This window comes from Streptomyces dryopteridis, from assembly GCF_049606955.1.
Lineage (GTDB): Bacteria > Actinomycetota > Actinomycetes > Streptomycetales > Streptomycetaceae > Streptomyces.
Window position 1 is genome coordinate 3,792,501 of the sequence record NZ_CP187113.1, and the last position, 57,671, is coordinate 3,850,171.

Below are 57,671 nucleotides of genomic sequence, written 5' to 3' on the forward strand. Positions count from 1 at the left end.
GAAGCTGAGAACTTAAGCGCCAGTAAACGGCGGTGGTAACTATAACCATCCTAAGGTAGCGAAATTCCTTGTCGGGTAAGTTCCGACCTGCACGAATGGCGTAACGACTTCTCGACTGTCTCAACCATAGGCCCGGTGAAATTGCACTACGAGTAAAGATGCTCGTTTCGCGCAGCAGGACGGAAAGACCCCGGGACCTTTACTACAGTTTGATATTGGTGTTCGGTTCGGCTTGTGTAGGATAGGTGGGAGACTGTGAAGCGGCCACGCCAGTGGTTGTGGAGTCGTCGTTGAAATACCACTCTGGTCGTGCTGGATGTCTAACCTCGGTCCGTGATCCGGATCAGGGACAGTGTCTGATGGGTAGTTTAACTGGGGCGGTTGCCTCCCAAAGAGTAACGGAGGCGCCCAAAGGTTCCCTCAGCCTGGTTGGCAATCAGGTGTTGAGTGTAAGTGCACAAGGGAGCTTGACTGTGAGACCGACGGGTCGAGCAGGGACGAAAGTCGGGACTAGTGATCCGGCGGTGGCTTGTGGAAGCGCCGTCGCTCAACGGATAAAAGGTACCCCGGGGATAACAGGCTGATCTTCCCCAAGAGTCCATATCGACGGGATGGTTTGGCACCTCGATGTCGGCTCGTCGCATCCTGGGGCTGGAGTCGGTCCCAAGGGTTGGGCTGTTCGCCCATTAAAGCGGTACGCGAGCTGGGTTTAGAACGTCGTGAGACAGTTCGGTCCCTATCCGCTGTGCGCGTAGGAATATTGAGAAGGGCTGTCCCTAGTACGAGAGGACCGGGACGGACGAACCTCTGGTGTGCCAGTTGTCCTGCCAAGGGCATGGCTGGTTGGCTACGTTCGGGAGGGATAACCGCTGAAAGCATCTAAGCGGGAAGCCTGCTTCGAGATGAGTATTCCCACCTCCTTGAGAGGGTAAGGCTCCCAGTAGACGACTGGGTTGATAGGCCAGATGTGGAAGCCCGGTAACGGGTGAAGCTGACTGGTACTAATAGGCCGAGGGCTTGTCCTCAGTTGCTCGCGTCCACTGTGTTAGTTCTGAAATAACGAACTCCCGTTTGCCGGTTGAGTTCAAATTTCATAGTGTTTCGGTGGTCATAGCGTTAGGGAAACGCCCGGTTACATTCCGAACCCGGAAGCTAAGCCTTTCAGCGCCGATGGTACTGCAGGGGGGACCCTGTGGGAGAGTAGGACGCCGCCGAACAATTATTGTGGGGGAGCCCCGCACCTTATGGTGCGGGGCTTTTCCGCGTTTCGTGACCCGTGATCAGGGGCCCTTCGGGGCCCCTTTTTTTGTTGTCCTGGAGGGGCCCCGTTCGGTCGTCAGAGGCGGCCGGCGGCCTTCAGGGACAGGTAGGTGTCGGCCAGGGCCGGGGCCAGGTCCTCCGGGGTGGTGTCGACGACGGTGACGCCGAGCCGGCCGAGGAGTTCGGCGGTGCGGCGGCGTTGGATCTGCGTGGCCGTCGCCGAGGCCGCGTCGTACACCGCGTCGACACTGCCCCGGGCCCGGCGCATCTCCTCGACCCGCGGGTCGGCGACGGCGGCCACCACGACCGTGTGGCGCTCCGTGAGCCGCGGGAGCACGGGCAGCAGGCCCTCCTCGACGGCCGGGCCGTCCAGGCCCGTCAGCAGCACCACCAGGGACCTGCGCGAGGTCGTGCGCAGGATCGTCGACACCATGCCGTGGTGATCGCTCTCCACCAGCTCCGGTTCCAAGGGGGCCATGGCCGTCACGAACGAGGGCAGCACCTCGCGGGCCGCGCGGCCTCGGACCTGAGCGCGGGTGACCCGGTCGTGGGCCAGCAGGTCCACGCGGTCGCCGGCGCGGACCGCGAGGGCGGCCAGCAGCAGGGCCGCGTCCATCGTCGTGTCCAGTTTCGGGGCGTCGCCGATCCGGCCGGCCGAGGTGCGGCCGGTGTCCAGACAGATCAGCACGTGCCGGTCGCGTTCCGGACGCCAGGTGCGGACCGCGGGGCGTTGCTGCCGGGCCGTGGCCCGCCAGTCGATCGAACGGGTGTCGTCGCCCGGCACGTAGTCGCGGAGGCTGTCGAACTCGGTGCCTTCGCCCCGCGTCAGCAGGCTCGTGCGGCCGTCGAGTTCCCGCAGCCGCGCCAGTCGGGACGGCAGGTGCTTGCGGCTCGCGAACGCGGGCAGCACCCGGACCGTCCACGGGACGGTGTGGGCGCCTTGGCGGGCGAACAGGCCCAGGGGGCCGTAGGAGCGGATCGTGACCCGGTCCGCGCGGCGGTCGCCGCGCCGGGTGGGGCGCAGACGGGTCGTGAGACGTCGGCGTTCGCCCGGCGGAATCCGCAGGTCGGTGCGGGAGTCGGCGGGTTCGGTGCCGGCGGGATGGCTGCTCGGCGGCCAGGCGTCGCGGATCCTGGCGCGCAGCGGCCGGCCGCTCGGGTTCTCCACCGTCAGGTGCACCTCGGCGGGTTCGCCCAGGCGCACCGAGGTGTCGCCGGAGCGGGTCAGGCGCAGGGTGCGGATCGGCGCGGCCAGCGCGCAGTCCGCCGCGCAGGCCAGCGCGAGGGGGCCGTTGACGGCGAGGATGGCCGTCCAGCTCGGTTCGAGGAGGCCGACGGGCAGGGTGCCGAGGGCCGCGAGGAGCGCGGCGCGTCCGGTGAACGCCATCAGCGGGGCACGGGCACGTGGGCCAGGATCGCCGTCAGCACCGAGTCCGCCGTGACGCCCTCCTCCATCTCGGCCTCCGGGCGCAGCCGCAGCCGGTGCCGCAGGGTGGGCAGGGCGAGGGCCTTCACGTCGTCGGGGGTGACGTAGTCGCGGCCGCTGAGCCAGGCCCAGGCCCTGGCGGTGGACAGCAGGGCGGTGGCGCCGCGGGGGGAGGCGCCCAGGGCGAGGGAGGGGGATTCGCGGGTGGCGCGGCAGATGTCCACGACGTAGCCGGCGATCTCGGGGGAGACGGTGGTGCGGGCCACGGCCGTGCGGGCCGCGGCCAGGTCGGCTGCGGAGGCGACGCGGGTGACGCCGGCGGCCCGCAGGTCGCGCGGGTCGAAGCCGGCGGCGTGCCGGCGGAGCACGGCGATCTCGTCCTCGCGGGCCGGGAGCGGCACCGTCAGCTTGAGGAGGAAGCGGTCGAGCTGGGCCTCGGGCAGCGGGTAGGTGCCCTCGTACTCGACGGGGTTCTGGGTCGCGGCGACGAGGAAGGGGTCGGGGAGTTCGCGGGGGGTGCCGTCGACGGTGACCTGCCGTTCCTCCATGGCCTCCAGGAGGGAGGACTGGGTCTTGGGCGGGGTGCGGTTGATCTCGTCGGCGAGCAGCAGGTTCGTGAACACGGGGCCGGGCTGGAAGGAGAAGCCGGCGGCGTGGGTGTCGTAGACGAGGGAGCCCGTGACGTCGGCGGGCATCAGGTCCGGGGTGAACTGGACGCGCTTGGTGTCGAGATCGAGGCTGGCGGCGAGGGCGCGGACCAGGAGGGTCTTGGCGACGCCGGGGACGCCCTCCAGCAGGACGTGGCCCCGGCACAGCAGGCCGACGACGAGTCCGGTGACGGCGGCGTCCTGCCCGACCACGGCCTTGGCGATCTCGGCGCGGATCGCCTCCAGGGCCGCGCGGGCCGGGTCCTGGCCGAAGGCGTCGGCGGGGGCCGGGTAGGGGGCCGGGGTCGGGGACGTCATGAGGAGCGGACCTCTCTTTCGAGGGTGTCGAGGTGGTCGGCGAGGGCGACGAGTGCCGCGTCGTCCGCCGGGGCGGGGCCGAAGAGCAGGGCCGTCGGGTCGGGTCGGTCGGGGCCCGTCGGGGCGTGGGCCGCGGTCCGGGCGGTGAGCGCGGGCAGCAGGTGTGCCGGGTCGTGGGCGCGGACGGCGGGGACGCCGAGGAGGCGGGCGAGGCGTTCGCGGGCGGCGGTGCGCAGGACGTCGGCGGCGTGGCCGCGGGCGTCGGTCCTGCGGTACAGGCGGGCGCGGCCCTCGGTGGTCTCGGCGGCGGGGACGACGACGGGCAGGGGTTCGTGGACGAGGCGGCCGTGGCGGCGGCCCCGCCACAGGGCGGTGAGGAGGGCGGCGACGGCGAGTTGCAGGAGGGCCCAGCCCCAGCCGGCGGGGATCAGGTCGACCAGGTCGCGCTGTTCGCCGGTGGTCGCGGGGTCGCCGGCGTCGGTGAGGGAGGGGATGTACCAGGCGAGGTGGGGGCGGGTGCCGAGGAGGTTGAGGGCGAGGGCGGCGTTGCCGTCGTCGGCGAGGGTGTCGTTGCGGAGGAAGGCGCCGGTGTCGACGAGGACGGTGGCGGTGGGGTCGCCGGCGCGGGGCAGGGCGAGGAGGGCGGCGGTGTCGCCGGTGCGGTAGCAGGGGGTGGCGCCGCGGTCGGTGACCGGGGGGTAGCCGGGGCCGGTGCCGAGGCGGGCCCGGCCGGCGGTCCGGGCGGCGGGGAGGGTGCAGCCGGGGGCGAGGGTCTTCTCGGTCTCGGGGTCCTCGGTGGGGTCCTCGGTGTCGAGGGTGCGGCCGGTGAGGGCTCGGGTGAGGCGGGTGTCGGCGCCGATGACGACGAGGCGGGTGCCGGTGCGGTCGGCGGCGGCGCGCAGTTCGCGGGCCCGGTCGGCGGGGAGGAACCGCGGGAAGGCGACGAGGAGGGTGGTGTTCTCGCCGAGGGCGCGGTGGGCGTCGGCGGTGGTGGTGACCAGGTCGGTGGTGGTGCCGCGGTCGGCGAGGAGTTCGGCGACGGCGCGGCTGCCGGCCTTGGAGGGGGAGCGGGGGTCGAGGGGGCCCTGGACGGAGCGGTTGCCGAGGAGGGCGAGGACGGTGCCGGCGACGAGGAGCAGCGCGGTGACGAGGAGGAAGGGTCGGGCGCGGTGCCAGAGGTCGGTGGGGCGGCCGGCGGCGGAGGTGGTGGGGGTGGTGTCGGGGGCCGGGGTGGTGGTGGTCACGGGTGGCCCCCGGGGGTGGGTGTGGTCTGTGGGTGGGTGGGGGTGGTGCGGGTGAGGGCCGTGTCGAGGGTGTGCAGGCGGTCGTGGGCGGCGCGGTCGGCGGTGCGGCCGCCGTAGGTGACCTCGTCGAAGAGGCGGGCGGCGGCGCGGAGCTCGGCGGCGTGCCCGGGGAGGGGGACGGCGGCTTCGGCGGCGGCCTCGTCGGCGGTGCGGCCGGGGCGGGGGGCGAGGAGGACGCGTTCTTCGAGGGCGCGCACGAGGCCGCGCATGCGTTCTTGGACGGCCTCGTTCCAGCGGCCGGCGGTGGCGTGGGCGTCGGCGTCGGCGCGGTGGTCGGCGGCGGTGCGGGTGGTGTCGTCGAAGACCTCGCCGGGGCGGTGGGTGCCCGGGGCGTGGGGGCGGCCCAGGCGCCACCACAGGAGGGCGACGGCGAGGACGAGGAGGGCGAGGGCGACGATCACGCCGACGGTGCCGCCGGGGGTGACGGAGGCGGCGCCGGAGAAGAGCTCGTCGAGCCATTCGCCGAGTTTGCGCCAGGCGCGTTCGAGGAGGCTCGGGTCGTCCTGGTGGTAGATCGGGTCGAGGAGCTCGCGGCGGGCGGCCTCGCGGCCGGCCTCGCCCGTCACGGGTGTGGGGGGCGGGGCGGCGGCGAGGACGGCGTCGGCGGTGGTGCGGGTGTCGAGTGGTGGTGCGGTGGTTCCCCCCGGGCCGATCACGTCAGCGGGCCCCCGGCGCCGTAGTTCTGGACGCCGGCGGCGCGGGCGAGTTCGAGGTCGAGGGCCTCGCGGCGGATGCGCTGGTCGACGTAGAGCAGGACGTTGATGCCGCCGGTGAAGGGCAGGGAGATGGTCAGGGAGACCAGGTTGCCGATGGCGACCGCGATGAGCATGGGCCAGCTCGTCATGGCCGAGCCGTTGGCGAGGGAGTCGAGGCCGTCGAAGGACAGGGTGATGCCGATGATCGTGACGGGGATCGCGACGACGACCGCGATGAGTCCGGCGATGACGGAGCCGAGGAGGTTGATGCCGAGGATCCGCCACCAGGAGCCGGTGACGAGCTTGCGGGAGCGGCCGAGGGCGCCCCGGATGGTGGCGTGTTCCAGCATGAGCGCGGAGGGCGCGAGGCTGAAGAGGACGCCGAGCCACACGCACAGGCCGAGTGAGAGCAGGAGGCCCACGACGGCGAGCGGGACGTTCTCCAGGAGGAGGCCGGGGAGCATCAGCACGGAGATGACGAGGATCGCGCCGAGGAAGAGCAGGCCGGTGAGGCCGAGGAGGGCGAGGAAGCGGGGGCGGGCGTCGCGCCAGGCGCCGCCGAGGGTGGACTTCCGGCCCAGGATGGCCTTGCTGTAGACCATCGTGATGACGGCCGCGACGACGGCGGTGCCGGCGAACTGGACCAGGTAGTTGACCGAGCCGCCGAGCAGGCTGGTGCCGAGGGAGTCGCCGAATTCGCCCGGTCCGAGGCCGGTCTCGGGGTCGAGGGTGGGGGCGGGGTTCAGCCGGCTGATGACCAGCATGACGGCGCTGATCACGGTGGCGACGACCACGGTGATCGGCAGTATCGAGCGCCAGTGCTTGCGCATGGTGGTGATCGCGCCGTCGAGGATCTCGCCGAGGCCGAGGGGGCGCAGCGGGATGACGCCGGGCTTGGCGGCCGGGGGGCGGTACTGGGGCGGGTAGGCGCCCGGGTGTCCGGGGGGTCCGGGCTGCTGGGGGCCGGCCCACTGGTGGCCCCACTGGGTGGGGGGCTGGGGCGGTCCGGTGGGTCCCTGCGGGGGGTGGGGGGTGCCCTGGGGCTGTTGGGGCTGCTGTTGCGGGGTGCCCTGGTCCCAGGAGCCGGGGGGCGGCTGTTCGGTGGCCCAGCCGGGGTTGGGGGCGGGGGCGCCCTTGCTCAGGGAGGTGGGTTCGCTCGTTCCGGGGGCGCCGTTCCGCTCCTCGTCGGACGGGGAGGCTCCGGGCGGAGGGGTGCCCGGGGTGTCGTTCATCGTCGCTCCTTGGGGGCGTGGCGTTCGGAAAGGCGCTGGTCCACAGCCATCGTGCCACGCGGGCCCGGGTCTGTGACCCGGACTTTCCCCCCATTTCCGGGCTGGTGGGCGGCGTGATCCGGGCATTCGGGGGTGTGGTGGGCGGCGGGGTGGGGGAGGTCGGTTTCGGGGCAGACTGGGCCGACGGATCACGGTGTGCAGCCGTGGTGGGGTCACGGGGTGCGCCCCGCCCGGGACGATGGTCGATTTTCGGCCGGCTCCTGTGGGACAGCTCACCGTCGGGTAACGATTGGCTAATGGGATGATGTCAACCATGAAGGGACGCGTCCTTGTCGTCGACGACGACACCGCGCTGGCCGAGATGCTCGGCATTGTGCTGCGTGGAGAAGGTTTCGAGCCGTCGTTCGTCGCGGACGGCGACAAGGCATTGGCAGCCTTCCGTGAGGCCAAGCCTGATCTGGTGCTGCTGGATCTCATGCTGCCCGGACGGGACGGCATAGAGGTCTGCCGGCTCATCCGCGCCGAGTCCGGCGTGCCGATCGTGATGCTCACGGCCAAGAGCGACACGGTGGACGTGGTGGTCGGGCTGGAGTCCGGCGCCGACGACTACATCGTGAAGCCGTTCAAACCGAAGGAGTTGGTGGCACGGATTCGTGCGCGACTGCGGCGCTCCGAGGAGCCCGCACCGGAGCAGCTCGGCATCGGTGACCTGGTCATCGACGTGGCGGGGCACTCCGTGAAGCGGGAGGGCGTGGCGATCGCGCTGACGCCGCTGGAGTTCGACCTGCTGGTCGCCCTCGCTCGCAAGCCCTGGCAGGTGTTCACCCGTGAGGTGCTGCTGGAGCAGGTGTGGGGGTACCGGCACGCGGCGGACACGCGGCTGGTCAACGTGCACGTGCAGCGGTTGCGCTCGAAGGTCGAGAGGGACCCCGAGCGCCCCGAGATCGTCGTGACGGTGCGCGGTGTCGGCTACAAGGCCGGACCGAGCTGAGGTGCCCGACGGCACGGCGTCCCCCGCGTCCGGTTCCGGCCGGGACCGGGGGGCGGGGGCCGACGGTGCCGGGCGGGGTGCCGGCGCGGGGTCCCGGTCGCGGGGTCGGCGACGCATGCCCGGAGGGCGGGCGGTGCGGCTCGCGCTGCGGCTGACGCGCCGGCCGTTGCTGCCGGCGGTCCGGCTGTGGCGGCGCAACCTGCAGTTGCGGGTGGTCGCCGGCACGTTGTTGATGTCGTTGGCCGTGGTGCTGTTGCTGGGGTTCGTCGTGGACGGGCAAGTCAGCAACGGGTTGCTGGCCGCGAAGGAGAAGTCCGCGCAGAGCCAGGCCGCGGGCGGGTTCGCCGTGGCCCAGGAGAAGGCGAACGCGCCGGCCGTCGTGGACGGTCCGGACGCGGCGGCGGCCGACACCAAGGCCGGGCGGGACGCGAGCACGTGGATGAGCGCGCTGGTCAAGCAGCTCGCGAGCGGCGGGCAGACCGCGTTCGAGGTGGTCGCGCTGGGCGCCGGTCCCGGGACCACCGGGCCGGGTGTGGTCGTGGGCGGCGAGATACGGTCCGGCGTGCGCGGGGCGCGGGCCTCGGGTGACGTGAACCCCACCGATTCGATCCCGGCGGCGCTGCGGCAGGCCGTGGACGGGCGGACCGAGCCGTTCCTGACCTTCGGGTCGATCCGCTACACCACCCCCGACAGCTCCGGGAAGCCGGCCGTGATCATCGGCAAGCGGCTGACGGACGTGAACGGGGACCCGTACCACCTGTACTACCTGTTCCCGCTGACGCAGGAGGAGGAGTCGCTGCGGTTGGTGCGCACGACGCTGGCCACGGCCGGGTTGTTCGTGGTGGTGCTGCTCGGGGCGATCGCGTGGCTGGTGGTGCGGCAGGTGGTCACGCCGGTGCGGATGGCGGCGGGGATCGCGGAGCGGTTGTCGGCGGGCCGGTTGCAGGAGCGGATGAAGGTCACGGGCGAGGACGACATCGCGCGTCTGGGCGAAGCCTTCAACAAGATGGCGCAGAACCTCCAGAACAAGATCCAGCAGTTGGAGGAGCTGTCGCGGATGCAGCGGCGGTTCGTCTCGGACGTCTCGCACGAGCTGCGCACGCCGCTGACCACGGTGCGGATGGCGGCGGACGTGATCCACGACGCCAAGGAGGACTTCGACCCGGTCACGGCGCGGTCGGCGGAGTTGTTGGTCGGGCAGATCGACCGGTTCGAGTCGCTGCTGGCGGATCTGCTGGAGATCAGCCGGTTCGACGCGGGCGCGGCGGCCCTGGAGGCCGAGCCGGTGGACCTGCGGGACGTGGTGCGGCGGGTCGTGGACGCGGCGGAGCCGCTCGCGGAGCGCAAGGGCACCCGGATCCGGGTGCTGGGCGACGCGCAGCCGGTGGTCGCCGAGGCCGACGGGCGGCGGGTGGAGCGGGTGCTGCGCAACCTCGTGGTCAACGCGGTGGAGCACGGCGAGGGCCGGGACGTGGTGGTGCGGCTGGCCTCGGCGGGCGGCGCGGTCGCGGTGGCGGTCCGGGACTACGGGGTCGGGCTCAAGCCGGGCGAGGCGGCCCGGGTCTTCAACCGGTTCTGGCGGGCCGATCCGGCGCGGGCGCGCACGACCGGGGGCACGGGGCTGGGCCTGTCGATCGCGGTGGAGGACGCGCGCCTGCACGGCGGGTGGCTCCAGGCGTGGGGCGAGGCCGGCGGCGGTTCGCAGTTCCGGTTGACGCTGCCGCGCACGGCGGACGAGCCCTTGCGCGGGTCGCCGATCCCGCTGGAGCCGGAGGACTCGCGGGGCAACCGGGAGCGGGCCAAGGCGGAGGCGGCGGCGCGGGTCGCGCGGGCGGCGGAGGAGCGGGCGCAGGCCCGGACCGGCGCCGTGACCGGGGTGATCGGCGCGGCCGGTGCGGGTGGGGTGAGCGGGGTGGATCCCGCGGCCGTGCCCGGGGGGCAGGGCGGGGCGCGGGTCGTGTCCCGGCCCGGTGCGCAGGACGCGACCGCGACGGAGAGGGACGGTGACGGCGATGCCCGGTGACGGGAACGGGGCGGGTCGGCGCCGGCTGCGGCGGGTCGTGGCGGCGGTCGGGGGCGGGTTGGCCCTGCTGACGACCGTGACCTCGTGCGGGTCGATGCCCGATCACGGGGACATCCGGGCGGTGGACGCGCCGCAGGGCGTGGACTCGCAGGTGCGGGTGTTCGGGGCGCCGCCGCCGGAGAACGCGGGGCCGCAGGACATCGTCGACGGGTTCCTGGAGGCGATGACCAGTGACGATCCCGAACTCGCGACCGCGCGGAAGTACCTGACGAAGGGCGCGGCCGAGAAGTGGCGTCCGCAGGCCGGGATCACGGTGCTGTCGGCGGGGGTGGACCGTTCGCCCGCGCACACCGGGGAGAAGGACCGGGACGCCGGCGAGCGGTACCGGATCCACGGGCGGCGGTTGGCGAGCGTGGACGATCGCAGCGCGTACCGGCCGGACATCGGCGGGGCGGGCTACGAGGAGTTCCTGCACCTGGTGAAGGTGGACGACCAGTGGCGGATCGACAGCCTGCCCAACGGGCTGGTGCTGAGCGAGCCGGACTTCCAGCGGATCTACCGGTCGGTGAACAAGTACTACTTCGCGCCGAACGGGACGTTGGTGGCGGATCCGGTGTACGTGCGGCAGCGCAGTGATCCGGATTCGCGGATGGACCCGATGACGCAGGCGGTGGCCTCGTTGTTGGCCGGGCCGTCGACGTGGCTGGGGCCGGTGGTGACCACGGCGTTCCCGACGGGCACGGTGTTGCCGGAGAACACGCGCAGCCTCTCCTACGACGGGCAGAACACGCTGCGGGTGCCGTTGGGGCGCAAGGCCGCGAACGTGGGGTACCCGCAGTGCCAGAAGATGGCGGCGCAGGTGCTGTACACGGCGCGGGACGTGACGGCCACGCGGTTCGCGAAGGTGGAGTTGTTGCGGGAGGACGGGAAGTCCTCGCTGTGCGCGATCGACGAGGTGACGGCGGCGTCGTTGACGCATCGGGTGCCGGCCGTGGCGCCCTCGTCGCCGTACTACGTGGACAAGGACCACCGGCTGGTGCGGATGCGGTTGCGGGCCGACGGCGAGGACACCGAGAGCGATGTGGAGCCGGTGCAGGGGCCGTTGTCGGCGAGCGGGTTCAAGTCCCGTTCGGCGGCGGTGTCCTATGACGAGCGGCGCGCGGCCGTGGTGTCGGAGGACGGGCGGACCCTGCACGTGGCGCCGTTGACCGGGTCCGGGCCCCCGCCGCCGGCGTTGGTGACCTCGAAGACCGGGCAGCTGTCGGCGCCGAGCTGGGACGCGGACGGGGACGTGTGGGTGGCCGATCAGGACCCGGCGGCGCCGGCGTTGTGGCGGATCCCGCAGGGCAGCGGGCAGGCGAGCAAGGTGGAGGTCGCCGGTCTGGACGGCGGGGTCATCGAGTCGGTGCGGGTGTCCTACGACGGGGTGCGGGTGGCGCTGCTGGTGGTGAAGGGGAACCGGAAGAACCTGTTCATCGGGCGGATCGAGCAGCCCGTCGGGGCGGTGAGCTCCTCGCCGTCGGGTCCCGCGGGCACGCCGCGGCCGGCGTTGGGGGTGTCGGTGCGCGAACTGCGGCCGGCGGCACCGCAGATGGCGGACGTGACGGCGATGAGCTGGGCGCCGCGTGGCCGGCTGCTGGTGGTGGGTCGGGAGAGCGGCGGGGTGGTGCAGGCGCGGTACATGCAGGGCGACGGGTCTCCGGCGACCGGCAGTCTGCCGGGTGCGAGCGGGTTGTTGGCGGTGGCGGCGAGCGAGGACGAGAAGCAGCCGGTGGTGGCGTTCCTGGAGGAGGACGGCATCGTGTGGCTGCCGCCGGGCGCGCAGTGGCGGATGGTGGACGCGGGGGGCCGGGCGCCGGTTTATCCGGGGTAGCGGGGCGGAGGGGGCGCCTTTCGGGTATTCGGGCTCCGAGGCCGCGTGACCCCCGCGGTCGGGTGTGTTGGGCTTTTCCCGTGAATTGTTGAACGGCGCATGTTTATGGGGCCGGGGATTTCGGGTCCGGATTCACTCGTTGGGGGCAATGGGTGCCCCGGTTCGCGTCGGCGTGGGGTTGACCGCCGGGACGGTCGGTTCCAGGGGGTCTTGAAGGAGTTTTCCACAGGGCTGTCGGGGCGGTGTCGCGCCTGTCAGGCTGGGGTGGTGCGGGGCTGGTGGCGTGAGGTGGGCGGGTTGGTGCTGCCCGGGGTGTGCGTGGGCTGCGGGCGGGCCGGCGGTGTGCTGTGCGCGGGGTGCGAGGCCCTCGTGCGGGGCGGGGCGCCGGCGCGGGTGGGGAGCGTGCGCGGGGTGCCGGTGTGGGCCTCGTCGGGGTACGGGGAGCCGGTGCGGCAGGTGCTGCTCGCGCACAAGGAGCGCGGGGCGCTGGGGCTGGCGCGGGTGTTGGGCGCGGTGGTGGCCGATCTGGCGCGGGCGGCGGGGGTGGGGCCGGGGCGGGAGGTCGCGCTGGTGCCCGTGCCCTCCTCGCGGGCCGGTACGCGGGCCCGGGGGCACGATCCGGTGGCCCGGGTGGCGGTGGTCGCGGCCGGTCGGCTGCGGGCCGCGGGGGTGCCGGCGCGGGCCGTGCCGGGGCTGTTGCGGCAGCGGCGGGGGGTGGCGGACCAGGTGGGTCTGGGGGCGGCCGGGCGTCGGGCCAACCTGGCGGGGGCGCTGGAGCCTCGGCGGGGTGCCGGGCGGGCGCTGCCGGTGGCGGGGGAGGTCGTGCTGGTGGACGATCTGAGCACGACGGGCGCGACCCTCGCCGAGGCGGTCCGGGCGGTGCGCGTTCCCGTGCGCGCCGCCGTGGTCGTCGCCTCGGGTGGGTACGGACGCGGGCGGACACGCTCCTGAGACGGGCCCGACCGAAACGGGCCGGAAAAGATCCGCGAAGAAGAGAACAGAAGTGGAACTACCGGTGAAAGCGCAACGTTGCAGGTAGTAAGAGGTACACGTCATCTGATCGCAGATGTGTTCCGTTTTCGGGTGCCGGCAACCGGGCGATAGGGATATGTTCGGTTGTGAGGACTGGCGAGCTCGTCGGTACCACGGCCGGGACACGGTGTGGAGTCCTGCGGGCAGGAGTCGTCCCTCTGCTCCGAAGTCGGGGGAGTGAGATCCCCCCGACGGGGGAGGAGTGGTGAAAGTCGCCAAGTCCGAGACTCCGGTGCTCACCGGGGTCTGGTGCGAAAGGGGAGACGCTTCGCCAACGACGGCGAGGCTCTCCGGGAACGGAGTTCTGCGTGGACATCGTCGTCAAGGGCCGCAAGACCGAGGTGCCCGAGCGGTTCCGCAAGCACGTGGCCGAGAAGCTGAACCTGGAGAGGATCCAGAAGCTCGACGCCAAGGTGATCAGCCTGGACGTCGAGGTGTCCAAGGAGCACAACCCGCGTCAGGCCGACCGTTCCGACCGTGTCGAGATCACCCTCCGCTCGCGTGGCCCGGTGATCCGTGCCGAGGCGTCCGCCCCGGACGCCTACGCGGCGCTCGACCTGGCCCAGGACAAGCTCGAAGCCCGGCTGCGCAAGCAGCACGACAAGCGCCACACCCGCCGCGGCGCGGGCCGGCTCTCGGCCGCCGAGGTCGGCGACGTGGTGTCGGACGCCGCGCAGTTCGACGGCAACGGCCGGCTCGTCGCGGACGAGAAGGAGGACGCGATCCCCACGACCCGGATCGGGTCGCTGGAGATCGTGGGCGAGGGTCCGCTGATCGTGCGCGAGAAGACCCACGTGGCCGCGCCGATGTCGCTGGACCAGGCCCTGTACGAGATGGAACTCGTGGGTCACGACTTCTACCTGTTCGTCGACTCCGAGACGAAGCAGCCCAGCGTGGTCTACCGCCGGCACGCCTACGACTACGGCGTGATCCACGTGGACTCCGACGGCGCCTCCACCGCCGACGCCCCGCTGGGCGGCGCGGGCGGCTCCCTCGCCGGCTGACCTCAGGGTCAACACCACTCACTCGATTCACTTCCGCCCCCGGGGACACGGCACGTGTCCCCGGGGGCGCCCGTATCGGCCGGATCGGCGCCACTCGTAAGGGCAGGTATGAGCCGTCGACCCCCCGGGGCGCGGTTCCGGCATGGAATCATGGCGGGCAGTCAACCGGCCCCCGCAACGGCACGGTTGGCACTTCTGTGGACGAATCGGGCCTGGGCCTCGATGGGGGAGGAACGATGGCGGAGCGTTTCGACGGGGACGACCGCGAGGGTCGGCGCGAGGAGCCGATCCGGGTGCTCGTCGTCGACGACCACGCGCTGTTCCGGCGCGGCCTGGAGATCGTCCTCGCGCAGGAGGAGGACATCCAGGTCGTCGGCGAGGCCGGGGACGGGGCCGAGGCCGTGGACAAGGCCGCCGACCTGCTCCCCGACATCATCCTGATGGACGTGCGGATGCCGCGGCGGGGCGGCATCGAGGCATGCACCTCCATCAAGGAGGTGGCCCCCTCCGCGAAGATCATCATGCTGACCATCAGCGACGAGGAGGCCGACCTCTACGACGCCATCAAGGCCGGCGCCACCGGGTACCTGCTCAAGGAGATCTCCACCGACGAGGTCGCCACCGCCATCCGCGCCGTCGCCGACGGGCAGTCCCAGATCAGCCCGTCCATGGCCTCCAAGCTGCTCACCGAGTTCAAGTCGATGATCCAGCGCACCGACGAGCGCCGGCTGCTGCCCGCGCCCCGGCTGACCGACCGGGAGCTGGAGGTGCTCAAGCTGGTGGCCACCGGCATGAACAACCGTGACATCGCCAAGGAGTTGTTCATCTCCGAGAACACGGTCAAGAACCACGTGCGCAACATCCTGGAGAAGCTCCAGCTCCACTCGCGCATGGAGGCCGTGGTCTACGCGATGCGCGAGAAGATCCTCGAGATCCGCTGAACCGGGCCGCTCAGCCGGCCGTCTCCGCCAAGGCCGCCGTGACGGCCGCCGCCTCGGCCGGGCCGCTCGCGCGGTCCACGCGCACCTCCTCGCAGCCCACCCAGGACGCCGCCTCCCACAGCGCCCGGGCCATCGCCCCGGCCGCCGAAGGGGTGGTCAGGGAGAGCCGCTTGGCGACCAGCACCCGGCCCTCGCGGCCCGGGTCCACCCGGCCCAGCAGCCGCCCGCCGGACAGCAGCGGCATCGTGAAGTAGCCGTGCACCCGCTTGGGCGCCGGCACGTACGCCTCCAGCCGGTGCTCGAAGTCGAAGATCCGCGCGGTGCGGGCCCGGTCCCAGATCAGGGAGTCGAACGGGGACAGCAGGGTGGTGCGGTGCCGGCCGCGCGGCACCTCCGCCAGGGCCTCGGGGTGCGCCCAGGCCGGCTTGCCCCAGCCCTCCACGGTGACGGGCACCAGCTCGGTGTCGGCGAGCACCGAGGTGACCTGCTCCTTCTTCAAACGATGACAATCGGCCAGATCCGCGAGGGTGCCCACGCCCAGGGCGCGGCCCGAGAGGTCGACCAGCCGGCGCAGGCACTCGGCGTCGTCGAGCTCGTCGTGGAAGAGGTCCTCGGGGACGGCGCGCTCGGGCAGGTCGTACACGCGCTTCCAGCCCCGGCGCTCGGTGCAGACCACCTCGCCGATGTCGAGGAGCCACTCGACGGCGATCTTGGTCTGGGACCACTCGAACCACTCGCCGCCGCTCTTCGCCCCGCCCAGTTCGCTCGCGGTCAGCGGCCCCTCGGCCCGCAGCCGCTCCAGGACCGCCTTGGTCGCCGCCTCCTTGTCGGTCAGCAGGTGCCAGCGGTGGCCGCGGTCCCGGAAGGCGCGGCGGCGGAACGCGAAGTGCGGCCACTCCTCGATCGGCAGCACGCACGCGGCGTGCGACCAGTACTCGAAGGCGTGCCCGCCGCTCCAGTAGGCCCGCTCCACCGCGTCCCGACCGACGGCGCCCAGACGGGCGTAGGGGATCAGCTCGTGGGAGCGGGCCAGCACCGAGATGGTGTCGAGCTGCACCGCGCCGAGCCGGCGCAGCAGCCCCCGCACCCCGGCCCGGCGGTCGGGGGCGCCGAGCAGGCCCTGGGCGCGCAGGGCGATCCTGCGGGCCTCGTCGGCGGTGAGGGAGAGGACGGGTGCGGGCTGCGGCAGGCTCATGGGGGGCAGCGTACGGCCGGCCGCCGACAGGACGGGGGTCCCGCCGGCGGGGAGCGTCAGCTCTTGGGGGTGGTGTCCCGGGGCAGGCGGGAGGGCAGGCCGAGGTCCTCGGGGAGCAGGGCGGCGGCGTGGCAGTCGCGCAGCACGCCGCGGTGCTCCATGCCGGCGCGCCGGACGCCTTCGAGGCGGAAGCCGACCTTCTCGGCCAGGATCCGGGAGCCGGTGTTGTCCACGTCGGCGCGCCAGATGAGGCGGACCACGCCGCCCTCGGTGAAGGCCCAGCGGGCCACGGCGTCCAGGGCGGCGCGCATGTGGCCTTGCCCGCGGTGGCCGGCGACGGTCCAGTAGCCGACCTCGTGACGGAACTCGCTGTGCCGGGAGACGCCGATGGCGCCGACGAGGACGCCGTCCTCGGTGCGGCGGATCGTGACGTTCCACTCGCTGCCGTCGGCCCAGCCGGCCGGTGAGGAGTTCAGGGCCCACTCCTCGGCGGCCGAGCGCGGGTAGGGCACGGGCACGTCGATCCAGCGCTGGATCCCGGGGTCCTGGAGCGCCGCGTGCAGCTCGTCCACGTCGGTGGGGAGCAGGGGGCGCAGGGTGAGGCGCTCGGTGGTGAGGACGGGGGCGGCGGGGACGGGGGTGTGCGTCGTCATGGGCTCGTTCTCTCGGTGGTGATCGGTGCTGCGCCCATGATCGACGGCCGGGCGCGGGCGTTCAGGGGCGGGCCGGCGCGGGGGCGTGCGGGGCCGGCATGGGCAGGCCGAGGTCCTCGGCGAGGAGGCCGCCGACGAGGCAGTCGCGCAGTTCGCCGCGCTGTACCAGGGCGGCGCGCTGGACGCCCTCGACGCGGAAGCCGACGCGTTCGGCCACGGCCCGCGAGGCGTCGTTGCCGAGGTAGGCGCGCCATTCGAGGCGGGCCAGGCCGAGCTCGGCGAAGGCCCAGCGGGCCAGCGCGGTCAGGGCCTCGACGGTCAGTCCCCGGCCGCGGGCGGCGGGGGTGGCCCAGAAGCCGACCTCGGCGGTCAGCGGGTGCTCGCGGCGGTGGACGGCGACGCAGCCGAGGAGGGGGCCGTCCTCGGTGGCGCGGAAGGCGAAGACGAGGTCCTTGCCGGTGCGGCGGCCCTCGGCGGCGAGGGTGTCGGTGAAGTGGACGGCGTCGGCGCGGGTGTACGGCGAGGGGATCACGGTCCAGCGCTGGATCTCGGGGTCCTGGCAGGCGGCGTACACGGTGTCGGTGTCGTCGCCGTCGGGACGGACGGCGGTGAGGACGAGGCGCTCGGTGCGCAGCACGGGCACGGTGGGCACGGCGGGCGGTGTGGGTGTCGGGGGCATGACGGGATTGTGGCGTCGGGCGCGGGTGAGGGCGAGCGGTTTTGGGGGCGGGCGGCACCTTCGGGCCGTTTCGCACGTTCACCGGGTGGGCGTCGACGGGGTCGGCCGTCACGGCGGACCTCCCGACGGGGCGGCCCTCTCGCTTACGATGGCCGTTGCGGTAGGTACCCCTGCCGTGCCCGTGTACGAACCAGTGCCAGGCCCGACCGGCAAGGAGACAAACCTCGGTGTCCGTCTTCAACAAGCTCATGCGTGCAGGCGAAGGCAAGATCCTGCGCAAACTGCACCGCATCGCGGACCAGGTCAACTCCATCGAAGAGGATTTCGTCAACCTCTCCGACGCCGAGTTGCGGGCGCTCACGGACGAGTACAAGCAGCGGTTCCAGGACGGCGAGTCCCTCGACGACCTGATGCCCGAGGCTTTCGCGACCGTCCGCGAGGCGGCCAAGCGGGTGCTCGGCCAGCGCCACTACGACGTCCAGATCATGGGCGGCGCGGCCCTGCACCTCGGGTACGTGGCCGAGATGAAGACCGGTGAGGGCAAGACCCTCGTCGGTACGCTGCCCGCGTACCTGAACGCGCTGTCCGGCAAGGGCGTCCACCTGATCACGGTGAACGACTACCTGGCCGAGCGCGACTCCGAGCTGATGGGCCGGGTGCACAAGTTCCTCGGCCTGAACGTGGGCTGCATCCTGGCGAACATGACGCCGGCGCAGCGCCGCGAGCAGTACGCGTGCGACATCACGTACGGCACGAACAACGAGTTCGGCTTCGACTACCTCCGCGACAACATGGCCTGGTCGCGCGAGGAGCTCGTGCAGCGCGGGCACAACTTCGCCGTGGTCGACGAGGTCGACTCGATCCTGATCGACGAGGCCCGCACCCCGCTGATCATCTCCGGCCCGGCCGACCAGGCCACCAAGTGGTACGGGGACTTCGCCAAGCTCGTGACCCGCCTCACCAAGGGCGAGCCGGCGGTGCCGCTCAAGGGCATCGAGGAGACCGGGGACTACGAGGTCGACGAGAAGAAGCGGACCGTCGGCATCCACGAGGCCGGTGTGGCCAAGGTGGAGGACTGGCTGGGCATCGACAACCTCTACGAGTCGGTGAACACCCCCCTCGTCGGCTACTTGAACAACGCCATCAAGGCGAAGGAACTGTTCAAGAAGGACAAGGACTACGTCGTCATGGACGGCGAGGTCATGATCGTCGACGAGCACACCGGCCGCATCCTGGCCGGCCGTCGCTACAACGAGGGCATGCACCAGGCGATCGAGGCGAAGGAGGGGGTGGACATCAAGGACGAGAACCAGACCCTCGCCACGATCACCCTCCAGAACTTCTTCCGCCTGTACTCCACCCTGTCGGGCATGACCGGTACGGCCATGACCGAGGCGGCCGAGTTCCACCAGATCTACAAGCTCGGCGTGGTCCCGATCCCCACCAACCGGGACATGCAGCGCAAGGACCAGCCGGACCTGATCTACCGCACGGAGGTCGCGAAGTTCGCGGCCGTCGTCGACGACATCGCGGAGAAGCACGAGAAGGGGCAGCCGATCCTGGTCGGCACCACCTCGGTCGAGAAGTCCGAGTACCTCTCGCAGCAGCTCAGCAAGCGCGGCGTGCAGCACGAGGTCCTCAACGCCAAGCACCACGAGCGGGAGGCGTCGATCGTGGCGCAGGCCGGTCGTCGCGGGGCCGTGACCGTGGCCACGAACATGGCCGGTCGCGGTACCGACATCAAGCTGGGCGGCAACCCCGACGACCTGGCCGAGGCCGAGCTGCGCCAGCGCGGCCTGGACCCGGAGGAGCACATCGAGGAGTGGGCGCACGCCCTTCCCGAGGCGCTGGCCCGGGCCGAGGCGGCGGTGAAGGCGGAGTTCGAGGAGGTCAAGGAGCTCGGCGGGCTGTACGTGCTGGGCACCGAGCGGCACGAGTCGCGCCGGATCGACAACCAGCTGCGCGGTCGTTCCGGCCGTCAGGGCGACCCGGGCGAGTCCCGGTTCTACCTGTCGCTGGGCGACGACCTGATGCGCCTGTTCAAGGCGCAGATGGTCGAGCGGGTCATGGCGATGGCGAACGTGCCCGACGACGTGCCGATCGAGAACAAGATGGTCACGCGGGCCATCGCGTCGGCGCAGTCGCAGGTCGAGACGCAGAACTTCGAGACCCGCAAGAACGTCCTGAAGTACGACGAGGTCCTCAACAGCCAGCGTGAGGTCATCTACGGCGAGCGGCGCCGGGTGCTGGAGGGCGAGGACCTGCACGAGCAGGTGCGGTTCTTCATGCAGGACACCATCGACGCCTACATCGCGGCCGAGACGGTCGAGGGCTTCGCCGAGGACTGGGACCTGGACCGGCTGTGGGGCGCGTTCAAGCAGCTCTACCCGGTGAAGGCCACCATCGACGAGCTGGAGGACGCGGCCGGGGACCGGGCCGGGATCACGGCGGAGTTCATCGCCGAGTCCGTCAAGGACGACATCCTGGAGCAGTACGACGCCCGCGAGAAGCAGCTCGGCTCGGAGATCATGCGCGAGCTGGAGCGGCGCGTGGTGCTGTCCGTGCTGGACCGCAAGTGGCGCGAGCACCTGTACGAGATGGACTACCTCCAGGAGGGCATCGGCCTGCGCGCGATGGCCCAGAAGGACCCGCTGGTCGAGTACCAGCGCGAGGGCTTCGACATGTTCAACGCCATGATGGAGGGCATCAAGGAGGAGTCCGTCGGCTACCTGTTCAACCTGGAGGTCCAGGTGGAGCAGCAGGTCGAGGAGGTTCCGGTGGCGGCCGACGCGGCCCCGCAGGACGCGCCGCGTCCCGAGATCCGGGCCAAGGGCCTGGAGGCGCCGCAGCGCCCGGACCGGCTGCACTTCTCCGCGCCCAGCGCCGAGGGCGGGGTCGTCGAGGGCGACTTCGACTCCACCGGCGGCATCCCGGTCGCGGACGGCATGACCCGCGCCGAGCGTCGCAAGGCGCAGAAGGCGGCGGGCGGCCGGCGCCGCAAGAAGTAGCCCGGGGTCTTCCCCCGGGGTCCGACGGGGTCGGTGTCCTTCCGCGCGAGCGGGGGGCACCGGCCCCGTCGGCGTGTGCGGGGCGGGGGCGTGTGCGGGGCTCAGGGCAGGAGGGGGCCGGGCAGGTCGAGGGCGGTGAGGCGGAGCCGGCCCCCGGGGTCGGGGTCGAGGCGGTAGGCGAGGGCGTGGACGCGGGGGCCGAGCTCGGCCAGGGCCCATGCCTCGACGGAGCGGGCGCCGGCGGGCCGGGCGGCGCAGTGCCGCAGCCGGGGGCGGGGCGCGTCGGCGGGGAGGGGGCCGGGCGGGGCGAGGGCGGCGAGGCGGTCCCAGGGTTCGGGGCCGAGGTGGCCGAGCAGGGCGGGCAGCGGCAGGTCCCCGGCGAGCACGTCGAGGATCCGCAGGGCGTACCAGTGGTGCGGGGGCAGGGGGGTGCGGCGGCGCGGGACGGGGGCGCGTCGGGGGCGGGGGACGCGGAGCGGTCGCGGGGCGCGACGGGTGGGGTGGGTGGGGTGGGCGAGGAGCACGTCGGGTCCGTTTCGGGTGGGGCGCGTCGGGTCGGTTACCTGTCGGTAGGGGCGTACGCGGCGGGCCGGCCGGCGGGCAAGGGGACGGGGCGGCGAGGGCGCGCGGGGGCCCGCGTCACCTATCCGGGGGATGGGCGCGCGGCGCCGGTCGTATCCTGAATCCGTTCCCGACTACGGAAAGCGGCCGGTCATGCGCGTTTACGTCCCTCTCACCCTTCCCGGGCTCGCCGCCGCCGCGCAGGCCGGCGAGGTGGGTCCGGCGCCGTTGCGCGCCTATGCCGTCACCCCCGCGCTGCGCGAGTGGTTCGGCTCCGAGGACGTGGAGGAGCTGGAGTACGCGGCCCTGGGGCGGGCCGCCACGGCCTCCCTGCGGCTGCTCGCCGCCGACCCCGGCGCGCCCGCGCGGCGCGTGGTCCTCGCGGCCGACGTGCCGGACGTGGCGGTGCGGGCCGAGGTCGGCTCGGACGAGGCCGCGCTGGGCCGCGTGACGGTGGCGGGCGTGGTGCGGCTGGCGAAGGCGGGCGCCGTGCACGCCGACGCCGAGGAGGCCGGGCCGGACGTGGCCGCCGCCGCGAAGGCCGTGCTCGCGGCCGACGCGGGCGACGGGGCCGCGCTCGGCGTGGTGGACGCGGCCGACGAGCACGAGCTGCTCTGGTTCGGCGTGCAGGAGATCCCGGGGCTGCTCGCGTGAGCGGGGAGCGGAGCCCGCACCTGGTGTGGGACTGGAACGGGACCCTGCTCCACGACATCGACGCGGTGATCGAGGCCACCAACGCCTCCTTCGCCGAGCTGGGCTTCGCCCCGATCACCCTGGAGCGCTACCGCGAGCTGTACCGGGTGCCGGTGCCGAGGTTCTACGAGGCGCTGATGGGCCGGATGCCCACGGACGCCGAGTGGGAGCTGATGGACGGCACCTTCCACCGGCACTACTGGGCCGCCGCCGACGGCGCGGGGCTGACCGAGGGCGCGGCCGAGCTGCTCACGGACTGGCAGGAGTCGGGGCGCACGCAGTCGCTGCTGTCGCTGGCGCCGCACGAGCAACTGGTGCCCTTGGTGCGCTCGCACGGCATCGAGCCGCGGTTCCTGCGGGTGGACGGCCGGATCGGTCCCTCGCACACGGGCAAGTCCGCGCACCTGGTACGTCACTTGCGGGAGCTGCTGGGGACGGGGGTGCGGGCCGAGCGTACGGTGCTCATCGGGGACGCCGTCGACGACGCCGAGGCCGCCGCGCACGTGGGTGCCCGGGCGGTGCTGTACACCGGCGGTTCGCACAGCCGGCGCAGTCTGGAATCGGCCGGCGTCCCGGTGGTGGACACCCTCGCCGAGGCGGTCTCGCTGGCCCGCTCGGTGTTCTGAGCCGACGGGCGGCGCGAAGCGGAATCCGCGCGCCGGGGTGCGAGCCGGCCGGCGGGCGCCCCTCGTGCCCCGCGCGTGCCCGCCCGTCCCTTCCGCATCCCCGTGACGGGTGGTGCGGGCGGGGTGGGCGGTGCTTTTGCGGCGGGGTGGCGTCCCTCTCACGAGGTATGCGCCCCGGGGCTGTCCAGAACGTCAAAGTTCCGGCCCCTTATTTGTACACATCCGGCTCATGACGGGTCGGGGTGCGGGCGCGATAGCCTGGGAACCGTGATCAGCGCGATAGTCCGCGGGGGCGCTGTGGCCCCCGGACCCCGCCCGGCGCACGCCCCGCGTGCCCGGGCCGGCGCCGGTTTCCCCCATCGTGACGCGTGGCCGGAACCGGCCTCTTCCGTTCCGGTGGTCCATCCCGACGACATAGCGTCGACACCGCACGCGGCGGGATCCCCCGTCCGCCTCCGGACGTCCCGCGTCGTCGTCGTTCCCTTCCTTCCCCTACGTCACGCAACGGCGCGCGACAGGAGCCAGAGGACATGCAGACCAAGCTGGACGAAGCCAAGGCGGAGCTGCTCGCACGGGCGGCCCGGGTAGCCGAGAACAGCCCGGCCGGAGGTCTCCTTCCGTCGGGCCCCGCGCAGGGCACCCGCCCCGACGCGGACACCGTGCTCGCCTACCTCCAGCGGTACTACCTGCACACCGCGCCCGAGGACCTCACCGGGCGGGACCCGGTGGACGTGTTCGGCGCCGCGCTGTCGCACTACCGGCTCGCCGAGAACCGCCCCCAGGGCACCGCCAACGTGCGCGTGCACACCCCCACCGTCGAGGAGAACGGCTGGACCTCCAGCCACTCGGTGGTCGAGGTGGTCACCGACGACATGCCGTTCCTGGTGGACTCCGTCACCAACGAGCTGTCCCGGCAGGGCCGCGGCATCCACGTGGTGATCCACCCGCAGGTCCTCGTGCGCCGCGACGTCACCGGCAAGCTCATCGAGATCCTCGGCCCGGACTGCGAGGCGCACGGCGCGCCCGTCGGCGAGCGCCCGCACGACGCGCTCGTGGAGTCCTGGATCCACGTGGAGATCGACCGCGAGACCGACCGCGCCGACCTCAAGCAGATCACCGCCGACCTGCTGCGCGTCCTGTCCGACGTGCGCGAGGCCGTCGAGGACTGGGAGAAGATGCGCGAGGCGTCCCGCCGCCTCGCCGACGAGCTGCCCGCCGAGCCCGTCGCCCCCGACCTGCGCGAGGGCGAACTCGACGAGGCCCGCGAGCTGCTGCGCTGGCTCGCCGACGACAACTTCACCTTCCTCGGGTACCGCGAGTACGACCTGGTCGACAACGACGCCCTCGTGGCCGTGCCCGGCACCGGCCTGGGCGTGCTGCGCTCCGACCCGCTGCACAACGAGGGCGAGGACAGCCACCCCGTCTCCCCCTCCTTCAACCGGCTGCCGGCCGACGCCCGCGCCAAGGCCCGCGAGCACCGGCTGCTGGTGCTGACCAAGGCCAACAGCCGCGCCACGGTGCACCGCCCGTCCTACCTCGACTACGTCGGCGTCAAGAAGTTCGACGCGGACGGCAACGTGGTGGGCGAACGCCGCTTCCTCGGCCTGTTCTCCTCCGCCGCGTACACCGAGTCCGTGCGCCGGGTGCCCGTGATCCGCCGCAAGGTCGCCGAGGTCCTGGAGCTGGCCGGGTTCTCGCCCGCCAGCCACGACGGCCGCGACCTGCTCCAGATCCTGGAGACCTACCCGCGCGACGAGCTGTTCCAGACCCCCGTGGACCAGCTGCGCGCCATCGTCACCTCCGTGCTCTACCTCCAGGAACGCCGCCGGCTGCGGCTGTACCTGCGCCAGGACGAGTACGGCCGCTACTACTCGGCGCTGGTCTACCTGCCGCGCGACCGCTACACCACCGGGGTCCGGCTGCGGCTGATCGACATCCTCAAGGAGGAACTCGGCGGCACCAGCGTCGACTTCACCGCCTGGAACACCGAGTCGATCCTCTCCCGCATCCACTTCGTGGTGCGCGTCCCGCAGGGCACCGAACTGCCCGCCCTCACCGACGCCGACGCCGAGCGCATCGAGGCCCGGCTCGTGGAGGCCGCCCGTTCCTGGGCCGACGGTTTCTCCGAGGCCCTCACCGCGGAGTGCGGCGAGGAACGCGCCGCCGAACTCCTGCGCCGCTACGGCTCCTCCTTCCCCGAGGGCTACAAGGCCGACCACTCCCCGCGCGCCGCCGTCGCCGACCTCGTGCGCCTGGAACGGCTCGCCGACGGCGACGACGCGTTCGCGCTGTCGCTGTACGAGCCCGTGGGCGCGGGCCCCGGCGAGCGCCGCTTCAAGATCTACCGGCACGGCGAGCAGGTCTCCCTCTCCGCCGTCCTGCCCGTTCTGCAGCGCCTGGGCGTCGAGGTCACCGACGAGCGGCCCTACGAACTGCGCTGCGCCGACCGCACCGTGGCCTGGGTCTACGACTTCGGGCTGCGGCTGCCCGCGCAGCCCGGCGGCGAGGCCGGCCGGCTCGGCGACGACGCCCGCGAACGCTTCCAGGACGCCTTCGCCGCCGTGTGGACCGGCGAGGCCGAGAACGACAACTTCAACACCCTCGTCCTGGGCGCCGGCCTCACCTGGCGCCAGGCCGTGGTCCTGCGCGCCTACGCCAAGTACCTGCGGCAGGCCGGCTACACCTTCAGCCAGGACTACATGGAGGACACCCTCCGCACCAACGTCCACACCACCCGCCTGCTGGTCTCCCTGTTCGAGGCCCGCATGGACCCCGAGCGGCAGTCCGCCGGCACGGAACTCGTGGACGCGATGCTGGAGGAGCTCGACGGGGCCCTGGACCAGGTCGCCTCCCTCGACGAGGACCGCATCCTGCGTTCCTTCCTCACCGTCATCCGGGCCACCCTGCGCACCAACTTCTTCCAGCTCGGCGAGGACGGCCGCCCGCACTCCTACGTGTCGATGAAGTTCGACCCGCGGGCCATCCCCGACCTGCCGGCGCCCCGCCCCGCCTACGAGATCTGGGTGTACTCCCCGCGCGTCGAGGGCGTGCACCTGCGCTTCGGCAAGGTCGCGCGCGGCGGCCTGCGCTGGTCCGACCGGCGCGAGGACTTCCGCACGGAGGTCCTGGGCCTGGTCAAGGCGCAGATGGTGAAGAACACGGTGATCGTGCCGGTCGGCGCGAAGGGCGGGTTCGTCGCCAAGAACCTCCCCGACCCCTCCGTCGACCGCGACGCGTGGCTCGCCGAGGGCATCGCCTCGTACAAGGTCTTCATCTCGGCGCTCCTCGACATCACCGACAACATGGTCGCCGGCGAGGTCGTGCCCCCGCGCGGGGTGGTCCGCCACGACGAGGACGACACCTACCTCGTCGTCGCCGCCGACAAGGGCACCGCCACCTTCTCCGACATCGCCAACGGGGTCGCGGAGTCGTACGGGTTCTGGCTCGGCGACGCCTTCGCCTCCGGCGGCTCGGCCGGCTACGACCACAAGGGCATGGGCATCACCGCCCGCGGCGCCTGGGAGTCCGTCAAGCGGCACTTCCGCGAGCTCGGCCACGACACCCAGACCCAGGACTTCACGGTCGTCGGCGTCGGCGACATGTCCGGCGACGTGTTCGGCAACGGGATGCTGCTCTCCGAGCACATCCGCCTGGTCGCCGCGTTCGACCACCGGCACATCTTCCTCGACCCGAACCCCGACGCCGCCGTCTCCCACGCGGAGCGCCGCCGGCTCTTCGAGCTGCCCCGCTCCTCCTGGGCCGACTACGACACCTCCCTGCTGTCGACCGGCGGCGGGATCCACCCCCGCACCGCCAAGGCGATCCCGATCAACGCGCACGTCCGCGCGGCGCTCGGCATCGAGGACGGCGTGGCCAAGCTGACCCCGGCCGAACTCATGCAGGCCATCCTCAAGGCCCCCGTGGACCTGCTGTGGAACGGCGGCATCGGCACCTACGTCAAGGCGAGCACCGAGACCCACGGCGACGTGGGCGACAAGGCCAACGACGCGATCCGCGTGGACGGCGCCGACGTGCGCGCGGCCGTCGTGGGCGAGGGCGGCAACCTGGGCCTGACCCAGCTCGGCCGGATCGAGTTCGCCCGCTCCGGCGGCGTCCGCGGCGAGGGCGGCAAGGTCAACACCGACGCCATCGACAACAGCGCCGGCGTGGACACCTCCGACCACGAGGTCAACATCAAGATCCTGCTCAACGCGGTCGTCGCCGACGGGGACATGACCGTCAAGCAGCGCAACCGGCTGCTCGCGCAGATGACCGACGAGGTCGGCCGGCTCGTGCTGCGCAACAACTACGCGCAGAACACCGCCCTCGCCAACGGCGGAGCCCAGGCCGCGAGCCTCCTCAACGCCCAGCAGCGCTTCATGCGCCGCCTCGGCCGCGAGGGCCGGCTGGACCGGGCCCTGGAGTTCCTGCCCAACGACCGGCAGATCCGCGAGCTGCTCAACACCGGCAAGGGCCTGTCCCAGCCGGAGCTCGCCGTCCTCTTCGCCTACACGAAGATCACCGTGGCCGACGAGCTGATCGGCACCGGGCTGCCCGACGACCCGTACCTGCGCCGCCTGCTGCACGCCTACTTCCCGGCCGCGCTGCGCGAGAGGTTCCCCGAGCAGATCGACGGGCACGCGCTGCGCCGCGAGATCATCACCACCCTGCTCGTCAACGACACCGTGAACACCGGCGGTTCCACCGTCCTGCACCGGATGCGCGAGGAGACCGGGGCGGCGCTGGAGGAGATCGTGCGGGCGCAGCTCGCGGCCCGCGAGATCTTCGGCCTGGCCGGGGTCTGGGACGCCGTCGAGGCCCTGGACAACCGGGTCGCGGCCGACGTCCAGACCCGGATCCGGCTGCACTCGCGGCGACTGGTCGAACGCGGCACCCGCTGGCTGCTCAACAACCGCCCGCAGCCGCTGGAGATCACCGAGACCATCGAGTTCTTCGGCGAGCGGGTGGCCCGGGTCTGGGCCGAGCTGCCCAAGCTCGTGCGCGGCGCGGACCTGGAGTGGTACGAGTCCATCGTCGGCGAGCTCACCGAGGCCGGGGTGCCGGAGGAGCTGGCGGCGAAGGTGGCCGGGTTCTCCTCCGCGTTCCCGACCCTGGACATCGTGGCGATCGCCGACCGCACCGGGCTCGACCCGCTGGCGGTGGCCGAGGTGTACTACGACCTCGGCGACCGGCTGGAGATCACCCAGCTGATGGACCGGATCATCGAACTGCCGCGCAACGACCGGTGGCAGTCCATGGCCCGCGCCTCCATCCGCGAGGACCTGTTCGCGGCGCACGCGGCGCTCACCGCCGACGTGCTGGCCGTGGGCAACGGCACCTCGACGCCGGAGCAGCGGTTCAAGGCGTGGGAGGAGAAGAACGCCGCGATCATCGGGCGGGCGCGCACCACGCTGGAGGAGATCCAGGGCTCGGACGACTTCGACCTGGCGAACCTGTCGGTGGCGATGCGCACCATGCGCTCGCTGCTGCGCGCGCACAGCTGAGGCCCGGGGCCACAGCCGGAGGCCGGATCCCGGCCGCTCCCTCGCGGGGCGGTGCGGGGCCCGGCCTTCGGGCGTTCCCGGGGGGAGGGTCGGGCGGTTTCGGGCGGTTTTCCGGGTGCGTGTACCGGTGTGGGTGACGCGGGACTTGCCAGGTGCCGCACAGGCGGGAGGTTGGGCTCATGACGAGCTTCTCCGAGGCCGCTCCGGCCGCCGCGCACGTGTTCACCGACCGTTTCCCCGCCACCGCGCGCGGGGTCCGACTGGCCCGGCACCGAGCCGTGGCGGCCCTGGCCGGGTGGGGGGTCGAGCATGTGGGGGAGGGGGACGTGGGTCTGGTGGTGGCCGAGTTGGCCGGGAACGCGGTGCGGCACGCGCGGGTGCCGGGCCGGGGGTTCGGGGTGCGGCTGGAGGTGTGGCCGGAGGTGGTGCGGGTGGCGGTGTCGGATCCGCGCGGGGACCGGCCGCCGGTGGCCCCGGCGGCGCTGCCGGGGGCGGGGCCGGAGCCGTGCGGGTTCGGGTTGTGGCTGGTGGCGGGGGTGGCGCTGTCGTGGGGGGTGACGGAGCGGGTGGTGGGCAAGACGGTGTGGGCGGAGCTGGCCCGGGGGCCGGGGGAGGGGGGTCAGCGGCGGGCGCCGGAGGTGAACTCCTCGTAGGCGTCACAGACCTCCTGGCTGGGGCCGTCCATGCGCAGCACGCCGTGCTCCAGCCAGATGGCGCGGTCGCAGGTCTCGCGGATGGTGCCGATGCCGTGGCTGACGAGGAAGACGGTGCCGGCGCGTTCGCGGAGTTCCTCGATGCGGTCCTGGCTGCGGCGCTGGAAACGGGCGTCTCCGGTGGCGAGGGCCTCGTCGATCATGAGGACGTCGTGGTCCTTGGCGGCGGCGATGGCGAAGCGCAGCCGGGCGCCCATGCCGGAGGAGTAGGTGCGCATCGGCAGGGAGATGAAGTCGCCCTTCTCGTTGATGCCGGAGAAGTCGACGATGTCCTCGTAGCGTTCGCGGACCTCGGCGCGGCTCATGCCCATGGCGAGGCCGCCGAGGATGACGTTGCGCTCGCCGCTGAGGTCGCTCATCAGGGCGGCGTTGACGCCGAGGAGGGAGGGCTGGCCGTGGGTGAGGACGCGCCCGGCGTGCAGGGGCTGGAGGCCGGCGATGGCGCGCAGCAGGGTGGACTTGCCGGATCCGTTGGAGCCGATCAGGCCGATGGCCTCGCCCTTGTGGGCCACGAAGGTGACCCCGCGCACGGCGTGCACCTCGCGGACCTTGCCGCCGGTGGGGGTCTCGCCGGGCCTGGTGCGGGTGAGCATGCGGCGCAGGGCCGCGGTGGCCGCGCCCTTGCCGCCGCCGCCGGTGGTGACGCGGTAGACCACGTGCACGTCGTCGGCGATGACGGTGGGGACGAGACCGGTGCGGGCGGTGGGGGCGGGGGCGGGGGTGGTGCGGGGTTCAGCCACGGCCGTACTCCTCCTCGGACTTCCAGAACCAGACGAACCCGCCGACGCCGGCGAGCAGGGCCCAGCCCAGGGCGATGGGCCAGACGTGGGCGGGCAGGTTGTGGTGCCCGTAGCTGTCGATGAGGGCGAAGCGCATGAGGTCGATGTAGACGGCGGCCGGGTTGGTCTTGAGAGCGGTGGTGACCCAGGCCGGGGCGTGGTCGTTCTTGAGCATCGCGTCGATGCTCCACATGACCCCGGAGCCGTACATCCAGGTGCGCAGCACGAAGGGCATGAGCTGGCTGACGTCGGGGGTCTTGCTGCCGATCCGGGCCAGGACCATGGCGCAGCCGGAGCAGAAGAGGGCCATCAGCACGAGGGCGGGGACGGCGAGCAGCCAGGAGAGCCGGGGCGGCTGGCCGAAGGCGATCAGGATGACGACGAGGGCAGCCATCGTCACCAGCAGTTGTTGGAAGAGCTGGATGACGGAGGCGATGGGCAGGCTCGCGCGGGGGAAGTGCAGGGCGCGGACCAGGCCGAGGTTGCCGTGGATGGCGCGGGTGCCGGCGTTGATGGAGCTGCCGATGAAGTCCCACACGAAGACGCCGGTGACCAGGAAGGGTATGTAGTCGGGGACCCCGCGCTTGGCCTTCATGATGATGCCGAAGATCAGGTAGTAGACGGCGGCGTTGAGCAGCGGGGTCATCAGGTGCCAGACCTGGCCGAGCTTGGCGTTGCCGTAGGTGGCGCGCATGCGGGCGGTCGCGAAGCCGGTGACGAAGTGGCGACGGTCCCACAGGGCGCGGGCGTAGCGGCGCAGGGGAGGTCGGGCGCCGCTGACGGTCAGGCCGTGGGCCTCCGCGAGGGCGGTCAGCTCGGCCGGGGTGGGCACGGGCGGCGCGCCGGCGGGGGCCGGTGGGGTGGTCGTCACAGGGGGCACGGGGATCGCTTTCGCCGGTGGGTGCACGGGCGCGGCGCGGGACTTTGCGTCCCTTTTACGTCGGGACGGGTCCGTATCGTCGCTACGTGGAGAGTAGGCTCGCGAGCGTCGGAACGCAACCGTATCGTCGTGACGGAACCGGGGCTATGCTCGACGCCATGACCCCACCACCCGCCTCCCGCCCCGCCCCCGCCGCCTCCCCGGCCCCCCGCCGCGCCCCCGCCGGCGCGGCCGTGCTCCGCGAGGACGTGACGGACGCCATCCGCGAGGCCGTGCTGGAGGAGCTCGCGACGGTCGGCTTCGGCCGGATGTCCATCGAGGGCATCGCCCGCCGCGCGGGGGTCGGCAAGACCGCCGTCTACCGCCGCTGGAAGTCCAAGCTGCACCTGGTGCTGGACCTGATCTCGATGTTCGCCGCGTTCGGCGTCCCCACCCCGGACACCGGCGGCCTCCGGGGCGACCTGCGCGCCCTGCTGGAGGTCCTCGCGGGGGTCCTGCGCCACCCCGTGGCCTCGGCCGTCGTGCCCGACCTGCTGGTCGAGGCGGCCCGCAACCCCGAACTCGCCGACGCCGTGCGCGGCGCCCTCCTCGACGGCCAGCGCCGGCTCGCCGAGAACATCGTGGCCCAGGCCGTCGCGCGCGGCGAACTCCCCGCCTCCGTCGACCCCGACCACGCCCTCGACCTCGCGATCGGCCCCCTCTACTGGCGCCTGGCGGTGGTCGGTGACGCCATGGACGCCGCCGCCCTCGACCTCCTCGCCGACGCCGTCACCGCCTCCCTGAAGGCGACCGGCTGAACCGGCCTCAGGCCCGGCGCCCGCGCCCCGGCTTCTGCGGGTCCGCCGCCCGGTCCGGGCCCGCGCCCGCCGGGAACTCCGTCGGACACGGCACCCGGTCCTCCAACGGCACCGGGGCCGGCACCGAGGCCGGGTCCTCCAGGAACAGCCGCCGCACCACCCGCTCCGCCGCCAGACCGTCGTCGTGGGTGCAGAACCGGGCCCGGAACGCCGCCCGCAACTGCGCCGAGCGCGAACCCTGCCAGTGCCCCGTGGAGAAGATGTCGATCAGCTCGTCCTCGGTGCGCGCGATCGCCCCGGGCGGCGCCGACCGCAGGTCGAAGTAGCTGCCCCGGGCCGCCTCGTATGCCTCCCAGTCGTCCGCGTGGATCACGATCGGCCGGTCCAGCACCGCGTAGTCGAACATCAGCGACGAGTAGTCCGTCACCAACGCGTCCGCCGCCAGGCACAGTTCCGCTGGCGAGGGGTGCTCCGAGACGTCGATCAGGCGCGGGTGCCGCGCCGGCGTCGGGTCCGGCAGCCCGGCGTACCGGTCGTGGAAGCGGACCAACAGCGTGAACCGGGGCCCCAGATCGCGCAGCAGCCGCGCGAAGTCCGGCCGCGCCGGCCGCCCCGCCAGGTAGTCGCGGTGGGTCGGCGCGTACAGGATCACCGTCGTGCCCGCCGGAATGCCCAGGCGCTCCCGGATCCCCGCCACCTCCGCCGGACCCGCCGCGTGGAACAGGTCGTTGCGCGGGTGCCCGTACTCCAGCGTGGTCCACGCCGCCGGCACCGCCCGCTCCCACACCAGCGAGGCGTACCGATTGCCCGACAGCACGTGGTCCCACCGGTCGGCCGTCGCCAACAGCGCCCGCGGGTCCAGGGAACCCGCCGCCGCCGGCCGGTCCGCCACGTCCAGCCCCACCCGCTTGAGCGGGGTGCCCAGCCCGGTCGGCAGCACCGTCTGCCCGGCCCGCCGCGGCCGCGGCGCGCCCGCGATGTCCGTCGTCACCGGACCCACCAGCCACCGGGCCCGCGCCACCGCCGCCCGGTGCGCCCGCGACCCCGGCCGCAGCGCGAGCACCCCGGCCGGCAGCCCACCGGCCCGCTCCGGCCCGCACACCCACGCCGTGCGCACCCCCGGCGCCAGCTCCCGCACCTTCGCCTCGATCGCCGCCGCGTCCCCCACGTACCCCCCGCACGTCCCCCGGCCCCCGAGCACCGGCTCCCGGCCCGAGGCGAACACCGCCAGATCCGCGCGCAGCGGCAACCGCTCCTGAAGCCGCCCGTACCAGGCCGCCCACGCCGCCCGCAGCGCCCGACCCGGCCGGCCCGGCCAGCGGGCCGCGCGCCGACCCGCCGCGCCCGCCCGCGCCACCGCCCCGTACGCGCCGCGCGCCCGCAGCAGGAGCAGCAGCCGGCGCAGGGCGTCGCCCTTCGAGCCGCGCGGCACCGCCGGAGCGTCGGCCACGCGCGGCGGACGGTGCCGGCGCAGCGCCTCGGCGGCCCGCTTGAAGAACTCCGCCCGGTCCGCGCGCGGCAGCCGCACCCGGTCGTCGAGCAGGGCCCGCAGATCCTCGGCCATCCGCCGGTGCAGCGCCGGCCGCCACCGGTCCAGCGCGGGCCGCTCGGCCAGGAACGCGAACACCCGGTCCCAGGCGTCGATCAGGTCCAGGTGCTGCGGGCCCGGGGTCGTGCGCAGCGAACCCGCCCGGCGCCGCCGGTCGTGCACGCACACCCGGTCCAGCACCGCCACCGACCCGGCCACCAGCAGCGCCGGCAGGGTCCAGGCGACCTCCTCGTGGCGGCCTGGCCCGAACACCGGCCCCTGCCGCTCCAGGAACTCCCGCCGCCACGTGCCCTGCCAGCAGGCCCCCGGCAGCGTCAGCAGCGCCGGCCGGTCCACGAGCCGGAACGAGGCCGCGCCCTCCTCGGTCAGATGCCGGTCGGCCGGGTCGCGCACCAGGGAGCCGTCCCATCGCGCGTGCGCGTGCCCGTGCAGGAGCACGTCCGGGGAGCCGGTCTCCTTGAGCCGGTCGGCGATCGCCTGGAGCGCGCCGGGCGCCAGCACGTCGTCCCCGTCGAGGAAGACCACGTAGTCACCGGTGGCGCGGGCCAGCCCCGCCGCCCGCGCCGGGCCCGGCCCCGAGGTGCGCGGCAGCCGCACGGAGGTCATCCGGGGGTCGGCGGCGGCCCGCTCGTCGGCCAGGGCGCCGCCCGCGTCGGGGGAGGCGTCGTCCACCACGATCAGTTCGAGATCGGTCCACCCCTGCGACAGCACCGAATCGACGCTCTCGCGGAGGTACGCCCGAACCTTGTACGCGGGCACGATGACGCTGAACCGGGGCACGGCACATCCAGAGGGTCGGCGCGGGCATGTCGCCCTGCAACCGTGCCCGGACCCCGATGGTCACGGCAGGTCAGGCGAACGGCTGAGACCGCGTCAACCGGCCACGTCAACGCGGAATCGGCCATTCCGACACGCTCGGGCGGGCCGGGGCCCGTGCCGGGCGGAAGGGGAAAGGTCTCTGCGCCGGCCCGGCCCCCTCACTTCACCGCCCCCGCCATCACCCCCGACACGAACTGCCGCTGGAACGCGAAGAAGACCACCAGCGGGATCACCATCGACAGGAACGCGCCCGGCGCCAACACGTCCACGTTGTTCCCGAACTGCCGCACCTGCTGTTGCAGCGCCACCGTGATCGGCGGGTTCGAGGAGTCCGCGAACACCAGCGCCACCAACATGTCGTTCCACACCCACAGGAACTGGAAGATGCCCAGCGAGGCCAGCGCCGGCCCGCCCAGCGGCAGCACCACCCGCGCGAACAACCGCAGCTCCCCGGCCCCGTCCAGCCGCGCAGCCTCCAACAGCTCGCGCGGGATCTCCGCGAAGAAGTTCCGCAACAGGAACACCGCGAACGGCAGGCCGAACGCCGTGTGGAACAGCACCACCCCCGCCGTGGTCTCGAACAGCCCCAGCGTCCCGAACAGCTTCGACACCGGCAGCAGCGCCACCTGCACCGGCACCACCAACAGGGCCACCACCAGCAGGAACAGCCAATCCCGGCCCGGGAACTCCAGCCACGCGAAGGCGTACCCCGCGAAGGCCCCCAGCAGCAGCACCAGCAGCGTCGCCGGCACCGTGATCGCCACCGTCGACAGCAGCGAACCCGTGATCCGGTCGTCCTGGAGCAGGTGCCCGTAGTTCGCCGCCGTCAGCTTCGCCGGCGCCACCAGGGCCCGCCACCAGCCGCCCTCCGCCAGATCGTCCTTCCCCAGCAGGGAGGAGACCAGCAGGCCCAGTGTCGGCAGCAGCCAGAACAACGCGGTCAGCAGCAGGAAGACCCGCAGCGCCCCGCCCGCCGCCCGCGCCGCCAGCCGCGCCGGCAGCCCCCCGCCCCGGGCGGTGGATCGCGCGCCGCTCATCGCCGTCCCTCCCTGCGCAGCCGGACCACGTTCCAGACCATCACCGGCACCACCAGCACCAGCAGCAGCACCGCGATGGCGCTGCCCAGCCCCGGATCCGCCGCCGCCCCGAACGAGGTCTGGTAGAGCTGGAGCGCCAGCACGTTCGCGTCGTCCTGCACCGACCCCGGGGCGATCACGTACACCAGGTCGAAGACCTTCATCACGTTGATCACCAGCGTCACCAGCACCACCCCCAGCACCGGAGCCAACACCGGCACCGTGATCCGCCGGAACACCTGCCACTCCGAGGCCCCGTCCACCCGCGCCGCCTCCAACAGCTCCCGGGGCACCGCCGCCAACCCCGCCCCCACCAGCACCATCGCGAACCCGGCCCACATCCACACGTACGCGCCGATCACCGCCGGGGTCACCAACGTCGGACCCAGCCAGGCCACGCCCGCGAACGGCGCCGCGAAGTTCTCCGCCGGCAACCGCAGCCGCGTCCCGTCGGCGACGGCCGGCAGCGAGAACGAACCGTCCGACGCCGTCACCGCCCGCGCCACCACCCGGCCCGAGGCGTCCACCGCCTCGACCCGCATCCCCGCGTACCCCGACTCCGTCGGATCGGGCACGTTCGTCCGCCCGCCCCCGCCCCGCGTGAAGTCCTGCCACGCCGAGCCCGTCACCCGACCCGGCTCGGGCCCGAGCGCCCGCACCGGCCTCGTCTCCTTCGGCAGCGACTCCGGCGCCACCCCCACCAACGGCAGGGCCACCGGCACCCCGGCCCGCACCGGCTCCCGGGTCAGCAACGCCCCCTTGGCCCCCGGATCCGCCGCCAACGGCGAATCCCGCCCCGGCCGCGCCCGCGGGAACGAGGACGAGGGCGCGAACGTGTCGTGCACCCCCACCACCACCGCGTTCGCGACCCCCCGCTGCGGGTCCTGGTCGTAGACCAGCCGGAAGATGATGCCCGCCGCCAGCATCGAGATCGCCATCGGCATGAACACCACCAGCTTGAACGCCGTGCCCCACCGCACCCGCTCCGTCAGCACCGCGAACACCAGGCCCAGCACGGTCGCCGTGGTCGGCGCGAACACCACCCACAGCGCCGTGTTCCCCAGCGCCCGCCGGATCGCCTCGTCCGAGACGATCTCCCGGTAGTTGCCGGCGCCCACGAACACCGAACCCGTGCGGTCGAACAGCGACCGCCACACCGAGTACCCGATGGGCTGCACCACCAGCGCCCCGAGCAGCACCAGCGCCGGCGCCAGGAACGCCGCCGCCACCCACCGGGCCCTGCGCCGCGCCCCGGCCCGACCGGACCGGGACGCGCGCGCGGGGACCCCGTCCGCCGCCACCGTCGGCACGGCCGTCAGTTCCCGTACGCCTTGGCCGCGTCCCTCTCCAGCCGCTCCTGCGCGCCCGCCACGTCCTTCGGGTTCTTCAGGAAGTCCTGGAGGGCCTTCCACTCGCCCGCCCCCGGGGTCCCGCCGAACGCCGCCGGCGCCTGGTCGGACATGTCGAAGCGGAACGAGTCCCCGGCCGCGATCAGGGCCTTGGCGATGTCGCGCTGGATGGTGTTCGGGTACGCCGCCGGGTCCACCGCCCGGTTCGGCGACAGGAAGCCGCCCGCGCGCGCGTGGATCTCCGCCGCGTCCGTCGACGCCAGGAACGTCAGCAGGGCCTGCGCGCCGGCGCCCGGCTTCAGCGCCACCGCCACGTCACCGCCCGAGACCACCGGGGACTTGCCCGCGTCCACGGCCGGGAACGGGAACACCTTCGCGTCCGTGCCCACCTTCGCCTCGGTCTGCCCGATGTTCACCGCCACGAAGTCGCCCTCGAAGACCATCGCGCCCGCCGGCCGGTCCCCGCCCGTGAACGTCTGCGTCACCGACTTCGGGAACTCGGTGGCCAGCGCCCCGTCCGCGCCGCCCGCCAGGTAGTCGGCCCGGCCGAACAGCTCGCCCAGGGTGGTCAGCGCCTTCGCCACGCTCGGATCGGTCCACTTGATCTCGTGCTTGGCGAGCTTGTCGTAGTTCTCCGGCCCGGCCTGCGAGAGGTACACGTTCTCGAACCAGTCGGTCAGCGTCCAGCCGTCCGCGCCCGCCACCGACACCGCCGGGGTCCCCGAGGCCGACAACTGCTCGGCCGTGGCCAGGAACTCCTTCCACGTCTTCGGCTCGGCCGAGATCCCGGCCGCCTCGAACGCCTTCGTGTTGTACCAGACCAGCGACTTGTTGGCGGCCTTGTAGTACACGCCGTACTGCTTGCCGTCGACCGCGCCGAGGTCCTTCCAGCCCGCGTCGTAGTTCTTGTCCAACTGCGAGCGGGCCTCCGGGCCCACGGGCTGCGCCCACTTGTTGCGCACGGTCTGGACCAGCGCGCCGACCTGCGGCAACAGGGCCACGTCCGGCGGGGCGCCGCCCGCGACCTTCGTGCCGAGGAAGGTGACGATCGGGTCCTGGGCCGGCACGAAGGAGACCGTCGCCCCGGTGCGCTTCTCGAACTCCTTGAGCACCTTGACGAAGTTCTCCTGCTCGGCGCCCGTCCACACCGCCGCCACCTCCAGCTTCTGCCCGTCCAGGCGCGGCAGTTGCACGGTCGGCTTCGAGCCGGCGCCGGCCGTGCCGGTGGGCGTCGCCCCCGGCCCTCCGTCCCCGCCGCCGCCCGAGCAGGCGGTCAGCACGAGCGCGCCGAACGCGCTCGCCGCGACGGCGACGCGTAGCGTGCCGCGTCCGCCGCGCGGGCTGGTCGTCGTACGGCTTCGTCCCCGGCTGCGCATGGAAGGCCCCCGATGCCCGTGGTGTGTTCCGTGCCACAAGGTCTACGCCGCCCGCCGTGCGCCCGCAATACCGCCACGCGCTCGCGGCTCAGCCCCCGGAACTCGCGGGGGACGGCGGGAAGAGCACGGGCACGGCCGAGACCAGGTGCGAGGCCCGGTCCAGGGCGCTGGCCAACAGGGCCAGGTCGGTGGGGCCGTTGCCCAGTTCCCGCAGCGGTCGGCGGGCCGGCGGATCGCCCATCCGCTCCCATTCCAGCGGCACGACGGTGGGGCGTTGGGTGGCGGTGCGGGGGATCCGGCCGGTGACGCGGCCGGTCTGGAACGGGACCTCGGCCAGTTCCCGGCGCACGCGGGGGCCGGGCGGGTGCGCGGCGTCCGGCTCGGGCTCCCCGCCGGTCGGGTCGGCTCCGGGTTCGGGGTCCTCGTCGAGGACCATCCGGTGCAGCACCCCGCGCCCGACGCCCGGGCCGCCCTCCTCGGGGGCCAGCAGTTCCACTCGCAGGGTCGCCAGCCGGGCCGGGTCGGTGTGGGCGGTGCGCTCGGGGCGGGCGGAGGCCACCACGAGGTGCACGCCGAGCCGGGCGCCCTCGCGGGCCACCGCCTCCAGGGCGCGGACCACGGAGCCGGCGGCGGGCCGGCCGGTGGAGCCGAGGGCGGGGGCGACGAGGGCGTCGTAGTCGTCCACGAGGACCACGAGCCGGGGCAGCGGGTGCGGGCCGGTGCTCTCGGGGCGGGGGGCGGCGCCCCGGTCGCGCAGCCGCAGGGTGCCCGTGCGGTGGCTGTCGAGGTCGCCGAGGCTCTCGCCGTGGCTGGGGCGGCGGGGGGAGACCATGCGGTCGGAGACGGCGCGCCGGGCGTGCCAGTCGGCGAAGTCGAGGCCGGCGAGGAGTTCGTGGCGGCGTTTGAGTTCGGCGCCGAGGGCCTGGGCGAACTCGCGCATCCGCACCGGGTCGGCGGCCGGGAGGTGGGCGGCGGTGTGCGGGAGGTCGGTGCAGGGGGCCAGGCCCTCGCCGCGTTCGCCGCCGGCGCCGTCCACGAGGAGCAGGCCGAGGCGGTCGGGGCGGGCGGCGGAGGCCAGGGAGGCGGCCAGGGAGCGCAGCAGTTCGGTGCGGCCGCTGCCGGGCGGGCCCTCGATCAGCACGTGGGGTCCCTCGGCGACGAGTTCCGCGCCGACGGTGCCGCGCAGGCCGGCGCCGAGGACGATCTCGGCGAGGCCGCCGACGCTCTGCCCCTGGTCGGTGCCGGCGGCCCAGCGGGCCATGAGGGAGGCGGGGGTGGCGCGGGCCAGGCCGAGTTCGTCGAGGAGCCGGGCGCCGGCGGGCAGTGCGGCGGCGGCGACGGTCCGGGCGTCGGGGGTGCGGCCGGGGGCGCCGGCGGGGTCGGGGCGCTCGCCGGGTTCCTCGGGTCGCAGCGGGGCCAGGGCGCGGGCGAAGCGTTCGGCCCAGGCGGGGGAGACGGCGTCGGCGGGGACGGCGGGGCCGTGCGGGCGGGGGGTGACGGCGGGCGGGATGCTGGTGAAGAGGCGGACGGCGGTGGCCACGTCGCCGCTGAGCAGGCCGACGGTGGCCACGTCGCGCAGCACGGGGTTGGCGGTGCGGCCGGCCTCGTGGCTGTGGGCGACGGGGCTGGCGGGGCTGGCGGCGGGGGCCTCGGCGAGGACGAGGAGGTGCACGCCGATGGCGGGGCCGTGGGTGGCGAGTCGGCCGGCGAGGTCGCGCACGGTGCCGGGGCCGGGGTCTCCGTCGAGGACGACGAGGGTGAGGGGGCCGGTGTGGGCGGCGGCCAGGGCGCGGACGCGTTCGGGGTCGGCGCTCGCCCAGTGCTGTCCGAGGGGGCTGTCGTCGAGGCGGCGGGTGAGTTCGCCGATCCGGGCGGTGAGCTGGTCGCGGTCGTGGGCGAGGAGCAGCCGGCAGTTCTGGCCGTGGGTTGGGCGGGTGTGCGGCAGCCAGCCGAGCCAGGACCAGTCGGCGTGCCGTTCGGCGGTGGTGCGGGCGCGGTCGACGGCGAGGAGGACGATCTCCAGCCGGCCGGGGGCGAGGCGGGCCGCGAGGCGGGCGACGACGGCGCGGGCCACGCCGGCCAGGCGCGGGCGGGGGCCGATCAGGCCGAGGGCGCCGATCTCGCGGAGGTCGACGGCGCAGCCGGCGCCGAGGACGGCGGGCAGGCCGGTGTCGGGGGTTTCGGCCCAGAGGCGGTCGGTGGGGCCGAGGGCGGTGAGGAGGAGGGCTGCGGGGTCCTCGGCGGTGTCGGGGCCCGGGTGGGCGGTCCGGGGGGTGCCGGGGCGGGCGCCGGTGGGGTGCGGGCGGCCGGCGGGGGCGCCGGTGTCCGGGCCGGTGTCGGTGCCGTGGGCGGGGGTGCCGTGGGCGGCGGCCTCGGCGTACGGGTCGGTGCCGTACGAGTCGGTGCCGTAGGGGCCGGGGGCGTGCGGGGCGGGGGCGGCGGGCGGGGTGAGGGGGGCCTGGGCGGCGTCCTCCCGGCCGGTGAGGCGGCGGGCCCAGGCGCCCAGGCCCCGGCCGCGCCGGGGCGTGCCGGGCTCGGGTTCGGGCTCGGTGCCGGTGGCGGTGTGGGGGAGTGCGGCGGGGGTGGTGGGCGCGGGCAGGGGCTGCCGGGGCACGGCGGGCACCGGCGGGGCGCCGACGGCGCCGGCCGGCGGGACCGGGGGCGCGGCGGATATGGCGGGCGCGGGCACCGCCGGGGCGGGCGCGGGCGCGCGCGGGGGCAGCGCGAGGGCGAGCCGGCCCTCGGCGTCGGGGCGGGTGGGGACGGCGGCGGGGCCGGCGCCGGCGAGGCGGAGGGTGGACTCGCCGATCCGGAGCTCGGCGCCGGGGGGCAGCGGGACCATGTGGGCGTGGACGGGCTCGCCGTCGAGGGTGGTGCCGTTGGTGGAGTCGAGGTCGGCCACGCCGACCCGGCCGTCCTCGTCCACGACGACCACGCAGTGCAGGCGGGAGACGTCGGGGTCGTCGAGGGGGACGTCGGCGTCGGCGGAGCGGCCGATCCGGGCCGGTCCGGGGTGCAGCAGGTGCACGCCGCCGGCGTCGGGGCCGGCGACCACGCGCAGCTGCGGTCCGTGCGAGCCGTCGGGCAGCACGTCGGGCACGGGGGTGTGGACGGCGAGGACGGCCCCGTCGACGAGCGGGGGTTCGCCCAGGACGCGGCGTTGGGGGTCGAGGCGTTCGGGCCCGGCCCACAGGACGACGGCCCCGCCGGTGTCGGGCCCGGCCACGGTGCCGGCGAGGGCGGAGGCCACGGCGGCCAGCGGGGTCCCGACGGGTGCGGTGACGAGCACGTCGGCGCGGGCCGGCGGCGGCGTGTGGGGGCCGCCCAGCGGCCCGAGGACGGTCAACCGGATCTGCATCGCCGTCAGCGGTCCCTTCTCGCGGTGCGCGTGCGTCGTCGCGGTCGCGGGCGGCCCGGGCGGGGAGGGGAGCGCGGCGACCGGCGGTGCCCCTCGCACCCGCCGAGGACGTCGCGTCCGGTCAGGTCTGCACGCATCCTCGCACCTGGTGCGGACAACACGCCCGACCGGGCACCATAAATGATCTTGAATGATCGGCTTGCCCCCTTCGACCCGTGCGATTTCGGACACAGTCGCAGGGAATGAGCCGGCGGCATACCCACGCACGCTTGTGTGTCGTACGCGCGTCCGGCAACCGTCATGGTCCCCAGCGCGTCTGACGGGACGGAACGGGACCCTCCGGACCCCGCGCCCGCGCCCGGCGACCCGCCGTCCGCGCCCGGCCCGGGCCTCCCGGTACGGTCCGCCCGGCCGGGACACCGCCTACAGTGGGCCGGAAACACCAACGACAGCAGGGGAGCGCGAGACGTGCGGCCAGTCGGCAGCAAGTACCTGCTCGAAGCGCCGCTCGGCCGCGGCGCCACGGGCACCGTCTGGCGTGCCCGCCAGCGCGAGGCCGCCGGGGCCGAGGCGGCCGTGGCGGGACAGCCGGGCGAGACGGTGGCCATCAAGGTCCTCAAGGAGGAGCTGGCCCACGATCCCGACATCGTGATGCGCTTCCTGCGCGAACGCTCCGTCCTGCTGCGCCTGACCCACCCCAACATCGTCCGCACCCGCGACCTCGTCGTGGAGGGCGACCTCCTCGCCCTGGTCATGGACCTGATCGAGGGCCCCGACCTCTTCAAGTACCTGCGCGAGAACGGCCCCTTCACGCCCGTCGCCGCGAGCCTGCTCACCGCGCAGATCGCCGACGCCCTCGCCGCCAGCCACGCCGACGGCGTCGTGCACCGCGACCTCAAGCCCGCGAACGTCCTCATCGACGAGTCCACGGGCCTGATGCGCCCCATGCTCACCGACTTCGGCATCGCGCGCCTGGCCGACTCCCCGGGCCTGACCCGCACCCACGAGTTCGTCGGCACCCCCGCCTACGTGGCCCCCGAGTCCGCCGAGGGCCGCCCGCAGACCTCCGCCGTCGACATCTACGGCGCCGGCATCCTCCTCTACGAGATCGTCACCGGCCGCCCCCCGTTCGCCGGCGCCAACGCCCTCGAAATCCTCCACCGCCACCTCAGCGAGGAGCCCCAGCGCCCCTCCACGCTCCCCGAGCCGCTGTGGACCGTCATCGAGCGCTGCCTGCGCAAGGAACCCGACGAGCGCCCCAGCGCCGAGAGCCTGGCCCGCGCCCTGCGCGTGGTCGCCGCCGGCATCGGCGTGCACGCCTCCGGGCCCGAGGTCGAGGCCGCCCTCGGCGTCGGCGCCCTCCTCGCCCCCGACCCCGCCCCCGCGCCCGTCCCCCAGGACCCGCCGGCCGGGCAGGGCGGCGCGGGCGACGGGTACGCCACCCAGGTCCTCCCGCACGGCTCCGGCCGACCCGCCGGCGGCCCGCCCGCCGGCTGGGACCCGGGCGCGGCCACCTCCGTCCTGCCGCCCGTCGGCGGCGACGACGCCACCTCCGTGCTCCCCGCCACCCGCCCCGGGCAGGAACCCGGCCCCGCCGACCGCACCTCCGTCATGCCGCCCGTGGACCGCCCCGACGCCCCGCACCCCTGGCAGGGCCAGCTGCGGGCCGTCCGCGACCGCAACGAGCAGACGGAGATGCACTACCTCGACCCCAGCGAGGACCCGCTGCGCCGCCGCCCCCAGCGGCAGGCCCCGCCCCCGCCGCCGCAGTACCGCCCCCAGCAGGGCGGCCACGGCAACCCCCAGCAGCCCCCGTACGGGCAGCAGGGCGGCTACGGGCAGCAGCAGCCCCCGCCGCGCCGCCCCCAGGGCCCGCCGCCGCAGCAGCCGCACTACGGGCAGCAGCAGCCGCCCGCCTACGGCTACCCGCAGCAGCCCCCGCAGTACGGGCAGCAGCCCCCGCCGCCGCAGCACTACCAGCCCCAGCAGCCCCGGCAGCACCAGCCGCCGGCCGCGCCGCCCCCGCAGCAGCCCCAGCCCCGCCAGGCCCCGCCCGCCCCGGCCCCGCGTGAACCGCGCCCGCCCCGGCAGCGCAGCGCCAACCCGATGCGGATCCCGGGCCTGGGCTGCCTCAAGGGCTGCCTCGTGCTGATCCTCGTCTTCTTCGTGGCCGGCTGGCTGGTCTGGGAACTGACCCCGCTCCAGGAGTGGATCGGCACCGGACGCGGCTGGTGGGACCAGCTGTGGCAGTGGGGCTCCGACGTCACCGACTTCATCGGCGGGATCGGCGACTCCGGCGGCACGGGCGGCACCGGCCGCTGACCCCGCCCGCGCACGACCACGACGCCCCCGGACGCACCCGCGCCGGGGGCGTCCCGCGTCCCGCGCACCGACCCGCGCGCCGGCCCGGGAACCCCGCACCGGGGCCGAGTTCATCGACTTGTCGACATCCGACGGGTGATTTCACCCCCAGAACCCCGACTCCTCGCGATCCGCCGCTTCCAACCCCCATTCGGACGCGTAGCTTTGGACGCGTACGCCGGGCCGATGAGGGAGCAGTCGTGGCACGGAAAATCGGCAGCCGATACACCGCGCACCAGATCCTGGGACGCGGCAGCGCGGGCACGGTGTGGCTCGGAGAGGGGCCCGACGGCCCCGTCGCCGTCAAGCTGCTGCGCGAGGACCTCGCCTCCGACCAGGAGCTGGTCGGGCGCTTCGTGCAGGAACGCAGCGCCCTGCTGGGCCTGGACCACCCGCACGTGGTCTCCGTCCGCGACCTCGTCGTCGACGGCAACGACCTCGCGCTCGTCATGGACCTCGTGCGCGGCACCGACCTGCGCACCCGCCTCGACCGCGAACGCCGGCTCGCCCCCGAGGCCGCCGTCGCCATCGTTGCCGACGTGGCCGACGCGCTCGCCGCCGCCCACGCCGCCGGCGTCGTCCACCGCGACGTCAAACCCGAGAACGTCCTCCTCGACATGGAGGGCCCCCTCGGCCCCGGCGGCGCCCACCCCGCCCTCCTCACCGACTTCGGCATCGCCAAACTCATCGACGTGCCCCGCCGCGCCCCCGCCCCGGCCGGCGTCGGCGGCGGCGCCTCCGGCGGCTCGGGCGGCGCCCGCGCCGCGGGCGGCCCCCGCCGCATCATCGGCACCCCCGACTACCTCGCCCCCGAGATCGTCGAAGGACTCCCGCCGCGCGCCTCCGTCGACATATACGCCCTGGCCACCGTCCTGTACGAACTCCTCGCCGGGTTCACGCCGTTCGGCGGCGGCCACCCCGGGGCCGTGCTCCGCCGGCACGTCACCGAGACCGTCGTGCCCCTGCCCGGGATCCCCGAGGAACTCTGGCAACTCCTCGTCCAGTGCCTCGCCAAGGCCCCCGCCTCCCGGCTGCGCGCCTCCGAACTCTCCGTCTCCCTGCGCGAACTCCTCCCGCTGCTCGCCGGACTGCCGCCCCTCGACGTGGACGACCCCGACGAGGAGGCCGAGGAGGAGGACGGGCCCGAGACCCCCCGCCCCGGCGGCTCCGACACCCTCCCCGGCACCGCGCCCACCCGCCGGCGCGGCGCCGTGCCCCTCGTGCCCGGCACCACCACCGACTCCAGCCGCGACACCCACACCTCCATGCGCGTCCCCGGGCCCGAGGAACTCGCCGGCGGCGCCCTGGGCACCGCCCGCGTGCCCCGCCCCGCCGGCGGCCACCGCCCCGGCTCCGCCCGGCACCGCGCCGAGGCCGTCCGACGCCGCCGCATCGCCCTGGGCTCCGCCGCCGCGGCCGTCGCCGCCGCCGTCGGCATCGTCGGCTGGATCGCGGCCTCCGACAACGGCCAGGAGGACGCCGGACGCGGCCACGGCGCCCCGCCCGCCAACTCCCGCCCCGACACGCTCCCCGACACCCTCCCCGCCGACGCCCCCGACCAGGGACCGGGCCTCGGAGGCCGCTGACCGGCGCACCCCGGCGCGTGCGATCCTCGACGTGCGCCGGGGGCCCCGCGGGCCCCGCACCACCGGATCGACAACGGCGACGAACCGGGGCGCCCCGCAGCCGCCGCCGGCGCCCGCCCACCCGACCGGGACCGGCCGCGCCCGTCCCGCACCGAGGTGTGACCCCATGACGCCGTCCCCGAACCAGACCCCCACCACCCTCTACCTCGCCGGCATCGACGACTCCGGCCCCGGCCACTGGCAGCGCCACTGGTACGAGGCCGAGACCGGCCCCGCCCACTGGGTCGGACACGCCTCTTGGAGCGCCCCCGACCTCGCCGCCTGGGGCCCCGACCTCGACGCGGCCCTGGCCGCCGTGCCCGGCCCCGTCCGCGTCGTCGCCCACAGCCTCGGCTGCACCCTGCTCGCGAGCTGGGCCCGCACCGCCGCCCCCGCCGAACTCGCCCGGATCCGCGACGCGTTCCTCGTGGCCGCCCCCGACCCCACCGGCCCGCACTTCCCCACCACCGCCACCGGCTTCCCCACCGACGCCTACGCCCGCCCCCTGCCCTTCCCCACCCTCCTCGTCACCAGCTCCGACGACCCCTACGCCGACCTCGCGCACGCCGCCCGCGCCGCCCGCGGCCTGGGCGCGGAACTCCGCGAGGTCGGCCCCCTCGGGCACGTCAACGCGGCCTCCGCGCTCGGCGACTGGCCCACCGGCCGCGCCCTGCGCGCCGAGCTCGACCCCCGGTGACGCGGACGGTGACGCGGACGGGGGCGCGGACTCACCAGCCGAAGCGCCGGTTCACCACCGCCGCGAACTCCTCGAAGGACAGGACCGCGTCCCCGTTCTGATCGGCCGCGTCGAACAGCGCCGAGGACGCGTCCGCGTCCCCCAGCCCCCAGTGCGGCAGCACCCCGCGCGCGGCCAGCGTCGGGCCCTTCGAGCGCAGCGCCTCGATCACCTCGAACCGCGTCAGCGTCCCGTCCTCGTTCAGGTCCAGCGCGTCGAACAACTCCCGTGCCCTCAGGCTCATGGCGAAAGTCCCCTTTTTCGTGCGAGCCGGCCACCGGTCCACCGACCGGAGCGGGTGTCGCCGTCCCGTGGCGACACCCGCATACTCCCAGGACCGTCCCGCCGCGCAAGCCCCCGGGGACCCCCGCCCGACCCGCTCAGCCCTCCTGCTCAGCCCTCCCGCGCGGCGCCGACCAGCTCCGGGTACCAGCGGGCCGCCACGTCCGGGTGCGCCCGCAGCCGGCCCTTCAGCTCGTTGCGCCCGAACTCGGCGTGCAGCGGATTGGCCGCGTCCCGCGAGACCCCCGGCGCCGCCGCCAGGTAGGCCCCCGGCACCGTGCCGACCACCGCGTCCAGCCGAGGGTTGTAGAAGAACGGGATCGAGAACCGCTCCACGGCCCCCGGCGGGCTCACCACCCGGTGGTCGGTGGCCCGCAGATAGCCCTCGGTGGCGATCTCCAGCAGCTCGCCCAGGTTCACCACGAACGCGCCCGGCATCGGCGGCACGTCCACGTACCGGCCGTCCTCCACCACCTGCAGGCCCCCCACCCCGTCCTGGAGCAACAGGGTCAGGAAGCCGTAGTCCTTGTGCGCGCCCACGCCCTGCCCCGCCCCGTCCGGACCGGCCCCCGGGTAGCGGACCAGCTTGGTGTGCAGGTGCGGGCGGTCGAACGCCTCGTCGAAGAAGTCGGCGGGCGCCCCGATGGAGGTCAGCAGCTCCCGCAGCAGCCGGTGCGCGACCCCGGCCAGCCGGTCCTGCCAGGCCGGCACCACCTCGCGCAGCTCCGGCAGCGCCGCCGGCCACTGGTTCGGGCCCTCCAGCAGCCGGTACGGGGGATCGCCGGGGGCGGGCTCGGGGGCGGGCCGTTCGGCGCCCACGTCGAGCTGGTCGCGCCAGTCGGAGGAGCCGCCTGTGTGCTCGGTGCCCACCCGGGTGTAGCCGCGGAAGTGCGGGGAGTTCAGATTGCCCACCGCGAGCCGGTCGGCCTCGGGCAGGGCGAAGAAGGCGCGGGTCACGGCCCACAGCCGGTCGATCTCGGCCCGGGGCACCCCGTGACCCACGAGGTAGAGGAACCCGGGCCCGTGGGCCGCGGCGTGCAGCTCGCGCAGGAAACCGGGGCGGCGGGCCGGGTCCCCGGCGTCCGACAGGTCGATCACGGGCAGGGCGGGGGAGAGCAGGGAGGGCATGACGGGGTCTTCCGTTTCGACGGTCACGGTCCCGGGCCCCGGGGATGGCGGGGCGGACGCGGCGCGGGCCGGCGCGGGGTCGTCGACGGGAGTGGTGCCGACGGGCGGGGGCGGCCGCGGTACGGGACGGGCGAAGCAGTGCGGGGAGGTCAGGCGCTGGTTCGGTCCGACGACGGACAGCCCGTGGTCGTCACGCGCATGTGGTCCACATGGCGGCGGCGGACGAGCGGAACGGTCATGGACAGCAGCGTACGCCGCGAAAGCTCCGCGCGGCAGGGGGTCTTGGAGTGGATCTTCCGGCGGAGCGGCCCGCCGACCGGAACTCCCGCCGCGCCCGCCCCCGCCCCCCGGCCCCCGCCCCGGAGGGCTCCGCGCGCCCGCGACGACCGTCCCGCGCCGGCAACCGGCTACGCTGGACCCGTGGCAGTCGTCGACGTATCCGAAGAGCTCAAGTCCCTCTCCTCGACCATGGGGTCCATCGAGGCCGTCCTGGACCTGGACAAGCTGAGGGCAGACATCGCCGTGCTCGAAGAGCAGGCCGCTGTTCCGTCCCTGTGGGACGACCCCGAGGCTGCCCAGAAGATCACGAGCCGGCTCTCGCACCTCCAGGCCGAGGTCCGCAAGACCGAGCACCTGCGGGGCCGCATCGACGACCTCGCGGTCCTCTTCGAGCTGGCCGAGGAGATGGACGACCCGGACACCCGGGCCGAGGCCGAGGCCGAGCTGGTCTCCGTCCGCAAGGCGCTGGACGAGATGGAGGTCCGCACCCTGCTCTCCGGCGAGTACGACGAGCGCGAGGCGCTGGTCAACATCCGCGCCGAGGCCGGCGGCGTCGACGCCTCCGACTTCGCCGAGCGCCTCCAGCGCATGTACCTGCGCTGGGCCGAGCGGCACGGCTACTCCGCCGAGATCTACGAGACCTCGTACGCGGAGGAGGCGGGCATCAAGTCCACCACCTTCGTCGTCAAGGCCCCCTACGCCTACGGCACCCTCTCCGTCGAGCAGGGCACGCACCGCCTCGTGCGCATCTCGCCCTTCGACAACCAGGGCCGCCGCCAGACCTCCTTCGCGGGCGTCGAGGTGCTGCCCGTGGTCGAGCAGTCCGACCACGTGGAGATCGACGAGACCGAGCTGCGCGTGGACGTGTACCGCGCCTCCGGCCCCGGCGGCCAGGGCGTCAACACCACCGACTCCGCCGTCCGCATCACCCACATCCCCACCGGGATCGTGGTCTCCTGCCAGAACGAGCGCTCCCAGATCCAGAACAAGGCGAGCGCCATGAACGTCCTCCAGGCCAAGCTGCTGGAGCGGCGCCGCCAGGAGGAGCAGGCCAAGATGGACGCCCTCAAGGGCGACGGCGGCAACTCGTGGGGCAACCAGATGCGCTCCTACGTGCTGCACCCGTACCAGATGGTCAAGGACCTGCGCACCGAGTTCGAGGTCGGCAACCCGCAGTCCGTGCTCGACGGCGAGATCGACGGCTTCCTGGAGGCCGGCATCCGCTGGCGCAAGCAGCAGGAGTCCGGCGCCGGCGCCTGATCCCCGCCGCCCCCGCACCACGACGACGGGCCCCGCGCCCCCGGTACCCACCGGGCGGTACGGGGCCCGTCGGCGTGCGCGGGGCGTGCGTGCGGTTCGGGAACGGCGGCGGGCCCGGACACCGGCGGGTGTCCGGGCCCGGAGGCGACGGTGTGATCGGGACGTGCGACGCGCGCACCGCGCCGGTCGCACCCGTCCGCTCGGGCCTACGCGGCCGCCTGGTGGGCCACCAGGGCCAGCGCCGCGACCAGCACCACCAACATCGCCAACAGCGCGGTGGGGTTCAGTCCGGCGAAGGGGCCCTCCTGCCGGAGGCGCTCCCGGTTGGCCCGGCACACCGGGCACCTGCCCTGGCTGACGGGTGCGGCGCAGTTCGCGCACACGAGCCGGTCATACGTCATGCGCTCTCCTCCTCTCGTCCCCTGGGACACCCGGAACAACGGCGGGGAGAACTCGCACGTTCCCCCGTTCCCCCCTACCACTGTGCCGGCTCACCACGCTTTCGGCGCGACCCGTCCACGAAGCCGCCCCGAGACCGCCGGCACGGGTGGGATATATCGGGCAACTGCGGACGGTGGGTCCCCACCCCCCGCCCGGTCGCGTATTGTCGCGTCACCTTTACTCCCGGCTACCCCCGTGGTGCACCGTGATCCGATTCGACAGTGTCTCCAAGTCCTACCCGAAGCAGTCCCGGCCCGCGCTGACCGACGTCTCGCTGGAGATCGCGAAGGGGGAGTTCGTCTTCCTCGTCGGCTCCTCCGGCTCCGGCAAGTCCACCTTCCTGCGGCTGATCCTGCGCGAGGAACGGGCCACGACCGGCCAGGTCCACGTGCTGGGCAAGGACCTCGCCAAACTCGGCAACTGGAAGGTCCCGCACATGCGGCGCCGGCTGGGCACCGTCTTCCAGGACTTCCGCCTCCTCCCCAACAAGACCGTCGCCGAGAACGTCGCCTTCGCCCAGGAGGTGATCGGCAAGCCCCGGGGCGAGATCCGCAAGGCCGTCCCGCAGGTGCTGGAGCTGGTCGGCCTCGACGGCAAGGAGGACCGCCGGCCGGGCGAGCTGTCCGGCGGCGAACAGCAGCGGGTCGCCATCGCGCGCGCGTTCGTCAACCGGCCCGCCCTGCTCATCGCCGACGAGCCCACCGGCAACCTCGACCCCCAGACCTCCGTCGGCATCATGAAGCTGCTGGACCGGATCAACCGGACCGGCACCACCGTGATCATGGCCACCCACGACCAGCAGATCGTCGACCAGATGCGCAAGCGGGTGATCGAGCTGGAGTCCGGCCGGCTCGTGCGCGACCAGGCGCGCGGCGTCTACGGCTACCAGCACTGACCGACGCGTCCGCCCGCCGGGCCGACCGATCCGAGAGGTACCCCCAGCCCCCATGCGCGCCCAGTTCGTGATGTCGGAGATCGCCATCGGCCTCCGACGGAACCTGACCATGACCTTCGCCGTCGTGATCTCGGTGGCCCTGTCGCTGACGCTGTTCGGCGGGTCGCTGCTCCTCGGCGACCAGGTCACGAAGATGAAGGGCTACTGGTACGACAAGGTCAACGTCACCGTCTACCTCTGCAACAAGAACGACGCGGAGGCCGAACAGGGCGGCGGCACGGTGGCCGCCGGACCCGGCGCGACCGGTTCCGGCACGGCGGCCGGCTCCGGGGCCGACGCGGCGGCGGGCGGGCTGTGCGGGCGCGGCGCCGTCACCCAGGAGCAGAAGGACCGCATCGAGGCCGACCTGAAGGCCATGGACCTCGTGGAGAGCGTGCACTACGAGTCCGCGGAGGAGGCGTACGGGCACTACAAGGACGAGTACGGGCACACCGCGCTCGCCGCGTCCATCACCCCCGACCAGATGCAGGAGTCCTTCCGGGTCAAGCTCACCGACCCCGGCAAGTACAAGGTGATCACCACGGCCTTCGAGGGCCGGCCCGGGGTCTACACGGTGCAGGACCAGAGCCCGTACCTGGACAACCTCTTCAAGCTGCTCGGGGTGCTCAACATGGCCGCCCTCGGCGTGATGCTGGTGATGCTCACGGTGGCCCTGTTGTTGATCGTCAACACGGTGCGCGTCTCGGCGTTCAGCCGCCGGAAGGAGACCGGGATCATGCGCCTGGTCGGCGCCTCCGGGTTCTACATCCAGGTCCCGTTCATCCTGGAGGCCGCGTTCGCGGGACTCATCGGGGCGCTGCTGGCCTGCGGGATGATCGGGCTGGGCCAGTACTTCGTCATCGACCACGGGGTGGGCCTGCGCGAGAAGCTGGAGCTGATCACGTTCGTGGGCTGGGACGAGGTGTGGACCAAGCTGCCGATGGTCCTCGCGATCGGGGTGCTGATGCCCTCGTTGGCCGCGTTCCTGGCGTTGCGCAAGTACCTGAGGGTGTGACGAGGCTCCCGGGCGCCGTCGGGTGAAGCGCCCGGCCCGGGTCCGGCGTCCGTCCTAGACTCGGCGCCATGCCGGGCCACCCCGTCCTTCCGTCCGGGCCCCGCGACCTGCGTCGCGGGGCCGCTCTGGGTTTGGTCTTCGTGATCGCGCTGGGCGTCGCCGCCGGCAGCGGGTCCTGGGACCGGTACGCCGACCCCGCCGCGGACCTCGCCGCCGCTGACGCCGACATCACCCACTCGGGCGATCCGGGGGGTGGTCCGGGGGACGACGCGGGAGGCGGCGCGGGGGCCGCAGGCGGGCGGGAGCCGGACGCCGGATCCGCCGGGCCCGGGATGGCCGATCGCGCCGCCGTGGCCCGCGCCGCCGCCCTCGCCGCGGCCGTCGGCGGCTCCGGCAAGGCCGCCGCCCAGGACGTGGTCAGCCGCAGCGGCGACCGCTGGGGCGCCGTCTACGACCCCGGCGAGTTCGCCGACTTCGCGCGCGGCCTCGCCGGCCACTGGAGCGGCGTCGGCCTGTGGGCCGCCCGCGCCGCCGACGGGCGGATCACCGTGGACCGCGTCGAACCCGGGGGCCCCGCCGACCGCGCCGGGATCCGCCCCGGCCGGACCCTCCTCGACGTGGACGGCCACGAGGTCACCGGCAGCGCCCCCGGCGCCGTCGTCGACCTGCTGCGCGGCCCCGTGGACAGCACGGTCGTCCTCGGCCTGCGCGAACCGGACGGCGGCCCGCGCCGCGCCGTCGCACTGCGCCGTGCCCTGCTCACCGCCGACCCCGTCACCGTCCGCGCCCTGCCCGGCGGCGAGGTGCTGATCCGGGTGGCCGAGTTCACCGCCGGCTCCGGGGACCGGGTCCGCGAGGCGGTGGCCGCCGTCCCGGCCGGGCACGGCGTCGTCCTCGACCTGCGCGGCAACCCCGGCGGACTGCTCGGGGAGGCCGCGGAGGCCGCCGGCGCCTTCCTCGACGGCGGGCTCGTCGGCACGTACGAGGTGCGCGGCGAGGAACGCGCCCTGTACGCGGACGAGGGCGGCGACACCGGGCGGCGGCTCGTGGCCCTCGTGGACGGCGGCACGATGAGCGCGGCGGAACTGCTCGCCGGCGCGCTCCAGGACCGGGGCCGGGCCCTGGTCGTGGGCACGCGGACCTTCGGCAAGGGCACGGTGCAGCTGCCCACCGAACTGCCCGACGGCTCGGTGGCCGAACTCACCGTCGGCACCTGGCGGACCCCGGCGGGCCGGAAGGCCGAGGGCTGCGGCATCGCCCCCGACGTGCCGGCGGCGGAACGGGCGGAGGAACGGGCCCGTGCGGTATTGGGTGGCCCCGACCCCCGGGGGTAGTGCGAAGATGGCGGCACTATGGCGAAGGAAAAAGGGCGCAAGCTGATCGCCCAGAACAAGAAGGCGCGGCACGACTACCACATCATCGACACCTACGAGTGCGGCCTCGTGCTCATGGGGACCGAGGTGAAGTCGCTGCGGCAGGGTCGGGCCTCGCTCGTCGACGGGTTCGTGCAGATCGACGGCCACGAGGCGTGGCTGCACAACATCCACGTCCCCGAGTACAGCCAGGGCACGTGGACGAACCACAGCGCGCGGCGCAAGCGCAAGCTGCTCATGCACCGCGAGGAGATCGACAAGCTGGAGTCGAAGGCGCAGGAGAGCGGTCACACGATCGTGCCCCTGTCCCTGTACTTCAAGGACGGCCGGGCCAAGGCCGAGATCGCGCTGGCCAAGGGCAAGAAGGAGTACGACAAGCGGCAGACGCTGCGGGAGAAGCAGGACCGCCGCGAGACCGACCGGGCCATCTCGGCGGCGCGCCGGAAGCAACGCGCTTAAAACGCCTGGCACGGGGCCCACGGGTTCGCGTACCATGGGCAGCGCGCACCGCACCTTCGGGAGTGGGGCGTTTGACAACACAACATGGGGATGATCGGTTTCGACAGCGGATGTCGATGTAGGTGAAGCGAGCCGAGGAAGCGGCAATGATCTCGTTAACCACCTGTCGCAAACAATAATCGCCAACACCAAGAGCGATAACTCCCGCTTCGCCCTCGCCGCCTGATAGGTAGCGACCAGAAGCCTCTGTGAGGAGCGTCAGCCCGGGATTGGTCCCGACCCGGATCCTGGCGTCAATTAGGGATCTAAACCTCTCGTTCCGGTCACGGGAATGAGGGGGAAATCAAACAGTGACTGAGCCCGTCGGAGACTTGTCCGTGTGATCTCCGGGGCCGAGAAAACCGCAGCGGACTGCGCTCGGAGAAGCCCTCCATTTGCACCGTTGGACGCGGGTTCGATTCCCGCCATCTCCACAACCCCATGTGGCCCCTGACCTGCGATTACGTCGCCAGGTCAGGGGCTTTTCGCATGTCATGGGGGCACCGTGGGGGCACGGGTGGTACAACCGTTCCCCGCGAGCCTCCGGACGCGCGTATGCCTCTGGCACATGATCAGTCAGGAGTATGTGCCGGTGAGTACACGAAAGACCAAAGGCATCGAGATCCGCGAGCGCAAGGACGGCACGAGGGCCTACCGTGTGGCGTGGCGTGAGGGTGGTCAGCGGGACGGACTCAGGGACTCCGAAACCTTCGACACCGAGAAGGAAGCCAAGGTGTTCCGCGCGGCCCTGCTGGCCCTTGACTACCGCAACCCGTACAGCGACCCAGAGTGGGCGGAGCGGCTCGGTGCGGTCCCGGAGGTACCCAAGGTGCGCACCTACGCGGCCGTGGCTCGCGAGTACTTCGCCACGCTCGTGGACGCCGACCGGCGCACCGTGGCCGAGTACGAGACCGCCCGCACCAACCACATCGACGGGACCGTACTGCTGCTCCCGGACGGCCGACGGACGGGGCCGCTCGGACGGCTTCCCATTGACCGCTACGACGCCGCAACGGACCAGGCGTGGGTCAACCACATGCGGACCAAGACCTACGGCAAGCACGTGACGAAGACGTACTCGGCGAAAACCGTGATCAACATCCATGGGTCGGCGATTTCTCCGGTCTTCGAGTACGCCGTGGAGCAGGGCTACATCGCGTCCAACCCGTGCCGTCGGACACGGCTTCCGGAGCGCAAGGGCCGCAGCGTCAAGCTCGAGCACATCGTGGACGAGACGGAGGCGGCCGCGTGGATCGATTGCGCCTACGAGGTCTGCCAGGACACCGGGGACATCACGGCGACGGTGCTCGGCACAGGGGTCCGCTGGGGCGAGCTGACGGCGCTCCGGGTCTGCGACGTGAACCAGGTGACGAGCATGCTGTCCATCGCGCAGGTGGTGAAGGAGGACGAGAACCGCAAGCCCTACATCTGCACGGAGGAAGGCAAGTCCGCCAACGCCTTCCGGACGATCGCGCTCCCGGCGATGGCCCTCGCGATCCTGCGTAGGCGGATGGAGGGCAAGGGACCGAAGGACCTGCTGTTCCCACCGCCGGGAACGCGTGGCGGGAAGCTGTGGCGCAACGCGCACTTCAACACCGCGCGCTGGAAGAAGGTCAAGAAGCTGGCCGCCGAGCGGGGGCTGGTGAAGGACCCCCACCCTCACAGCCTCCGCCACTCCCACGCGACGGCGCTCATCCCGCTCCACGGCATCGAGTCGGTCTCCAAGCGAATCGGCCACGCGAACTCCACGATCACCAGCGCGATCTACTCGCACCTGACGCCCGCCGCCGATGGGCGCATGGCGGACACGGCCGAAGGCCTGCTGCGTGGCGCACAGGAGCGGCCCCGCCGCCTAGCTGCCCCGGACGATGTCGCGCACGGCGGACGGGCCGGTGAACTCGGAGGCGAGGGCGTCCATGATGAGCTCGTCGCAGACCTCGCCGAGCCAGTAGCCGGACTCGCGCAGCGTGCCGGCCGCCTGGAACCCGGCTTTCAGGTAGGCGTTGACGCCCGCCACGTTGGGGGCGAGGACCTTGAGCCACACCATGCGCAGGTTGGTGACGTGGAAGGCGTAGTCCAGGGTGAGGCGGGTGGCCTCACGGCCCAGGCCGTGCCCGCGCGCTTCCGGCGCGAGCATGATGACGAACTCCGCCGTCCGCACGCTGTGGTCCGGCAGCAGCGTGGTCACTCCGGCCGGGACCGGGCTGCCTGAGGTGGGGTCGTAGACGGTGAAGCGGATGTTCTCTCCGCGGAGCTGATGGGCCATGCCCTCGGTTCGGGCTTCCAGGGATTCGGGGGCCTGGCGCCCGTAGCCGACGAGGAGCGAGGGCTCCTGTTCCCACCTCCAGTACGTCTCCACGAGGTCGGGCCGGTAGGGGCCGAGGGCGCACGTGCCGGTGCTGATCCAGAGGATCGGGTCAGAGCTGGTGATGGGGGTCTCCGATCGTGAGGACGGGCGTGTACGCCCGTGTCGAGTCGGGTTCCGCTGCTGTGGTCCCGTCCCCAGTCTGGACCCAGGCGTGCAGGCGTACCGGATCGACGGCGACGCCGTGGCACCAGGTGACGGAAAGCCGCCGGGCGGCGAGGAGGAAGACGGCGGCTGCCGACTCCTCCAAGCAGGCCGTACGCCCGGGGGAGCGCCATCCGGCGCGGCGTACGGCTTCGACGGCCCGGGAAGCCTCAGCGGCGGTGGCCGGGCGACGACAGGTTGACGCAGCGGACCGTACGGCCGTGGTGAGGCGGTGCATGGCGGTCGGTGCCGGGCCCGCCCGCTTGACGGCGAACACCGCCGCCAGGGCCCACGAGGCGGCGGTGGAGGGGCCCCGGGGCGGCCGGACGAGCCCGGCGGCGTGTTCCGTGCTGCCCCAGCTCGCTTCGGGCGCAGCGGCGGCCACGGGCGCTGTCCACGGGGTCGCCGTCGGGGTGGGAGCCAGAAGCCCGGCGCGGAGGAACTGGCGGGCCGCGCCGGGCGCCATGTGCTCGAGGCGCCCGGTGGCGGCGGCTGCGCGCCACCGGGCTCCGGCTTCGGGCAGCAGGCAGTGGACGCGGCCGGTGCGGTAGTCGATCAGGACCATGACGTGTCCGAAGTCCACGGCGCGGACGTGGGCGGGGGCGGTCGCGAAGGCGGGTAAGTCGGTCACCGGGCGCTCCTGGCGGGGTGGGCGGTCCAGGCCGGGGCGGGTTCCCGGTGGTGGGCGACGAGCCACGCCTCCGCCGTGAGGGCTTGCTCGAGGGTGGCGAGCGGCATGGGGATTCCGGCGGCGGCCCGGCGCAGGTGGCGCCGCAGGTGCCCGGGGTCGATCAGGCCCAGTTCGGCGAGGTGGCCGTCCGCCAGTGCGGCGAGGTCGTCCAGGTTGGCGCGCAGACCCGCGTAGTGGTCGGCGTCGAAGCCGCCTTTCGTCGTACGGGCGGCCACGGCCGGGGGCAGCAGATCGCCGACGGCACGGATCAGGAGCGGTTTGTACGCGTGGACGGCCGGGCGGCGCTCGAGGGGGTTGGCCAGTACGGCGTTCACGACGGACGGGTCCAGGAACGGGTTGTGGAGGTCGATGCCGCAGCTCGCCGCGAGTTCGACGTCCGCCACGGCCGTACGGGCCACCTCCCGGATCTCGTCAACGAGGATGCGTACGGACGCGTCCAGTCCGGCCAGGGGATCGGGGCAGGTGGCTGCCTGTCGGGCGGCCTCGGCGACGTACCCGACGGCGGCCGGTTCGGCCCAGCCGGGCAGGGGCAGCAGGGGGAACCAGCGGGCATCGCCACGGTTGCCGGTGTCCTGCCCGCTCAGCCGCCCGGGAAGACCGGCGAGCGCCTGGCGGCGGCCGGTGCGCGCCATGGCGGCCGCGTCCCGCAGGAGCGGACCCACGGGGGTGCGGCGCAGCCGGGCCCAGCCGAACGCCTCGCCGGCAGCCCGCCGGAGGTAGCGGTGGCGGATGAGGTCGGCCAGGTGCGCCGGGGGCTGGAACAGGATGCTGTCCCCGCCGTCGCCGGTCAGGTGCGTTCTGGTGCCGAGGTGGTCGTGCATCCACCGGAACTGACCGCGCAGCCTGGCTTGCGTCAGGGTCGATGGGGCGGGCTCGTCGGTGGGCGGGACGGCTGTGATCAGCGAGTAGGGCAGGTGCCGGGCGTCCATGGGGACCAGGTGGTGCCCGATCCGGCCGCCGGACGCGGCGGCGGCCTGTCGGGCGTAGCGGAGATCGGCCCCGTCTTCGTTGCCCCGGGGGTGGATGGTGACGGCGTTCAGCCGGTGAGGCGTGGGCAGGGCCTGTGCGGCGAGGACGGCGACGGCTGTGGAGTCCAGGCCGCCGGACAGGTCGCTCGAGAGCGTGGGGTCCGCCGTGGTCCGCAACGCGACGGCTTTCGTCAGGGTGTGCCGGAGGCGGCGGTGGGCGAGGCGGGACCTGTCGGGGTCGGGCCGCCACACGGTGATGGAGCGGGGTGCCGCGCCGTCGCGCGGCAGCTCCGTACGGCAGCCGGGCGCCACCTGCTCCACGCCTTCGAAGAAGCTGCGCCCGGCGGTCAGTGCCGGGATCGAGGGGGTCAGGATCGCGCAGGCGAGCCGCCCTACGTCCACCGCGGATTCGGTGAGCGCGGCCAGCAGGCGGGCGGAGGTGGACCAGGCCCAGCCCGAGCCCCAGGGCGCGGCGTACAGCGGGAAGGCCGAGCCGGGGTCGGTGTGCAGGATCACGTGGTCCGGGGTCTCTTCGACCAGCGCATAGCTGCCGGCCCAGCGCCACGTGACATCGGTGGGAAGAGGCCGGGCGGCGAGGTCGGCGAGTTGCGCGTCCGTGGCGCCGCACCAGCCCAGAATCCGCACCCGCCGGGTACCGCCGTCGGCGCTCACCGTACGGACGGGGGTGGCTCCGAGCCGCCACAAGGTCGTCGTCGGGTCGATCAGTTCCGCGCCGAGGGGCCGGGGGCACGGAACTCCCTTTGTGCTGAAGCCGCCGAGGGCCACGAGTCCTCCAGAGGTTGGTGGGACGGGCGAGGTGGCCTCCAGGGACGTCCCGGAGGCCACCCCGCCCTGTGCGCTCGGTCGGTCAGGAGTTGTAGGCGCGGCGCTTGTCCTCGCTCTGCCCGCCGCCCTGGCCCTCGGTCAGCACGGCCGCGTCCCCGATCTCGAGGACGCCTCCGTCCTCGTCGTCGGCGGCCTTGCTCCTGGTGTTCTCGGTCGTGGTCATGTCTCGCATCGTCTTTCCCTTTCTCCAGAGGAACGGTTGGACGGTTCCGCCGCCGTGAAGGACGGCGGCGGCCCGAGTCAGGTCGTCCGGGCCTGAGCGGCGTACCGGGCGACGTACTCGGCGCTTTTGGCGAGCAGCCGGAGGTTGATGGCGGGGTCCAGGCCCCGGTCCTCGGCCACCTTGCGGGCGTGCCTCACCGTG

At 73.6% G+C, this 57,671-nt stretch carries 44 protein-coding genes, 2 rRNA genes, 1 other RNA gene and 1 pseudogene (2 of these 48 cut by a window edge); 24 read left to right on the forward strand and 24 right to left on the reverse strand.

The annotated features are described in order from the left end of the window. Nucleotides 1-1,025 (forward strand): 23S ribosomal RNA (locus ACN20G_RS16185); it begins 2,093 nt to the left of the window's first position. A 75-nt stretch (nt 1,026-1,100) separates the two neighbouring features. Continuing rightward, nucleotides 1,101-1,217 (forward strand): 5S ribosomal RNA (rrf, locus tag ACN20G_RS16190). A gap of 119 nt (nt 1,218-1,336) precedes the next feature. Here rrf and ACN20G_RS16195 read toward each other — a convergent pair. From ACN20G_RS16195 to ACN20G_RS16215, 5 genes are read right to left on the reverse strand one after another with little or no spacing between them, the layout of a single operon-like run. After that, the gene (locus tag ACN20G_RS16195) at nt 1,337-2,647 is read right to left on the reverse strand and encodes a DUF58 domain-containing protein (RefSeq protein ID WP_424213492.1); all 1,311 of its coding nucleotides are present in this window, start codon (nt 2,645-2,647) and stop codon (nt 1,337-1,339) included. Beyond that, entirely contained in the window at nt 2,647-3,651 is a 1,005-nt protein-coding gene (locus ACN20G_RS16200; RefSeq protein ID WP_424213493.1) for an AAA family ATPase, read from the reverse strand. The genes ACN20G_RS16195 and ACN20G_RS16200 overlap by 1 nt, the downstream gene beginning before the upstream one ends. Further along, nucleotides 3,648-4,895: a DUF4350 domain-containing protein gene (locus ACN20G_RS16205; protein WP_424213494.1), complete on the reverse strand. Its 1,248-nt coding sequence runs from the start codon at nt 4,893-4,895 to the stop codon at nt 3,648-3,650. Before ACN20G_RS16205 ends, ACN20G_RS16200 begins: the two co-directional genes overlap by 4 nt. Next, nucleotides 4,892-5,611 carry a DUF4129 domain-containing protein gene (locus ACN20G_RS16210; RefSeq protein WP_424213495.1) on the reverse strand — a complete coding sequence of 240 codons (720 nt, stop codon included), beginning with the start codon at nt 5,609-5,611 and terminating at the stop codon, nt 4,892-4,894. The genes ACN20G_RS16205 and ACN20G_RS16210 overlap by 4 nt, the downstream gene beginning before the upstream one ends. After that, nucleotides 5,608-6,882 (reverse strand): hypothetical protein, encoded by a 1,275-nt coding sequence (locus ACN20G_RS16215; RefSeq protein WP_424213496.1) that lies wholly within the window; start codon nt 6,880-6,882, stop codon nt 5,608-5,610. Before ACN20G_RS16215 ends, ACN20G_RS16210 begins: the two co-directional genes overlap by 4 nt. Before the next feature lie 301 nt (nt 6,883-7,183). Between ACN20G_RS16215 and mtrA the strand changes: the two genes are divergently transcribed. From mtrA to ACN20G_RS16245, 6 genes are all read left to right on the forward strand, one after another. Further along, nucleotides 7,184-7,873, forward strand: coding sequence for a two-component system response regulator MtrA (gene mtrA, locus ACN20G_RS16220; protein ID WP_424213497.1), 690 nt, complete (start codon nt 7,184-7,186; stop codon nt 7,871-7,873). 115 nt (nt 7,874-7,988) lie between these two features. Then, on the forward strand, nt 7,989-9,896 hold the full coding sequence (mtrB, locus tag ACN20G_RS16225) for an MtrAB system histidine kinase MtrB (RefSeq protein WP_424213498.1): 1,908 nt from the start codon (nt 7,989-7,991) through the stop codon (nt 9,894-9,896). Beyond that, nucleotides 9,886-11,769 carry an LpqB family beta-propeller domain-containing protein gene (locus ACN20G_RS16230; protein ID WP_424213499.1) on the forward strand — a complete coding sequence of 628 codons (1,884 nt, stop codon included), beginning with the start codon at nt 9,886-9,888 and terminating at the stop codon, nt 11,767-11,769. Before mtrB ends, ACN20G_RS16230 begins: the two co-directional genes overlap by 11 nt. A gap of 267 nt (nt 11,770-12,036) precedes the next feature. Beyond that, nucleotides 12,037-12,720, forward strand: a complete 684-nt coding sequence (locus ACN20G_RS16235) for a ComF family protein (protein ID WP_424213500.1) — start codon at nt 12,037-12,039, stop codon at nt 12,718-12,720. A 389-nt stretch (nt 12,721-13,109) separates the two neighbouring features. Further along, the gene (hpf, locus tag ACN20G_RS16240) at nt 13,110-13,805 is read left to right on the forward strand and encodes a ribosome hibernation-promoting factor, HPF/YfiA family (protein WP_424213501.1); all 696 of its coding nucleotides are present in this window, start codon (nt 13,110-13,112) and stop codon (nt 13,803-13,805) included. A 236-nt stretch (nt 13,806-14,041) separates the two neighbouring features. After that, complete coding sequence (locus tag ACN20G_RS16245; RefSeq protein ID WP_424213502.1) at nt 14,042-14,746, forward strand: response regulator; 705 nt, start codon at nt 14,042-14,044, stop codon at nt 14,744-14,746. A gap of 10 nt (nt 14,747-14,756) precedes the next feature. Here the strand turns inward: ACN20G_RS16245 and ACN20G_RS16250 are convergent, their stop codons facing one another. From ACN20G_RS16250 to ACN20G_RS16260, 3 genes are all read right to left on the reverse strand, one after another. After that, nucleotides 14,757-15,941, reverse strand: coding sequence for a winged helix-turn-helix domain-containing protein (locus ACN20G_RS16250; protein ID WP_424213503.1), 1,185 nt, complete (start codon nt 15,939-15,941; stop codon nt 14,757-14,759). 56 nt (nt 15,942-15,997) lie between these two features. Further along, nucleotides 15,998-16,594 carry a GNAT family N-acetyltransferase gene (locus tag ACN20G_RS16255; RefSeq protein ID WP_424213504.1) on the reverse strand — a complete coding sequence of 199 codons (597 nt, stop codon included), beginning with the start codon at nt 16,592-16,594 and terminating at the stop codon, nt 15,998-16,000. A gap of 61 nt (nt 16,595-16,655) precedes the next feature. After that, entirely contained in the window at nt 16,656-17,273 is a 618-nt protein-coding gene (locus ACN20G_RS16260; RefSeq protein ID WP_424213505.1) for a GNAT family N-acetyltransferase, read from the reverse strand. A gap of 227 nt (nt 17,274-17,500) precedes the next feature. Between ACN20G_RS16260 and secA the strand changes: the two genes are divergently transcribed. Beyond that, nucleotides 17,501-20,281, forward strand: coding sequence for a preprotein translocase subunit SecA (gene secA, locus ACN20G_RS16265; protein ID WP_424213506.1), 2,781 nt, complete (start codon nt 17,501-17,503; stop codon nt 20,279-20,281). Nucleotides 20,282-20,382: 101 nt separating this feature from the next. Here the strand turns inward: secA and ACN20G_RS16270 are convergent, their stop codons facing one another. Beyond that, nucleotides 20,383-20,805 (reverse strand): Rv3235 family protein, encoded by a 423-nt coding sequence (locus ACN20G_RS16270; RefSeq protein WP_424213507.1) that lies wholly within the window; start codon nt 20,803-20,805, stop codon nt 20,383-20,385. A gap of 190 nt (nt 20,806-20,995) precedes the next feature. On the opposite strand from ACN20G_RS16270, the gene ACN20G_RS16275 reads away from it, so the two are divergent. The 4 genes from ACN20G_RS16275 to ACN20G_RS16290 all read left to right on the forward strand — a co-directional run bounded on the left by ACN20G_RS16275 (nt 20,996) and on the right by ACN20G_RS16290 (nt 28,318). Then, entirely contained in the window at nt 20,996-21,496 is a 501-nt protein-coding gene (locus ACN20G_RS16275) for a DUF6912 family protein (RefSeq protein ID WP_424213508.1), read from the forward strand. Continuing rightward, complete coding sequence (locus ACN20G_RS16280) at nt 21,493-22,161, forward strand: HAD family hydrolase (protein WP_424213509.1); 669 nt, start codon at nt 21,493-21,495, stop codon at nt 22,159-22,161. Before ACN20G_RS16275 ends, ACN20G_RS16280 begins: the two co-directional genes overlap by 4 nt. 530 nt (nt 22,162-22,691) lie before the next feature. Continuing rightward, nucleotides 22,692-27,665 carry an NAD-glutamate dehydrogenase gene (locus tag ACN20G_RS16285; RefSeq protein ID WP_424213510.1) on the forward strand — a complete coding sequence of 1,658 codons (4,974 nt, stop codon included), beginning with the start codon at nt 22,692-22,694 and terminating at the stop codon, nt 27,663-27,665. A 179-nt stretch (nt 27,666-27,844) separates the two neighbouring features. Beyond that, the gene (locus ACN20G_RS16290) at nt 27,845-28,318 is read left to right on the forward strand and encodes an ATP-binding protein (RefSeq protein WP_424213511.1); all 474 of its coding nucleotides are present in this window, start codon (nt 27,845-27,847) and stop codon (nt 28,316-28,318) included. Here ACN20G_RS16290 and ACN20G_RS16295 read toward each other — a convergent pair. Beyond that, entirely contained in the window at nt 28,285-29,118 is an 834-nt protein-coding gene (locus tag ACN20G_RS16295) for an ABC transporter ATP-binding protein (RefSeq protein ID WP_424213512.1), read from the reverse strand. The two genes, ACN20G_RS16290 and ACN20G_RS16295, sit on opposite strands and share 34 nt — an antisense overlap. Beyond that, nucleotides 29,111-30,037, reverse strand: a complete 927-nt coding sequence (locus ACN20G_RS16300) for an ABC transporter permease (protein ID WP_424213513.1) — start codon at nt 30,035-30,037, stop codon at nt 29,111-29,113. The genes ACN20G_RS16295 and ACN20G_RS16300 overlap by 8 nt, the downstream gene beginning before the upstream one ends. Nucleotides 30,038-30,195: 158 nt before the next feature. Between ACN20G_RS16300 and ACN20G_RS16305 the strand changes: the two genes are divergently transcribed. Continuing rightward, a complete protein-coding gene (locus ACN20G_RS16305) occupies nt 30,196-30,834 on the forward strand; it encodes a TetR/AcrR family transcriptional regulator (RefSeq protein WP_424213514.1) in 639 nt (212 codons plus the stop codon). A 7-nt stretch (nt 30,835-30,841) separates the two neighbouring features. Here the strand turns inward: ACN20G_RS16305 and ACN20G_RS16310 are convergent, their stop codons facing one another. The 5 genes from ACN20G_RS16310 to ACN20G_RS16330 form a co-directional block, all read right to left on the reverse strand. Continuing rightward, nucleotides 30,842-33,163, reverse strand: a complete 2,322-nt coding sequence (locus ACN20G_RS16310; RefSeq protein WP_424213515.1) for a bifunctional glycosyltransferase/CDP-glycerol:glycerophosphate glycerophosphotransferase — start codon at nt 33,161-33,163, stop codon at nt 30,842-30,844. Nucleotides 33,164-33,360: 197 nt separating this feature from the next. Continuing rightward, nucleotides 33,361-34,239 carry a carbohydrate ABC transporter permease gene (locus ACN20G_RS16315; protein ID WP_424213516.1) on the reverse strand — a complete coding sequence of 293 codons (879 nt, stop codon included), beginning with the start codon at nt 34,237-34,239 and terminating at the stop codon, nt 33,361-33,363. Continuing rightward, nucleotides 34,236-35,597: an ABC transporter permease subunit gene (locus tag ACN20G_RS16320; protein ID WP_424215538.1), complete on the reverse strand. Its 1,362-nt coding sequence runs from the start codon at nt 35,595-35,597 to the stop codon at nt 34,236-34,238. The genes ACN20G_RS16315 and ACN20G_RS16320 overlap by 4 nt, the downstream gene beginning before the upstream one ends. Then, entirely contained in the window at nt 35,594-37,003 is a 1,410-nt protein-coding gene (locus ACN20G_RS16325; protein WP_424213517.1) for an ABC transporter substrate-binding protein, read from the reverse strand. The genes ACN20G_RS16320 and ACN20G_RS16325 overlap by 4 nt, the downstream gene beginning before the upstream one ends. A gap of 88 nt (nt 37,004-37,091) precedes the next feature. After that, a complete protein-coding gene (locus tag ACN20G_RS16330) occupies nt 37,092-40,361 on the reverse strand; it encodes an FHA domain-containing protein (protein ID WP_424213518.1) in 3,270 nt (1,089 codons plus the stop codon). Nucleotides 40,362-40,829: 468 nt separating this feature from the next. Between ACN20G_RS16330 and ACN20G_RS16335 the strand changes: the two genes are divergently transcribed. From ACN20G_RS16335 to ACN20G_RS16345, 3 genes are all read left to right on the forward strand, one after another. Further along, nucleotides 40,830-42,683, forward strand: a complete 1,854-nt coding sequence (locus ACN20G_RS16335; RefSeq protein ID WP_424213519.1) for a serine/threonine-protein kinase — start codon at nt 40,830-40,832, stop codon at nt 42,681-42,683. A gap of 239 nt (nt 42,684-42,922) precedes the next feature. Then, entirely contained in the window at nt 42,923-44,308 is a 1,386-nt protein-coding gene (locus tag ACN20G_RS16340) for a serine/threonine-protein kinase (protein ID WP_424213520.1), read from the forward strand. Between the two features lie 166 nt (nt 44,309-44,474). Then, complete coding sequence (locus ACN20G_RS16345) at nt 44,475-45,044, forward strand: RBBP9/YdeN family alpha/beta hydrolase (protein ID WP_424213521.1); 570 nt, start codon at nt 44,475-44,477, stop codon at nt 45,042-45,044. A 31-nt stretch (nt 45,045-45,075) separates the two neighbouring features. Here ACN20G_RS16345 and ACN20G_RS16350 read toward each other — a convergent pair whose 3' ends face one another. Together ACN20G_RS16350 and ACN20G_RS16355 are read right to left on the reverse strand one after the other, a co-directional pair. Further along, nucleotides 45,076-45,327: an EF-hand domain-containing protein gene (locus tag ACN20G_RS16350; protein WP_424213522.1), complete on the reverse strand. Its 252-nt coding sequence runs from the start codon at nt 45,325-45,327 to the stop codon at nt 45,076-45,078. Nucleotides 45,328-45,476: 149 nt separating this feature from the next. Continuing rightward, nucleotides 45,477-46,493, reverse strand: a complete 1,017-nt coding sequence (locus ACN20G_RS16355) for an isopenicillin N synthase family dioxygenase (RefSeq protein WP_424215539.1) — start codon at nt 46,491-46,493, stop codon at nt 45,477-45,479. 420 nt (nt 46,494-46,913) lie between these two features. Between ACN20G_RS16355 and prfB the strand changes: the two genes are divergently transcribed. Then, on the forward strand, nt 46,914-48,032 hold the full coding sequence (gene prfB / locus ACN20G_RS16360; RefSeq protein WP_424213523.1) for a peptide chain release factor 2: 1,119 nt from the start codon (nt 46,914-46,916) through the stop codon (nt 48,030-48,032). Between the two features lie 206 nt (nt 48,033-48,238). Here the strand turns inward: prfB and ACN20G_RS16365 are convergent, their stop codons facing one another. Continuing rightward, nucleotides 48,239-48,433, reverse strand: a complete 195-nt coding sequence (locus ACN20G_RS16365) for a hypothetical protein (RefSeq protein WP_424213524.1) — start codon at nt 48,431-48,433, stop codon at nt 48,239-48,241. Between the two features lie 245 nt (nt 48,434-48,678). Here ACN20G_RS16365 and ftsE point away from each other — a divergent pair, with 245 nt between their 5' ends. The 6 genes and pseudogenes from ftsE to ACN20G_RS16395 all read left to right on the forward strand — a co-directional run. Beyond that, entirely contained in the window at nt 48,679-49,368 is a 690-nt protein-coding gene (gene ftsE / locus ACN20G_RS16370) for a cell division ATP-binding protein FtsE (protein WP_424213525.1), read from the forward strand. A 52-nt stretch (nt 49,369-49,420) separates the two neighbouring features. Continuing rightward, a complete protein-coding gene (ftsX, locus tag ACN20G_RS16375) occupies nt 49,421-50,422 on the forward strand; it encodes a permease-like cell division protein FtsX (protein WP_424213526.1) in 1,002 nt (333 codons plus the stop codon). 68 nt (nt 50,423-50,490) lie between these two features. After that, nucleotides 50,491-51,756, forward strand: coding sequence for a S41 family peptidase (locus tag ACN20G_RS16380; protein WP_424213527.1), 1,266 nt, complete (start codon nt 50,491-50,493; stop codon nt 51,754-51,756). 18 nt (nt 51,757-51,774) lie between these two features. Next, nucleotides 51,775-52,254: an SsrA-binding protein SmpB gene (gene smpB / locus ACN20G_RS16385; RefSeq protein ID WP_424213528.1), complete on the forward strand. Its 480-nt coding sequence runs from the start codon at nt 51,775-51,777 to the stop codon at nt 52,252-52,254. Nucleotides 52,255-52,340: 86 nt separating this feature from the next. After that, nucleotides 52,341-52,730, forward strand: a transfer-messenger RNA (tmRNA) gene (gene ssrA, locus ACN20G_RS16390). A 599-nt stretch (nt 52,731-53,329) separates the two neighbouring features. After that, a pseudogene (locus ACN20G_RS16395) lies at nt 53,330-54,061 on the forward strand (tyrosine-type recombinase/integrase); the annotation flags it as partial. 84 nt (nt 54,062-54,145) lie between these two features. On the opposite strand, the gene ACN20G_RS16400 reads toward ACN20G_RS16395, so the two are convergent. The 5 genes from ACN20G_RS16400 to ACN20G_RS16420 all read right to left on the reverse strand — a co-directional run. Continuing rightward, nucleotides 54,146-54,652: a GNAT family N-acetyltransferase gene (locus tag ACN20G_RS16400; RefSeq protein ID WP_424213529.1), complete on the reverse strand. Its 507-nt coding sequence runs from the start codon at nt 54,650-54,652 to the stop codon at nt 54,146-54,148. 58 nt (nt 54,653-54,710) lie between these two features. After that, on the reverse strand, nt 54,711-55,433 hold the full coding sequence (locus ACN20G_RS16405) for a lasso peptide biosynthesis B2 protein (protein WP_424213530.1): 723 nt from the start codon (nt 55,431-55,433) through the stop codon (nt 54,711-54,713). Beyond that, on the reverse strand, nt 55,430-57,307 hold the full coding sequence (locus tag ACN20G_RS16410) for an albusnodin/ikarugamycin family macrolactam cyclase (protein ID WP_424213531.1): 1,878 nt from the start codon (nt 57,305-57,307) through the stop codon (nt 55,430-55,432). Before ACN20G_RS16410 ends, ACN20G_RS16405 begins: the two co-directional genes overlap by 4 nt. A gap of 22 nt (nt 57,308-57,329) precedes the next feature. Further along, nucleotides 57,330-57,470 carry an albusnodin family lasso peptide gene (locus tag ACN20G_RS16415; protein ID WP_424213532.1) on the reverse strand — a complete coding sequence of 47 codons (141 nt, stop codon included), beginning with the start codon at nt 57,468-57,470 and terminating at the stop codon, nt 57,330-57,332. A 77-nt stretch (nt 57,471-57,547) separates the two neighbouring features. After that, a protein-coding gene (locus ACN20G_RS16420) for a hypothetical protein (RefSeq protein WP_424213533.1) crosses the window boundary here: on the reverse strand, nt 57,548-57,671 show its final stretch. Its footprint extends 284 nt past the window's final position; the window shows 124 of its 408 coding nt (coding positions 285-408); the start codon falls outside the window, past its right edge — the gene reads right to left on this strand; it ends in the stop codon at nt 57,548-57,550.

What these genes read in the sequence shown, in the direction of transcription:
- ACN20G_RS16195 (WP_424213492.1), bottom strand. Translation starts at nt 2,647, where the DNA reads ATGGCGTTCACCGGACGCGCCGCGCTCCTCGCGGCCCTCGGCACCCTG.
- ACN20G_RS16200 (WP_424213493.1), bottom strand. Translation starts at nt 3,651, where the DNA reads ATGACGTCCCCGACCCCGGCCCCCTACCCGGCCCCCGCCGACGCCTTC.
- ACN20G_RS16215 (WP_424213496.1), bottom strand. Translation starts at nt 6,882, where the DNA reads ATGAACGACACCCCGGGCACCCCTCCGCCCGGAGCCTCCCCGTCCGAC.
- mtrA (WP_424213497.1), top strand. Translation starts at nt 7,184, where the DNA reads ATGATGTCAACCATGAAGGGACGCGTCCTTGTCGTCGACGACGACACC.
- mtrB (WP_424213498.1), top strand. Translation starts at nt 7,989, where the DNA reads ATGCCCGGAGGGCGGGCGGTGCGGCTCGCGCTGCGGCTGACGCGCCGG.
- ACN20G_RS16230 (WP_424213499.1), top strand. Translation starts at nt 9,886, where the DNA reads ATGCCCGGTGACGGGAACGGGGCGGGTCGGCGCCGGCTGCGGCGGGTC.
- ACN20G_RS16245 (WP_424213502.1), top strand. Translation starts at nt 14,042, where the DNA reads ATGGCGGAGCGTTTCGACGGGGACGACCGCGAGGGTCGGCGCGAGGAG.
- ACN20G_RS16250 (WP_424213503.1), bottom strand. Translation starts at nt 15,941, where the DNA reads ATGAGCCTGCCGCAGCCCGCACCCGTCCTCTCCCTCACCGCCGACGAG.
- ACN20G_RS16255 (WP_424213504.1), bottom strand. Translation starts at nt 16,594, where the DNA reads ATGACGACGCACACCCCCGTCCCCGCCGCCCCCGTCCTCACCACCGAG.
- ACN20G_RS16260 (WP_424213505.1), bottom strand. Translation starts at nt 17,273, where the DNA reads ATGCCCCCGACACCCACACCGCCCGCCGTGCCCACCGTGCCCGTGCTG.
- ACN20G_RS16275 (WP_424213508.1), top strand. Translation starts at nt 20,996, where the DNA reads ATGCGCGTTTACGTCCCTCTCACCCTTCCCGGGCTCGCCGCCGCCGCG.
- ACN20G_RS16285 (WP_424213510.1), top strand. Translation starts at nt 22,692, where the DNA reads ATGCAGACCAAGCTGGACGAAGCCAAGGCGGAGCTGCTCGCACGGGCG.
- ACN20G_RS16290 (WP_424213511.1), top strand. Translation starts at nt 27,845, where the DNA reads ATGACGAGCTTCTCCGAGGCCGCTCCGGCCGCCGCGCACGTGTTCACC.
- ACN20G_RS16305 (WP_424213514.1), top strand. Translation starts at nt 30,196, where the DNA reads ATGACCCCACCACCCGCCTCCCGCCCCGCCCCCGCCGCCTCCCCGGCC.
- ACN20G_RS16315 (WP_424213516.1), bottom strand. Translation starts at nt 34,239, where the DNA reads ATGAGCGGCGCGCGATCCACCGCCCGGGGCGGGGGGCTGCCGGCGCGG.
- ACN20G_RS16325 (WP_424213517.1), bottom strand. Translation starts at nt 37,003, where the DNA reads ATGCGCAGCCGGGGACGAAGCCGTACGACGACCAGCCCGCGCGGCGGA.
- ACN20G_RS16330 (WP_424213518.1), bottom strand. Translation starts at nt 40,361, where the DNA reads ATGCAGATCCGGTTGACCGTCCTCGGGCCGCTGGGCGGCCCCCACACG.
- ACN20G_RS16345 (WP_424213521.1), top strand. Translation starts at nt 44,475, where the DNA reads ATGACGCCGTCCCCGAACCAGACCCCCACCACCCTCTACCTCGCCGGC.
- ACN20G_RS16350 (WP_424213522.1), bottom strand. Translation starts at nt 45,327, where the DNA reads ATGAGCCTGAGGGCACGGGAGTTGTTCGACGCGCTGGACCTGAACGAG.
- ACN20G_RS16355 (WP_424215539.1), bottom strand. Translation starts at nt 46,493, where the DNA reads ATGCCCTCCCTGCTCTCCCCCGCCCTGCCCGTGATCGACCTGTCGGAC.
- ACN20G_RS16365 (WP_424213524.1), bottom strand. Translation starts at nt 48,433, where the DNA reads ATGACGTATGACCGGCTCGTGTGCGCGAACTGCGCCGCACCCGTCAGC.
- ftsX (WP_424213526.1), top strand. Translation starts at nt 49,421, where the DNA reads ATGCGCGCCCAGTTCGTGATGTCGGAGATCGCCATCGGCCTCCGACGG.
- ACN20G_RS16380 (WP_424213527.1), top strand. Translation starts at nt 50,491, where the DNA reads ATGCCGGGCCACCCCGTCCTTCCGTCCGGGCCCCGCGACCTGCGTCGC.
- smpB (WP_424213528.1), top strand. Translation starts at nt 51,775, where the DNA reads ATGGCGAAGGAAAAAGGGCGCAAGCTGATCGCCCAGAACAAGAAGGCG.
- ACN20G_RS16415 (WP_424213532.1), bottom strand. Translation starts at nt 57,470, where the DNA reads ATGACCACGACCGAGAACACCAGGAGCAAGGCCGCCGACGACGAGGAC.